The organism is Roseibacillus ishigakijimensis (genome assembly GCF_016595415.1).
Lineage (GTDB): Bacteria > Verrucomicrobiota > Verrucomicrobiia > Verrucomicrobiales > Akkermansiaceae > Roseibacillus > Roseibacillus ishigakijimensis.
The window spans coordinates 57,552-99,454 of the sequence record NZ_JAENIO010000009.1 but is presented as its reverse complement, the minus strand read 5'-3'; the positions used below and the strand labels follow the sequence as shown (position 1 = coordinate 99,454).

Here is a 41,903-nt window from a genome sequence, read left to right as displayed (position 1 = left end):
AATTTTGGGCGGCCACCGACATTGCAAGCCTTTTTTGCGTATTTTTTCCTTATTTTCAGTGCGTTACGTGCTCGATTTTTGTCGTGTAGTGTGAATTCTGGAGACATAACCATGTTCCGCCCAAGTTCGAATAAGAGCGCTTCTATAAAACGGAATCTAAAATCGCCTGAGACGGAGCTAATTATCGAGCTTTCATTTGCAAGAAGAAACGTCTCATTCTTTGCCAAGAATTCAGCAATTATTTTGACAATCATATCCATTTCATTCCTTGTAATAGTCTGACTGCTTGACGCAGCAGCTAAAGCAGCGGGAATAACAGAACCAGGCTCACTTGCCACTAAATCGGCAAACTCGGAAGGCCCAACAACAGACGAATGTTCACCCCATATCTGGCTAACTATGGTTTCGACACTTGAAGCAGCCGGGGTCGAGTTAATTTCATTATTATCATCTTTATCCTTGTCACTTCGATGCTCGAACACAGAAGAAGATACCAGATCCTTCCGATTCTTATCAAACAGAGAAAATTGCATAGCGCAAATCAACACCCCAACCGATACCACGGTGAGGATGGATACAAGGATTCGGCGAAATGGAGAGATACTCTTCATTGAAATTTAGGACGAGACATCAGACTATCAACTTCCATCATTTTCTCTTTAATCTTCTCATCAATCTTAGTTTCTCGTTGAAACCATGTGATATCATCCTCCTCCATTTCCACAAGAAAGGCAATGGCTGCCGTCCTAAAGTCGTCATCATATTCAAATTTTTCCAACAGATAAATATGCTCTCTTAGGTTTTCTTTTGTCACCAATAGCTGGAAATAGGTATTCATCACTTGCCTCCGCAGGCTTCCCGCTCCTATACTTTCCATCACGTCATCAATGAAACCGAAATCATTTCTCTCCGCTGCTATTCTAGCACATGAAAACAGCAGCTTCGCTCTCTTATCTGGGTCTCTGATCTCGAAAAAAGCCTTATCAGCGACAAATTGATAGGAACTATAATCGTCCCGGAGGGATTGCGATAAGGATTCATAGTCAGCCGGTTTCGCAGGGACATCTTTTCCTTCACGATCTCGATGACTGACCGACGACTCTCCGTGATGACTTTTCGAGGAAACCTGCGGTGACGAAGTAGACTGCGGGCCATCTTTCGTCTCCTGCCGTTCACACGACGACAAAAATCCTAGTGCGAATAATACTGGAAAAATAGTAAAAATCTTCATTGTTGCCTAAAAGAATCTCATTTCAAGGACACAAATCGCCATCAAGCGTCTTCATGGTTCCGATAGAAGAAAAACCTCTCAGTGGGGGATTGCAATCAGGCATTTCAACGATTTGGCTTTGCCACTCACAAGGCCCGATCGGGTCTGGTGTCGGAACCGGAGTAGAATGCCAGATCCCTCTTGGCTGTTGTGATTCACCTACGATGAACTGCCGGGTTTCGGACTCGGGGGAATGGCTGTCAGACACAAGTGCAAACTCACATTTATCGCCATGCCAATTCCAACGGGCCTGAACGGAGAGGATTACTACACGTTTCGGCGCGAAAACCTTCCGTTTGTCTCCACTAAACCAGAAGCTTTTTCTCGCGACAGCTACGAAAACTTGAACATCGAATTGAAATAAGCCGCCAGCAGTAGGAACAGCCGAGCTTTGAACAGGAGGGGCATCAAATTTCCACCAGTATACGAACCAGGCGAAATCATGACGGCTAGAACGCCCTGAGTCATTCCATTTTTGTGGAGCGGCTGGATAAATCTTTGAACAGGATGAGCCGAGATTCGACCTAGCAATTTTGAATTGGCCCAACGGCAGTTCTCTGAAGCATTCAATGAACCGAACACATTTTGCTTCTGCAGTCCCGCCACTTTCCCCCTTAATATCTGCCAAGACTGTTGCCCTTCCGAAAACCGTCACAGCGGCGGCAGAGAAGGCCAGACGCTTGATGAGAGCTTCGCCAGCGGAAAAAGAGCATTGGGCAGGCCTCTTGCGCGTTGCAGAAGTGCATCCGCCCCTCCGTAGACGAGTGGACCGGGCTGAGAATAGCGACGAGGCCCCCCATCCCGTTGCGGCCAGTCTCTTCTGGAAACCGGCCAACCCGCACGAACCAGACTTCCCCCTCCTGACCAGAGAGGTTCTGCTCAATCCTGCCTCGCACGGTATCACCACTCGAATCAATCATCCTTGAGAGCACTCTGTCGAGCCTCTTCTGTGCGGAGTCATTGCGCGCCTTGCGCCAAATAGAATGACCCCTTCACCTCCGCCTCGACCACCTCCCCGTTCCAATGGACAAGATTCTCGCCCAACTCACGACAAGCATAGAGAAAACTCTGCAAAAGAAAACTCTGATAGGAGCATCCTTTGGTCCCGACTTGAAACCAATTTGCGAAAGATTCAGGTCACTACCCACATCCGGCATCTTTGTCGTTTTATTCCTCAAAGTAGCGACAGATCGCCGGATTTCGGTGACCTTGAATAGATTAAATTTCGTCAACACGATCTAAACCCTGTCACATTAACGGAAGCCGCCGCCTCCGCAAATACCCCATAGGAATAGTGCACCATAGCCTTGACCTAACACCAACGATCACGTGGCATGGCGCTCTGGTGAATGAGCCCCAATGCGTATCAACCATAACAGTCATCGCCTCTTCATCATCTCAGCCTTGACTACCTTAGCGTATTCAGCATCTTCTATTTCACCCAACCACAACATGGATTCATCGGGAAACTCGTCACACAAAGATAGGGAAATCTTACCCAAAACCAAGTCTTTTCTGGGCCCACTACTTGCATTTTCAATCATTATTGACAATTCGCTAGCATGCGAAATAACCCATTCGTCGTTAACAAACCAACCATCCACTACTTCCTTCTGAACACCTTTTTCACCTCCTTGGTCGAGATATAACCCCAACGCAAAAAACTGATTCTTGTTGTTTAAGGAAGAAATTTCCATCAGACTCTGTTCAACAACACTTCTGCTTTCTTCGGTTAACTCATCATATAAATAAACATGCGAATCCAAATCATCAACCATTGCATACGGAAGCAGCCAATCACGCATCTCCATTTTACAATCCCCGCTGGGTAGATACTCAAGCTCGTCAACCCAATCAATCTCTAATTTTTTTAGATTCCAATAAATCTCCTGTGACAATTTTGCGCCAAATGCAAATCGACCGACACCAGAGCCGGAATATTCATTAAGGACCATCGAAATCTTATCGAAATTTTCAAAAATCCATTGAAACTTCCGAGGCTCTTCGAGAGACGCCTTCGAAAGACCTGTATACAACCTATATAAAAACAAATTTCTTGGACCTACATCTCTAGATTTTATCTCTTGAAGAAGATTAATCAAAACATCCGACGATCCAGACTCTACATAATTCTTAAGATCATCTAATTTTTCCTCGATTGGATCAGTTGTATACATTGGCTCTGAAACCACCAATGATTTACTCCAGAAATCGTCTCTTTTAGAAATGTTTTCTGATTTCCGATTCGCATTCTGAGACTTGGAATCGGGCCCCGTTCTTTGTAGCTCTTCCCTGCCCACATTCTCCACGAAGGACCTAAAATGCTGAAGCCCCCCTCCAAGCAGAGCAATCACCAAGACAACAATCGACACGCTACGCAGAACATTCATTTATAATAATAAATAGTTATTCCTCCCTCAGGAATCGTCAATTCAAAAACAAAACCGTTTGTGCCATTCTGAGAAAATGGCTTAATTGCTATCATCGGCTGAGGGGCAAGGGGAACTTTAACTACCTCTCTGCACTCTGTCATACCATCTACACACCCGCTTGTGGAGGGCCCTGGCGTCACAAGATTCCCATTTCTCAATAATGTCTCCAACTGAGCGACCGCCGCATCCCAAGCCGACTCTTCACTCCCGTATACTCCGCCTCCATCGGTTTGCCCAATCGTTGCATGTATAGTAAAATATTTCGAAATCTTATCATATTTATTACAAGAGACCAAACCGGTGTTAGTAGCCAAAGCCACTCCCTGCCCTAAAACCGTCACAGCGGCGGCGGTGAAAGCCGTGCGCTTTACAAAAGATCGTCGTGTGATATTCATGTAATCAAACTCAAGGTTCGTTTTGAACTTGCCATGAGGGGGGGGGGGGCATGGCAAGACTTTTCTTGTGAGTTGGATTACTATTTTTCCTTTTTTAGACGACGACATGCTCGACGCTTTCACTGATAAAGCTTCGCCAGCGGAAAAAGAGCATTGGGCAGGCCTCTTTCGCGTTGCGGAAGTGCATCCGCCCCTCCGTAGACGAGTGGACCGGGATGAGAAAAGCGACGAGGGCCACCATGTCGTTGCCTCCAGTCTCTTCTGGAAACCGGCCAATTCGCACGAACCAGACTTCCCCCTCCTGACCAGAGAGGTTCTGCTCAATCCTGCCTCGCACGGTATCACCACTCGAATCAATCATCCGTGGGAGCACTATGTCGAGCCTCTTCTGAGAGGAGCAAAACGGCTCTTGGACAATCGACCGGATGTCATCTTCCGCGTCTATCTCGCCCGGGACCTCTCCTTCCTGCTACCCGATCTCTTGGAAGCTGGGTGTGAGGTCTTGGTGATGGAAACCTCGTCCATTGCGCACAATCCGGGCGCGATGTGGCGCTTTCTAGCCATGGAGGAGGAGAACTGTCTGGTAACGATTACGGATGCGGATCGGGCCCACGACGTAATTTACGATGTCGAGCGGACTGAACTGGTGGCAAAAGCCGGGCTGGGCCATTGGCGGGTGCCCTATACTTTTGGGGCCGAGGAGACTCGCAGGGCAGCGCCCACTCATTATCGTCCCATCCTGGCGTGTCAATTTGGATCGGCGAAAAGCTACCCCATGAGCGAACTCATGAGTGCGTTTCTCTGGCATCACGAGAAAGCTACCTTCCCCACCCAAGTCACTATCGGTTCCACAGCGCAGAACATCTTTGCCACCCGTTGGCCAGACTATGGCTTCGACGAGTGGTTTCTTCTCGCGGTCATGTTCCCCCGCATGGCCTTCGAAGGAGTCCTCACCTTTGTCCCATGGAATGATCACGCTCTCAACCAATGGTTTGCCCTTGACATTGAATATTGCACCTGGGCCAACCCGAAATCGGAAATCATGTATCACAGTGATCCCGAGCTCGCGAAACTACCTCAGATTGAGAAGAGACTGCACCGCAAAGAGAAGGCTCCACAAACTCAAACTACACCTGCCTCCATCCATGCCTTGGACTGATCTTTTTGCCGACCTCACTCAGTCCGAGGACCTCCCCCATCCGCGAAGGGGGAGAGGTCTGCAAATACTCCCCGAAAGCTGGACCCTCCTGGAAGCGCGAGATCATCCGAGCCTCGTCTGCACTTACCTGCCCGCTCAATGGGAAAGTTACCATCTCGAACTCATCGCCAAGGGGTGTGAACGATTGCGGGAGGAACAGCCGGAGACGGGGTCGCGAGTCTATCTCTGCGAGGAGGAAGAAGCGGAGGTCCCGAGATTTCTCGACCTCGGCTGTGAGGTGGCTCTTGTGCCAGAGCAGGCTGGAATACCTCCAGAGCTGGCCCCTCTTCTCGCCCTAGGCGAAGACCGAACCGGGGGCACAACCTTCACTCCGCCAAACCGGTTTTGGTATGCCGCCGATGATGTGGCGCGCACCCGAATGCTCGCAGAGGCCCCGGTAGCGACTTGGCGCTTCCTCGACACATGGAGTTCTAGTCCCGAGAAATATTGCGCCTTGCAAGCCAACGGTTGGGGAACCAAGAAGCACCTTAAACTCTGGGAATGGTTGCAGAGAACTCTGGCTTTGAAACGAGCCGAAGGCAGGCCAGAGCACCTCTGGGGAAGAGATTTCTTAACTGAAGTGCTTCATCCTCTGTTAGCTGGCGATGGCTATCTGTCTGTGATGCTTCCGGGCACGCCTCCAGCCAGGCACTGGGTGGCCCTTGATATCGAGTATTGTCAGAAAAAGAATTCTGCCTCTGAGTTCATCATTCTTCCGCGCGATTCAATCACCGCAGGCGATAAGGAACAGATCCCAACGCTTCATTACAAAGGCTATGAGATGCCCATGGCCGGAGTGGTGAGCTGCCATCAAGGCTGGCCACTTTTTTCCCCGGAGTTGGAAGCCGTCCACAAAACCCTACTCACTCTTCTGGGACTCTTTCATCGTTATGCCGAGGAGGAGGGTATTCGTTACTCGCTCCAGGCAGCCAATCTAACTAGCTACTATGTGAGTGGAGGTTTTCTACCTTGGGATGATGATATCGACCTTTTGATTCATCCCGAAGACTTTCCGAAAATCCGAGCACTCTGGGTTAATGCTTGCAAACCCAAAAATATTGTTCCTCGGCATCGCGGATTCTCAAACAATTGGCTCCGCTATTTCGAAAGGGAGGGAGTGAAGCTTGAAATTTTCACCCACGACCCATCCAGCGAGCGGCAATTGATGAAATGGCGTCTCAGAGACAGCGACCACCTGTTTCCGAACGATGTCGGCGGGCTCGATCTCGTGACCTTCATTTATAAGGAAGGAGCCTGGCGTGACAGTTGGTCACCACAGGAAGAAAGACCGAACCCCGCCCTCTTAGAGAGCGCGGTGGAAGATGCTATATACCAGGGAGTCACGACCAGGGCCTTTCGCCGTGAGGCGGTCGAGGATTTGATGCGAAAAAAGTATCCCTTCGACTGGAGCAAGCATCCCAGCTTGTCGAACAGAGAGAGGAAAGAGCCATGTGAGGAAAAAAGGTCTCTCTGCTCCCACACCAGCACTCAAGCACAAGCCGCTCAGGAATCGAATTAGGATTGCGTGAGAGAGGCCAGGGACTGGAGCCCGCGCGATCAAGCCGAGACCAACAAGCTCCCCGAAGAGAATCCTTTTCGCTCGCTAAGGGTAGAAATATGTCGGCAAGATGGTGCTCGTGCTCACTGCCGATCAAGTCACGGCCCTTGCCCCCGACGCGGCTTCCTTCAAAGCTGGTCGTGGACTCGCAGCCGCCACCAAATGGACCGACCTCGGAACGGATCAAAGCGTTCTTTGGGGTCTCGCCAAAGGCTCAGGGAAAAACCCCTATCAAACTCAGGTCGTTCTCGGTGAATTCGCCACCAAATGCTCCTGCCCCTCGCGGAAGTTTCCCTGTAAACACGCCCTTGGGCTCCTCTTTCTTGCCGCCGAAAAGCCGGAAATTCTCAAGACCTCCGAGCCACCCAAGTGGGTCGCCGAATGGCTCGAAGGACGCAAGGAGCGCGCGGAAAAGTCAGCCGCACGCGCCGCGAAGAAAAGAACCGCCAAACCCAAGGACGAGGCTGCCGCTACCAAACGCGTGGAAAAGAAAGCGGCCCGCATTGACGATGGCATCGAGCTTCTCGACCAATTTCTTCTCGATCGGGTCCGCAATGGCCTCACCCAAGACCAGGTGACGCAGTATCAGACTTGGGAAGAGCTCGCACGCCGTCTCATCGATAGTCAGGCAACCGGCCTGGCTGGTCACGTGCGACGCCTCGGTGAAATCCCGTCCTCTTCTCCTGACTGGGAATCGCGACTCCTCCACGAGCTCGGTTCCCTTCATCTCCTTCTCCAGACCTACCGCAAGCGCGACACCCTCGAGCCCGCCCTGGCCTCAGAAGTCTCCCAGCTCGTCGGGTGGACTCCGGACAAGGAGGAACTTCTCAAGCAGACTGGAGTGACCGACCAATGGTTCGTCGCCAGCCGTTCGCTCACGGAAAACGAACGCCTTCTCACCAGCTCGACCTGGCTCTACGGAATAGCTAGTAAAAAATGGGCCCTCAAGCTCACCTTCTCCGCCCTTCCCGGACGCCCGGTGGAACACTGGCCCCTCGGCAATGCAGTCGAGACCGAGCTCCTCTTCTACCCCGGACTCGCCGCTGACCGCATCCTTCCCCGCCTCGAAACCGCCCCCTCCCAGCCCTGCGGAATCCCCGAGCCACCCGATACCGTTTCCAGCCTCCTTCAACGGGCCTCCTCGACCCTCGCGCTCAATCCTTGGCGCACCCGTATCCCATTCCTCATGCAAGCCCAGCCTTCCAGCGACCTCAGAACCCTCATCGATAGGAACGGTGACGCCCTCCCTTGGCACGCGCGAGAGAAGGACGGCGAGCTCCTCCTCAGCCTCTGTGGGGGTCGTCCCACCGCCCTCGCGGGGGAATGGAATGGCCACCATTGTATTGTTCACTCCGCAGCCGACGGAAACTCATGGTTCAGCCTGAGCCCCATTCCACAATAAGCGCATGAAGTCCTCACTCCTCACGCTCGCCCTCCTCGGCACCAACCGCCAAGCCCAGCTCCCGCCCGCACCGCACGAGCTACTAGACTCATCGTGGGAAAAACTTTCCACCCTCCCGGACCCTGCCGCCGCTCTTCTCCAAGCGGCAGCCCTTGAAAACCTGCTTCGACTTTCCGGGCAAAAGCCGCTCCCCGCCACGGACTCCCCCGCGCCCGCCGCGGACGAAGTCCTACCTTACCTCTCCGAGCCTGCCGTCGCTCCCGCCCTTCGCATGCTTGATGGGGACCACAGCGACCTTCTCCCCGAATATCTCCGCCTCGTCGCCAGTCACAACCAATTACTCCCTCCCCGTCTTCTCCCGGCTCTCTTCAACCACTGCCGACGCCACTCCATCCTCATCCCGCTCGCCATCGCAACCTCTGGCAATCGGGGCCAGTGGCTCGCCGCGCAGAACGAACACTGGAAAATTTTTCTCAACAGCTACTCTCCAGAGCCCCTTTCCGATGACATTTGGGAGACTGGAACCCACAATCAAAGAGCGGCTTGGCTTCGGCAAACCCTTGCTGCTGAACCGGAAAAAGCAGCTTCCGCAATCCTCGCCAGTTGGCCCTCCGATTCTCCTGACGATCGTGAGCTTTTCACGAAACTCACCACCAACCACCCTCACTGCGCCCATCTCACTTGGCTCGAAGACCTCGCTCTCCCCGACCGTCGCCAAGCCACCCGCAACTTCGCCCGGCAAGCGCTTCTCCGCATCCCCGAGTCGAACTATTCTCAGCGCTCCCTTGCTCGGCTCCAATCCGTCTTAACGCGCAAGGGAAGCACCCTCACCGCCTCCCCACCCCAAGCCTTTGACCCCACTTGGTCTGAGGATGGAATCAAGGAGAAGCCTCCCAAGTCGCAAGGCGAGAAAGACTTTTGGCTCTCTCAAATCATCGCCGCCTACCCCCTCTCCCACTGGATCGATGCCCAAGGCCTCACGACCAAAATCTTCAGCAAGCTCAAGCTCGATCCCGACTGGTCATCCACTATCCTCACCGCTTGGCTTCAAAACCTTCAAAACTTCCCTGCCGAGCCGGACCTCTCTCTCGCAGTCTACTCCTTCTTTGCGCCCGGTGGACTTTTTAAGAAAAGCCAGCTTGGCGCCACACTCGACCGGAAGGTCCTCCTCGACTCACGTCACTGGCCCGATGACCCCGCCTTGCAGGGCCGCATCCTAGAACTGCTCCCCCTTGAGCCGAGCGAAAAACTCTCTCTCCTCGCGAGTCGTTCCATCCCCATCGATCCAGTCACCCAGCCCAAACTCGCAAAGCTCATTGAGTGGTTCATCACCCAAAAAAATCCCCCTCTCCACCGTGGCCAAGCCTCCGCCCTCGCCATTTCTCCCCACCCCTCATCCATTCCCCTGCTTCTTCAGAAAATCTCCCAACTCAACGACCTCCCCTCCGTCATTGAAGAATTCGCCCTCACCCTCGAATTCCGCCAATCCTACCTCCAGCATTTCCCTAACAGACACTGACTGAACACTTTCAATCCGAAAACTCACAAACTCTTCCCATGTCCAAACTCCGCGAACACGCCGAAACCCTCTTCGCCTCCGAGCTCGAAGCCCTCACCGCGCATGATGACAAGCCCAAGCCCCCAAATTGGAAACTCTCCCCGTGGGCCGTCACCGACTATCTACTAGGAACGTCGTTGCCAGACGGCACCACCATCACACCGAAATACATTGGCGACCGTCGCCTGATGGAAGTCGCTGTCGCCACCCTTGCTACGGACCGCGCCCTCCTTCTGTTAGGCGTCCCCGGCACCGCCAAATCCTGGGTCTCCGAGCACTTGACCGCCGCCATCACAGGCGACTCCACCCTCCTCATTCAGGGCACTGCCGGCACGGGGGAGGAAGCCATTCGCTACAACTGGAACTACGCCATGCTTCTCGCCAAGGGACCTACCGAAGAGGCGCTCGTCCCCTCCCCCATGTTTCATGCCATGAAGGAAGGCAAACTCTGCCGCGTCGAGGAGCTCACCCGCATCCCCTCCGACGTGCAGGACACTCTCATCACCATCCTTTCTGAAAAGACCCTCCCCATCCCCGAGCTCTCCTCCGAGGTTCAAGCCACCCAGGGATTCAACGTCGTCGCCACCGCCAACTCCCGCGACCGCGGGGTCAACGAACTCTCCTCCGCTCTCCAGCGCCGCTTCAACGTGGTCGTCCTCCCTCTCCCCAAGTCACTCGATACCGAAGTGGAAATTGTCCAGTCCCGCGTCAGCTCCATGGCCCAAGCTCTTTCCCTCCCCGCCGAGCCGCCCGCACTCGAGGAGATTCGTCGCGTGGTCACCGTCTTCCGCGAACTTCGCTCGGGTGGGACGGAGGACGGCAAATCCAAAGTCAAGAGCCCCTCCGGCACCCTCTCCACCGCCGAAGCCATCTCCGTCGTCACCAACGGCCTCTCCCTCGCAGGTCATTTTGGCAACGGCACTGTCAACGCCCATGACCTCGCCAGCGGCATGGTCGGCGCCATCGTCAAAGACCCCTCCAACGACCCGGCCATCTTTCGCGAATACCTCGAAACCATCATCAAAGAACGCGACGGCTGGAAAGACCTCTATCGAGCATGCCGGGAGCAAATATGAAGCCGCTCAGAGGCAGCCAATTTCAAGTAGCCATCCAAGACTCAAGACTCAAGGCACATGTCCCAAGGGCCTTCTACCAAACAGGCCAAGGGCCTGTTCTCACCGTAGCCTCAACGCTATCTGATTGATTCCTAAGTAAAAAAATTAAGCCCGCAACCTCGCCCAACCCATGCCTCTCCACCCTCACGAAAAAACTCGATGCCATACCTCTTCTCTCACTCCTCAAAAACAAACCTTCAAAGCCGGATAGTCCATGAACGAAAAATCCTTCACAGAACTCTCGCAAAAGAAACCAGCTGAAATCTGCCTTCTCTTCGACCAAGCGCTGGATGAAAACTTTTCCTTCCAACTGCTTCACGATTCTATGATGGAGACCATTTACAGGTCACTCATCCAGCACTGGGATGATGATGGTCGGGCAATCACTGAAAAACTCTTCTCTACCCCTCTGCTCATAACAAGAAACTGGTCATCTTATGTCCGAACAGTTCAGGGCTCACTCTTTGAGCGACTCTTGCAAGAACTCGCAAACCTAACCAAGGACGAAGCTAACGAGTATTTCACCAGACTCGAGAGCCTCATTGGCTCCGCCAATCTCAAAAAGGAGCCCGAAAGAGTACACCAGCAAGACATACTCACAGCCCTCGTCGAACACCGCCCCGAATTTTTTGAGGAGGTCTTCTGGCTTCTCCTCTCCGACAAGAGCAAAGTCAAACGCGACCTTGCCATCAAGGGATTGTCCAAAACCTCTCCCGAGGCTCTACTGGCAAAATCAGCAGAATTCCTTTCATCCCCAAAAGCTGACATTCGCATCAGCGCCGCAAACCTACTGCAAGCGATAGGCTTGAGCGCTGCCATCCCTGCCCTCACGACCGCTCTCGAGAACGAGAAATCAGAGAAAGTCATCAGCGCTATCCACGCCGCTCTCGCCGCTTGTGGCACTGAAGTAGAAACCACTCTCCCCGAACTGACCATGGACGACATCCTCAAATCCGCGACCCAACTCGAGCTTCCCAAAACGACTTGGCTAGATCTCTCCACTCTACCGGAACTTTTCACGAGGGATGGCGACCCGCTCCCTGAAGCCGGACTCACCTTTCTCATTGCCAAACAAGCCAAGCACAAAATCATCGAAGCCTCCCCCGAAATCCAGCCGCTCCTTCCCCACCTCGATCCCGACAAATCCGGCCCTTTCGCTCTCGCTCTCTTTCAACAATGGCTCGCCTCGGAGCAAGCGGCGAAGGACCGCTGGGCACTCACCCTCTGCGGCTTGTTAGGCGACCAGCGTATTCTTCCCGAACTCCTCAATCCCATTCCTGACTGGGCCTTGAACTCCCGCCACAAGTTGGCGGAATGGGCCGCCCAGGCCATCGCCCTCGTCCCTGGTGACGAGGCCCTCACCCTCCTCGATTCCCTCGCCACTCGCTACCGAACCAAGTTCAAGAACATCGGAAAAGCCTGCCGCGCAGCCCTCGAATCCGCCGCGCAAGCTCGCGGAGTTTCTCTCGATGAGCTCGCCGACCTCATCGTCCCCGACCACGGCTTCGACAACGAGTATCAACGCCCCCTGCCCGACACTGAAATACTCGCTGTTCTTCAGCCCAACTTCAAACTCACCTTCCTCAATCCGACTACTGAGAAGGAAACCAAGTCTCCTCCTGCCACTCTTCCCGAGACCGCGAAGGAAGACCTCAAAGCGCTCCGCAAGCTCATCCGGGAAACGGTGAAAGGCCAGAGTGCGCGACTTGAGCTTTCCCTCGTCCGCCAGCGCCAATGGCCTCTCGCCCGCTGGCAGGAACTCTTCGAAGTTCACCCCATCCTCCAGTCCTACGCCTCCAGCCTCGTCTGGGCTCACCTCGACCAATCCGGCAAACTCAGCCGCACCTTCCGCCGCTATCCCAACGGTCTTTTGGCCAATGCCGCCGGCGAACTCATTGAGCTCGAAAATCAATCCGGCTCCATCACTCTCCTTCATCCCCTCTCCCTCCCGGCCGAAGAACTCCTCGCCTGGCAGCAGCACCTCGACCGCATGAAGGTCAAACCACCCTTTCCTCAACTCGAACGGCCCGTCGCGACACTCGACCGCTCTCACAAGAATCGCAAAGTGCTAAAAACTGCCGACAAAGCCAAACTCTCCTGCGGCACCTTCCGCTCTCGGGCGGAGAAGCGTGGCTGGGCTCGAGGTTCCGTCGTCGATGCGGGAGGCATTTCCGCCTACTACAAATCCTATCCGGGAGCTGGTGTGGATGTCTTCTTGCTCATGAATTTCATGTATGTCGGCCAAGACCCCATGGAGGAAGTCGAAATCGGTTGCGCCTACTTCGTCAAAGCTGAAACCGTCACCACCGGAAGTTACATCTACGACGAACCCAGTAGCACAAATGACCCCCGCGTCCTCTCCTTCGGCCAAGTCCCTTCCATCGTCTATTCCGAAACGGTCACTGACCTCCAAGCCATCGTAGGAGCAAGCTCATGACCATCTACGGCATCAGACACCACGGTCCCGGCTGCGCCCGCAGCTTGTTAGAAGCTCTTTCCAAAAGTAGCCACGACCTCATCCTGCTCGAGTCACCCACCGAGAGCGAGGTTCTCTTTGAGCACGCGGGCACCGAGGGGATGAAGCCTCCGGTCGCGATGCTCCTCTACCAGACTGACGAGCCTGAGAACTCCGCCTTCTACCCCTTCGCTCGCTATTCGCCCGAGTGGCAAACTCTCCTTTGGGCGAAAGAGAACGATATCCCAGTCCGAGCCTTTGACCTCCCCGCCGCGCACTCCTTTGCACTGCACACCGAAGAAGCCCCCTCTTCCGCTGATGACGACGATAGCGAAACGGAGGAGATTTCCGAAGAAGAATCCCTCCCTCGCGAAGACCCCTTCAATTGGTTTGCGCGCGCAGATGGCTACAGTGATGGAGAAAGATGGTGGAACGATAAGGTCGAAGAGCGCGAATCTTCTTCAAACTTCTTCGCCGCCATTCTGGAAGCAGTCACTGCCCTGAGAGAAGAACTCGACCTCCCCGAGACCCGGCGCACGCTCCTGCGCGAGGCTTGGATGCGTCGCGGCATGAGACAAGCGGCCAAAGATGGCTTCCAGGACATCGCCGTTGTTTGCGGAGCCTGGCACGCACCCGCACTAGCTACTAAAGTTCCCGTAAGACAAGACAACCAGCTCCTCAAAGGCCTCGCAAAAGTCAAAATCTCCGCCACTTGGAGCCCTTGGACCAACGAGAGGCTCACCCTCCGCAGTGGCTACGGCGCCGGCGTGCGGGCCCCCGGGTGGTATGACCACCTGTGGGCAGGCAAAAAATTCCCCACCGCTCGCTGGATCACACGAGCGGCCCGCGTGCTCCGCGAGAACGATTTGGAAGGTTCTTCCGCCTCCATCATCGAGGCCACTCGCCTCGCCGATTCTCTCGCCGGACTGAGAGGCCGCCCCCGGCCAGGGTTGGATGAAAGCTTGGAAGCGATTCGCACCGTTTTCTGTGCCGGAGAACAGCTCCCTCTCTCGCTACTAGAAGAACCCTTACTCGTTGGCAAATCACTTGGAACCCTTCCCGACGGCCTTTCGGACGTCCCTCTGCAAAAGGACATCGAAGCCACCCAGAAGCGCCTCCGCCTCAAGCCCACGGCAGCGGTCAAGGAAGTCACCTTTGATTTGAGAGAAGAACGAGGCCGCGAGAAAAGCGCGTTTCTGCACCGACTTCTCATACTCAAGATCAAGTGGGGAAAAACCCTGCGGGCCCGCAGCAAGGGCACCTTCAAGGAAGTTTGGCGACTCCACTGGAAACCAGAACTGGTGCTCTCAATCATCGACGCCTCATCTTTCGGAAACACCGTGGAGACGGCAGCCTCGAGCTGTCTTGCCCAGATTCCCGCTGACAGCACTTTGCGGGAGATCTCGCAGGCTCTCGACCTCTCCCTTCTTTCAGTCCTTCCCCAGGCCACCGAAGTCCTTCTCCGCCAACTCGACAATCGAGCCGCCACCTCACACGACACCCGGGAGCTTCTCAATTCGGTCCCCACCCTCGTGAACATCGCGCGCTACGGGGATGTGAGAGATACGGACGCCACGCACGTCCTCCGGATACTTTCTCAACTCACCACGCGGGCGCACATTGAACTCGTCAGCTCCACCACCGGTCTCGATTCCGAAGCCGCAGGCGAGATGACCGTGATTCTTCGCTCCTACCATCAAGCGGTCCAGACTCTCGGGGACGAAGAAATTCTCACTGACTTCCACCAAGCCGCATTGCGTCTCGCTCGCGCAGAAACAGCCAGCCCGCAACCTCGTGGCTTCGCAACCCGCCTGCTCCGTGATGCCCAAATCATCGAAATGGAGGAAAGCACCCGCCTCCTCCATCGTGCGCTCTCGCAAGGCCAGGCCCCCGAAGATTCCGCCACCTGGCTGGAGGGATTTCTTGCGGGCTCAGGCACGCTTCTCGTTCACGATCGACCGCTTCTCGCCCTTATTCATCAGTGGCTCGGCGGACTCTCCGATGACCACTTCCAGAACATTCTCCCTCTCCTGCGCCGAACCTTTGGAGCCTTCACGAGCCCGGAAAAATCACGCATCGCGCAAACTCTCGAACACGAGAATCTCACCAACCCTCAAACCTCGCCCGCTGACACTTGGGACATCGATCCTGACCGAGCCGCCCCTGTCATCGCGCGAGCCGAAGAACTTCTCAGCCTGACCTAACCGATGACCGATACCGAAAAACGACGCTGGCGCCTCCTTCTTGGCGAATCCGCCGACTCTCTTTCCCCGTCTCTTGGCAAAGACGACCTTCGCATGGATAGCGCCTTGAAGGCTCTCTACGATGAAGCCAGTAGTGAACGACGAGGCGGGCTAGGAGCATCCAGCCCCAATGTCTCCCGCTGGCTGGGTGACATCCGTAAATACTTTCCCAGCCCCGTGGTGCAGGTCATGCAAAAGGATGCCATCGAGCGGCTCAACCTTCACCAGCTCCTGTTAGAGCCGGAGATTCTTTCGCAAGCCGAGCCCGATATCCATCTCGTCTCCACCCTCATCTCGATGAATCACCTGATTCCTGACGAGACTCGCGAAACCGCCCGCCAAGTGGTCCGCAAGCTGGTCGCAGAGCTTCTCAAAAAACTGGAGCAGCCCACGCGCGCGGCGGTGCAAGGGGCACTAGCCCGCCACCTTCGCAACCCTCGCCCCCGGCTCAATGAAATCGATTGGCCACGAACCATTCGGGCCAACCTCAAAAACTATCAGCCGGAATACCGCACCATCATTCCGGAAAAGCTCATCGGCTACGGACGCAAAGGAAGCTCCCTGAAGGACGTTGTTCTCTGCCTCGACCAGAGTGGCTCCATGGCTGCCTCCATCATCTATTCCTCGATTTTCGGCGCGGTGATGGCCTCGCTTCCGACCGTCTCGACCCGCTTCGTGCTCTTTGACACGGCGGTGGTCGATCTCACCGACGAGCTGAATGACCCCGTGGATCTCCTCTTCGGCGCGCAGCTTGGCGGTGGCACTGATATCCACAAGGCCCTCCGCTATTGCGAAGACCAAATCACGCGTCCCACGGATACGACGATGGTCCTGATTTCCGACCTGGAGGAAGGCGGCGACCTCTCCGGCATGTTCAAGACTGCGGCTCGCTTGGTCGAATCCGGCGTCACTTTGATCACCCTTCTGGCCCTCAGCGATGAAGGTCAGCCCTGGTATAGCGAGAGCCACGCGCGCAAGATGTCCTCGCTCGGCGTTCCCGTCTTCGCCTGCACTCCTGACCAATTTCCCGACCTCATGGCCGCCGCCCTCTCAAAGAAGGACCTCCATCTCTGGGCCCGCCGGCAGGAAATCAAACTCTATTGAAGGGCACAACGCGGTCAGGCTGTCAGGAAATTCTGTAGCAGCTGCTTGCCCTCGGCGGTGAGGATGGATTCGGGGTGGAATTGCACCCCGTGGATCTCATGCTCTTTGTGGCGCAGCCCCATAATCTCGCCCTCGTCCGTCCAAGCAGTCACTTCCAGACAATCCGGGAGAGTCTCGCGCTTGACGATGAGGGAGTGGTAGCGCGTGGCCTCGAAGGGCTCGGAGAGTCCCGCAAAGACGCTGGCATTGCTATGGTGCATCAGGGAAGTCTTACCATGCATCAGACGATCGGCCCGAACAACATCACCGCCAAAGGCTTGCGCGATGGACTGATGGCCAAGACAAACGCCGAGAATGGGAATCTTGCCTCCGAAACGCTCCACCACACCGACACTAACCCCGGCCTCGTTGGGGGTGCAGGGACCGGGAGAGATGACGATTTTGTCCGGAGCAAGGGCCTCGATTTCATCCAGAGTGAGCTCGTCATTGCGAATGACCTTCATCTCGGCTCCCAACTCGCCGAAATACTGCACCAAGTTATATGTAAAGGAATCGTAGTTATCGATAACAAGCAGCATAATCAGCCTTTCTGTTCGTTTTTAAGAAGAGTCTTGGCCAGTCCAATGGCCCGCAGCATCCCGGCTGCTTTATTACGGGTTTCCTCGTATTCGGAGGTGGGCACACTATCGGCCACCACTCCCGCGCCGGCCTGCACGTAGGCCTTGCCGTCTTTCAGGAGCACCGTGCGCAGAGCGATGCAGGAATCGTGGCTGCCATCCCAACCGAAGTAGCCCACTGCTCCAGAGTAGGCTCCCCGCTTGGTTGTTTCCAGCTCGTTGATGATCTGCATGGCCCGGATCTTGGGGGCTCCGCTGACCGTGCCCGCCGGGAAGGTAGACCGAAGAACATCGTAGCTACTATGGCTTTCATCCAGCTTTCCGCTGACATTGGAGACGATGTGCATGACGTGGCTGTAGCGCTCCACGATCATGAAGTCATCGACTTGGACGCTACCATGCTCCGCGATTCGGCCTACGTCATTGCGCGCCAAGTCGACGAGCATGAGGTGTTCGGCCCGCTCCTTCTCATCGGCCAGGAGGTCGGCCGCGAGGGCATCATCCTCTTCGGCCGTTTTGCCCCTCCAGCGGGTTCCGGCAATGGGACGAATATCGATGCGGCCGGCGAGGGCCTTGACATGAGTCTCGGGCGAACTCCCCACGAGGGAAAACCCATCGAGCTCGAGGATGAAGAGGTAAGGCGAAGGATTGACGTGACGGAGGGCACGGTAGAGGTCGGTCGGACCACCGGTAAAGTCGGTTTCGAAGCGCTGGCTGGGGACGATTTGAAAGGCATCCCCGGCGGCGATGTATTCCTGGGCCCGGCGCACGTTTTCCTCGTAGCGCTCCTGGCTCACATTACTGCGCGCAGGGGGAATCTCATAGTCCACCAGGCCATTGAGCGCGGGCACTTGCAGGGGACGTTCCAGCATTTCCTCAAGGGCGGCGATGCGGCCACAGGCGTCGGCCCAGGCCTCTTCGGCGCTTTCGTGCTCATCGAGAAAGGCATTGGCCACCACGAAGAGGCGGCGCAGCTTGTGGTCGAAGATGAGCAATTCCCCCGCGATCATGTAGAGGGATTCCGGAAGTCCCAGATCATCCTCGGGAGTGGTCCGGATGGAGGGCTCGAAGGTGCGCACGGCATCGTAGCCGAGATAGCCCACCGCGCCGCCATAGAAGGGAGGCGCGTCGCCATGCTCGACCACTTGATAGCGGCTCATCACCTTTTCCAGCTCGGCGAGGGGATCGCCCACGAAGGTCTCGCGCTCGTTGTTGGCCCAGACGACCTCGCAATCGCGGCCTTGCGAGCGGAAGACCCCTCGCGGACTGGTTCCGACGAGGGACCAGCGGCCACTGGCATCGGTGCTCTCCGCGCTCTCCAGCAAAAAGCCCCACTTGCCATCGCGAATTTTCAGATAAGCCGATAACGGAGTTTCAAAATCCGCCGCCAACTGGGCATATACCGGCACGACATTGCCCTGTTTTGCCAGTTGGCAAAACTCCTCTTTCTCAGGTTTGACCGCAATCGCTCGCACGGCGGAACCCTAGCGGGCATTTGCCGCAGGCCAACACTTTGTTGCCCCATGAAAGCGGGTTTTCGGAAAAAAATAGCAAAAATACGCGAGCTTTTCTTGCCCTCGCTGGCAATGTTGGGCAAGGTCGCCGCTCGACGCTGATTCACCGGAGGGGTGGCAGAGTGGTCGAATGCACCGGTCTTGAAAACCGGCGTGCCGAAAGGTACCGTGGGTTCGAATCCCACCCCCTCTGCCAGTGACTTTTTCCCGTGACCGAGTCCCTTTTCACTGAGTCTTATCTCGCCCGTTTTTCCGGCATCGCCCGCCTCTATGGTCAAGAAGCCTTGGGACATTTTCTGAAAGCCCACGTGGCCCTCATTGGCATTGGCGGGGTCGGCTGCTGGGTCGCGGAAGCGCTCGCTCGTTCGGGAATTGGCACCCTCACCCTGGTCGATCTGGATGACCTCTGTGTGACCAATACCAATCGCCAGCTCCATGCCACCAGCGAGACCATCGGCCAATCCAAGGCATTGGTGATGGCCGAGCGTCTGCGCGCGATCAATCCCGAAATCGTGGTCCACGTGCGGCAGGAATTTTACACCGAAAAGAATGCCGCCCCGATTTTTGCGGGAGGCTTCGATTTCGTCGTCGATGCCATTGATGCCATGCGCCCCAAGTGCCACCTCCTGGCCCAGTGCCGGGAAAGACGGATTCCGGTGGTGAGCTCCGGGGGGGCCGGGGGCCGGGTGCGTCCGGACAAAATCGAAGTGGCCGATCTCTCGCGCACCCACGGTTGCGCCCTCATGGCCCAGGTGCGCAAGGACCTCCGGGCCCATTACCACTTCCCCACCGGGGAAGGGAAAAAAGCCCGCAAATTCGGCATCACGGCCGTTTTTTCCAGCGAAGCCCCCCGCTACCCCACTGCTGATGGCTGTGTGAGCGCGGAACGCCCGGCCAATCTCGCTCCGGGCCTGCGCTGCGACGCAGGCTACGGCACGGCCACCCCCATCATCGGCACCTTCGGCTTCACCATCGCCTCCGTGGTGCTCACGGCCCTGGCCGGAGCCGAGCCGTAAGGATAGTTGGCTAGAGAACGACCCATGAACGGCCCTCTCTCCGCAGGGGTCCCTATACCTCAGCCGAGTCGACGTCGTCGCGCAGATTTTCGATGATGAAGCCCTGCCTGTCGGGGGTGTTTTTTCCCATGTAAAAGGTGAGCATTTCCTTGAGGCTCTTGCCCTCCTCCATGCGCACGGGGTCCAGCCGCATATCGGGCCCGATCATAAAGCCAAATTCATCGGGTGAAATCTCTCCCAGTCCCTTGAAGCGGGTGACCTCGGCATTTTTCCCCAACTCGGCCAAAGCCGCATCCTTTTCCTCCTCGTCGTAGCAGTAGAGCGTCTTTTTCTTGTTGCGCACGCGGAAGAGCGGAGTTTCCAGGATGAAGAGGTGCCCTTCGCGAATGAGTTCGGGGAAGAACTGAAGCACGAAGGTGAGCAGCAGGAGGCGGATGTGCATGCCATCGACATCGGCATCGGTGGCGATAACAACCTTGTTGTAGCGCAGGCTGTCGAGACCGTCCTCGATATTGAGGGCCGCCTGCAGAAGGGCGAATTCCTCGTTCTCATAGACGATCTTGCGACTGAGGCCAAAGGTGTTGAGAGGCTTTCCGCGCAGGGAAAAGACGGCCTGGGTCTCGACGTCGCGGCACTTGGTGATGGAGCCGCTGGCACTATCGCCCTCGGTGATGAAGATGGTGGTCTCCTCGCGGCGCTTGTGCTTGGTGTCGTAGTGAGCCTTGCAATCGCGCAGTTTCTTGTTGTGGAGCTTGGCTTGTTTGGCCCGGTCGCGGGCCAGCTTCTTCACTCCTTTGAGCTCCTTGCGTTCCTTTTCGGCCTGCAGAATGCGCTTTTGCAAGGCCTCCGCCACCTCCCCATGCTGGTGGAGGTAGTTGTCGAGCTGTTCCTTGAGAAAGTTGCCGATAAAGGTGCGCACCGTTTCGCCCTCGGGAGCCATATGGGTGCTGCCGAGCTTGGTCTTGGTCTGACTTTCAAAGACCGGCTCCTCCACACGCACGCTGATGGCAGCCTCAATGCCGGATCGGATGTCGGCGGGATCCCATTGCTTTTTGTAGAACTCCCGCAAAGTCTTGACCAGGGCCTCGCGAAAGGCCGCCAAATGGGTGCCCCCCTGGGTGGTGTGCTGCCCGTTGACGAAGGAATAATACTCTTCCCCGCTGCCCAAGGTGTGGGCGAAGACGACATCGATGTCGGGACCTTTCAAGACGATGGGCTCATAAAGAGGTTCCTCTTCCATTTCCTCGCGGAGGAGGTCCAGCAGGCCATGCTTGGACTTGAAGCGCTGGCCATTGAAGACCAGGGACAGGCCGGGATTGAGGAAGGAGTAGTAGCGGCACATGCGGGCCACGTAGCCATCGCGCCACCGCACCCGTTTGGGGAAAATGGTATTGTCGACCTCGAAGGCGAGGCGGGTGCCGGGCTCGCTGATGTCGTCGCGGGGAGTCTTCATTTCATCGACCACTTCCCCTTTGGAGAACTCGATGGCCTTGGTCTCTCCCCCCCGCCAGGCCTGGATTTCGAAGAAAGAACTGAGAGCATTGACCGCCTTGATGCCCACGCCATTAAGCCCCACCGACTTCTTGAAAGCCTCGGAGTCATACTTGGCCCCGGTATTGATCTGGGCCGCGCAGTCATAGAGCTTGCCGAGGGGGATGCCGCGGCCGTAGTCCCGCACCTCCACCCGTCCTTCTTCATCGATCTCGATGCGGATCTCCTTGCCGTAGCCCATCACGTATTCATCGATGGAGTTGTCGATGACCTCCTTGAGCAGGATGTAGATGCCGTCGTCCGGGGAAGAACCGTCCCCCAGCTTGCCAATATACATCCCCGGGCGCAGGCGGATGTGTTCGCGCCAATCGAGGCTCTTGATGTCGTCTTCGGTGTAGCCAGCCATTCTTTAAGCGGTCTTAATCAAGGGACTGCAGGATGGTCAACGCCGCTTCGAGCCATCCTGAGGCATGAAGCCCCGCCAGGTGACAATTTCGTCACCTGATTTCTTACTCCCAACGCGCGCCGCTCCTGACTATAGAGTTCGCGTGTCCGATAATTCTGGAAAAATCCTGGTAGTGGAAGATGAGCGCGACGTGGCGGAGTTGGTGGGCTTCAATCTCGAGCGAGCCGGCTACGAGGTCATCCTCGCCCACGACGGCCTGCGGGGGCAGGAACTCGCTCTGAAAGAACGCCCTGACCTCATTGTGCTGGACCTCATGCTGCCTGGCAAAGACGGGTATTCCGTTTTCAAGGATTTGCGCCGCGACAACCGCACCTCCCACACCCCGGTGCTGATGTTGACTGCCCGGGCCCAGACCGAGGACCGCATCAAAGGTCTGGAAGTCGGCGCCGACGACTACCTCACCAAGCCCTTTTCTCCCAAAGAGCTGGTCCTGCGGGTCAATGCCATCATGCGCCGCACCGAGTCCACGCCTGGCTCGGTGGAAGTGAGCGCGGGCCCCTTCCGCCTCGACAAAAACAACATGAGCTTCTACCTCAATGAGGAACGGGTGGACCTGACCTCCACCGAGTTCAAGCTCCTCCTTTTTCTGGTCGAGCGGCCCGATAGCGCGCAGGACCGCAACCAGTTGCTCCGCACGGTATGGGGCTACTCCGACGAGGTCCACAGCCGCACCCTGGATACCCACATGAAGCGTCTCCGGAGCAAGCTGGGGCCCTACGCCAACCTCGTCGAGACCGTGCGCGGAATCGGTTATCGCCTCAACGTTTCCTAGATGGACCTCCTCTTCCACCTACTCTGCCTTTCCCTGGCGGTGACCTTCGGGATCCTCTGGCACCGGCAACGCGTGCTGGCCCGGGCCAACGAAAACAAATTGGGCAAGGCCCTCCGCCGCCAGAAGAAACGCCTCCGCGGCGAACAAGACCGCTTGCTCAATGCCCTGAGCGACGCCTTCCTCCTCATCGGTCCGGATGGCCTCATCATTTTTGCCAACGAGACCACCACCGAGCTGATGGCCGGCCGGCTCATCCAGGGCCGCAACTACAAGGAAGTCTTTCTCGATGATCGATTCACCGACCCCATCGAGGAATCCCTGCACAGCGGTCGTGGCGTTCTCCATCACGTCGTGCTCCCCCAGCAATCCTCTCCCCGGGGCCATCTGGAAAAGCGGGGAGAAACCGCCTGGATCATTGATGCCGCCCCCCTCAATCGCAATGCCAAGAAAACCATCACCCGGGTGGTGATTCGCGACGTGACCGCCGAGCACCAGACCGAACAAGTGCGCAAGGACTTCGTGGCCAATGCCTCCCACGAACTACGCACCCCCCTTTCCATCATCAATGGCTACCTCGAAAACATGGTCGAGGGCGAGATTTGCAACCCCCAGTTCATGCAGCGCTCCCTAACCGTGATGCAAAAGCACGGCGAACGCATTGCCCGCATCGTGGAAGACATGCTGGTCATTTCCCGCCTGGAATCCGGAGAAGCCGCCGCCCTCAATCTCTCCCCCTTCCTCCTCACCGACTGCGTGAGCGAAGTACTCGACCGCCTCGAGCCCATGATCGCCCAGCAACAGACCAAGATGAAGGTCAAGATTCAGGACAAAGACCTGACCCTCATGGGCGACCGCTTTTACTGGACCCAGGTCTTCTTCAATCTGGTCGAAAATGCCCTCAAACAAAATCCCCGCCGCCCCCTCAAAATGGAGGTGGGAGCGGAGCGAAAACCGGATGGCGACCTGCTCCTCTGGGTCTCGGACAATGGCGTCGGCATTCCCAGCGCGGATCTCCCCTTCATCTTCCGCCGTTTTTACCGGGTCGAAAAGCATCACAGCCAGGGAGCCATCAAAGGCACCGGTCTCGGGCTTTCCATCGTCAAGCGCGCGGTAGAGGCTCACCACGGGCATATCGAGGTCACCTCCGTGCCCGGCCAGCGCACCGCTTTTCTCATTCACCTCCCAGCCAAAGTGGTCACCGCCCCCTCACTTCCCCCTGCGGGCAGCAGCGAGCCCTTGGTAGCCGACCGCAAAGACGAGGCCAGCCAGCGCGCAGAGCACCGCTAGAATCAGCCAGAATCCCGTCCATCCCCAGCCACCAGGCTGCAGACAAGCCCGGAAAATCCAACCCGAGACGAAAATCCCTGTGATCTGCCCCATCCCCCCGGTGACAATGGTCAACAAGGCTTGGGCCTGGCTGCGCAACTCGCGCGGCACCCGCCGATCGACGAAGAGCCGACCCGACTCGAAAAAGAGCGTCCAGCAAAAGCCGTGCATGAAAATGCCCAGCGTGACCCACGCCAATTGGGCCCACCGCGACCATTGTCCCTCCCCCCAGGCTCCGGCAAAGCAGAAAAGATAGCGGGCCAAGCCCAGGGCGAGAGCGATGAGAAAAATCGACTTCACCGGCAGGCGGCGGAAAGTCCACCCAATCAACAGCATGGCCGCAATCTCGGATGTTTGCCCCACCGTCATCACCGTGGCCACCTTTTCCACCCCCAAAGAAGCCAAAAACTTCGGCGTGTAGATGTAGTAAGCAGCCAACGGAACCATGAAGAGAAAGGCCGTTAAAAAATAAACCCCGGTATCGCGATCCTTCAGAATCACCACCGCGCGCAATCCCAGACTCTCCACCAAGGACTTGCTCCGCAACCCCGAGGGAGGAGTGGGCGGCAGAGCAAGACAGAAAAGGGTCGCCACCGCCCCCACCCCGGCTGCCACAATGCCCGCCATGGGCGATTGGTCGAGCGCCGCCCAGCTGATCCCCCACCCCGCCAGCATCCAGCCAATGGTCCCCCACACCCGCACGCGACCAAATTGCCGCTCGGGCTCGGTCAGATGAGTCAAGGTGATTGACATCAACAATGGCCACGCGGGCGCCCCCAACAGTGCTTTCAAAATCAAACAGACGAGAAATCCCGTCTGCGAATCCGCCTCACCGAGAAACCAGAAGGCCGCCGCCGTCGAGAGCACATTGGCCCCCATCACCAGCGCCAGAACCCGTTCGGCATTCACCCGCTGATCCGCCACCGCCGCCAAACAGAGCGGCGACAAAATGGTCCCCAGAGCCGGAATAAAAAAGGCCCAGTCCGTCAGTCGTTCCCAGCCCTTGGCTTCCAGAATAATGGACAAAACCGGATTCCAACAACCCGGCATCGCCGCAAGCAAAAAGAAAACGAGCGCAATCCGCCCCTCAATGGACTTTTCTGACACGCGCGCAGACTAGGTCGTCGCGTCTCCATGCCAAGCCCGGACTCCATTCCGAGAAGGAAAACAGACATTGCAATTCCCGGGGAATGACGAATGCTTGCCGCTGTGAAGGGCTCCTTTCCCAGCGACTCCCAATGGCAACAGCTTCGCGACAAGACCGGTGGTGCGGCTCCCGGGCAACTCGCCGACGAAGTGCAACGGCGACTGCTCGTGGCTAAACAGTGCTTTGCCGAGCTGGATCGCCCCTTGCGTTTTCTCTTCCCCGCCCTCCTGCTGGCAGTCATGGGCTCGCTCGCGTTCACCTGGTTGACGACCGAGCACGAGACCTCCCCGCCCCCGCCCTCTGACCTTTTCTCCCTCCAGCCGGAGGCTTTTCTTTTCGCTCCGCATTAAGGGCCGCCATGACTCGCAAAGGTTTTCTCCTCCTTGTTTTCATGGGCTCGGCGCTCTGTGGCGGGCTCAGCTCCTGGCTGGTGCTACGATTCCAGCAAAAGCCACCCATGGTTCACCATCATCTCCCCGGAGAAGAGGAGCCGGACTTCCATCACTGGCTGCATCACGAACTCCGACTCTCGCCCGAACAAGAAGCAGCCATGGCCCCGCAGGAAAAAGCCTACCACCGGCAGCAGGAGGACATTCGCCAACAGTTGACCCGCGCTAATGAGGAACTGGCCCATGTCATTCTCCTGGCCGATGCCCCTGATCGCGAGGTGGAAAGCGCGCTGACCGAAGTCAACCGCTTGCAAGGCGAACTCCAGGCTCTCACTTTGGACCACTTTTTCGCGATGAAGGAGCATCTCGATGCCGACCAGGCGCGTAGTCTCCTGCAATGGGTTCACAACAGCATCTCACATGAGCATTGACCGTCACCTGCCCTTTGCCAGCGCGGCACATTGGAAGTCCCTCCGGCAGGAAACGGTCAGCGGGGACTCGCTCGCGGAGTCTCTCGAGCGGCGCGATCTGACAGCAGCCGCGCAAGGAGATTGCCACGCCTACCAGCGCTTGGTGCTGAGCTATCAGGATCGCATTTATCAACTCTGCTTCCGGCTCCTGGGCTGTCGCGACGATGCCGCCGAGGCCTGTCAGGATGTCTTTGTGCGCGCCTTCCAGGCCCTTCCCCGCTACCGCCCGGAGGCCAAATTCTCCACCTGGCTGCACCAAATCGCCCTCAATCGCTGCCGGGATTGGCGCAAGCAACGTTCCCACCGCCTCCGCTTGCTGAGCGATTCCCTGCAAGCGCAGGAAGACCCCGATTTGCCCTGCGGAAAAGAGCAGCCCGATGCCCAAGCGGGCTGGAGTGACGAGGTCGCCCGCTTGGAACAGGGCCTGGCAGCCATCGCGCCCCGGCACCGCGAAATTTTCGTCCTCGTTTGCGTGGAAAACCTGCCCCATCGCGAGTGTGCCCTCATCCTCAACTGCTCGGAGCGCGCCATCGAGGGTCGTCTCTACCGCGCTCGCAAGGCCTTGCAGCGATGGTGGGAGAGCCAGCCCCAAGACCCTTCTTTTTCCTGAAAAAAATGCGTGGGGCCGCCGCCGGAAAGTCGTTTCACCCCCCTGTATGCGCGTTCTCTCTTCCTGCACTTGCCTCCTTTCGCTGGGCTTTCCAGCCTCCCTCTCCGCCCAGACCGCCGAGCTCCCGGTGACGGAGCTGGAGGCGACAGCGGTGACCGCCGAAATGCGGGCGCCCCATGGGGACAAAGTTCTCCTCAGTCCCGACGCTCTCGACGGTCCCTCCTCGGTGAGCGAAGTCACCCACGAGGACCTCGCCCGGCAGCCCATCGTCTCCTACCCGGACCTTTTCCGCCAAGTGACCGGTGTGACGGTCAACGATTTCGGACAAGGCGGCGTCGGCTCGGGCATCGCCTTGCGTGGCTTCCCCAGCGGCGACCACGGCAAGGATGTGGCCGTTTTCGTCGATGGCATTCCCCTCAATGAGCCCGGGGGCTCGCCCTCGGGTTACACCGATCTCAACCTCCTTATGCCCGAGCTCATCGAGCGCTTCGAGGTCATTCGGGGTCCTGCCAGCGTGCGCAGCGGCAACTTTGCCCTCGGAGGGACCATCAGGATTGAGACCTTTGCCCGCCCCGATTGTGGACTCGCGCTCTCCGGTGGCAGCTACGGGGACGCCCGTGCCCAGGGCACAATGGGCTTCTCCGCCGGACGGGTCGATTTGTCGCTTTCCGCCAGCGCCGAGACTAGCAATGGCTACCGCGACAACTCCGATCTGGAAGCCTTCAACTTCCTCGGCAGCGCAGCCTTCGACCTCTTCGGAGGCAGCGGCATCCTCCGCCTGCAAGCTTACCAAAACGATTTCGGCGCGCCGGGCTATCTCAATCGCGACCTCATCGAAAGCGGGGCTTTCAGCGAAAAGGAGGCCGTCGACGATACCGATGGCGGAGACAAGGACTTCGTCAGTGTGGGCTTCAACTTCCGCCGCGATGAAGAGGGAGCAGGCCGCACTCAGGCCACCCTCTACGCTCTGCGCAATGAGACCACCCGCTGGGCCAATTTCGGCATCGAGCCGGGCACGGGCAACCAGGGTCAGCGCGATGTGGAAACCACAGTCCTGGGCGGTCGCCTGGAACGCTATTGGGACTGGTCCCCGGTGGGATTCCTCCTCGGGGCAGACCATCGTTCCGACTTCGGGAGCTTGCAGAATTTCACCACCGTCCGGCGGCAGATCACTGGCGAAACCCGCCATCTCGACTACGAGCAGCATAACCCCGCGCTCTATAGCCAACTGGACTACCAGCCCTTCGCTTGGCTCAAGCTCACTGCTGGCGGACGCTACGATCACCTCTTCTTCGAGTTCGAGGATCGTCTCGCGGGCACCAGCGCGAGAGACAGCGACGACGGCACCTTCAGCCCCAAAATTGGCTTGGCAATTACGCCAGCCCCCGGTTTGACCTTTTTCGCCAATTACTCGGAAGGCTTCCGGGCCCCTGCCGTGGCCGAGGAGTTGCCCGTCAATCCCAACCTCGGTCTCTCCGAGCAACAATCCTACGAGGTCGGTCTGACTTACAACGACGAGCGCTGGGAAATCCTCCTCAATGGCTATCACTCCGAGCTGGAGAACGAAATTCAGGCCGCCCCCAGCGGCTTCGCTTTGCAGAACCTCGGCAAATCCCGCCGCATCGGCGCCGATCTGGAGGCTCGCTATCAGGCTTACGACGACGGAGCCTACCGCCTCGCCCTCCTGGGTTCGCTGAGCTATGTCGATGCCGAGCTCCTCGGCGACGATGGCGGTAGTATTCCCCAGGTGCCCGAGTTCCGGGCGGGAGCGGGGTTCGAGCTGGAATACCGCCCCCTCGACGGAGATTCCATCATCGGCCTCCGCACCGACTATGCCTGGATTGGAGAAACCGATCTCAATGCCTCCGGCTCGCGGACCGCCGATTCCTACTCCCGCCTCTCGGCCAAGCTTTCCTATCGCAAGGAAGCCTGGAACAATTTCTCGGCCTACCTCTCGGCCATCGCCTATCCCGACGACCGACTGGCAGAATCAGCCTTCGACTTTGGCGATGTGGTGGCGGTTTCCGCGCAAGCTCCTGTCATTATCAACACCGGAGTCTCTTTGACTTTCTAATAAAATCTCCCAAATTCACCCCATCTCACCACTCTCATGAAATTCGCTCCTTTGAAAAACTGGCTCCCAGCCCTCTTCCTCGCCCACCTTCCTTTCACCGCGCAGGGTCACGACTTCGCCCTCATCCCCAAAATGAGCGGCCCGACTCTCTCTGCGGTAGAGGGACGCTATGGTCACCCCGGCGCTTGGGAAAAATCCGACCCCTACCGCCTCCTGACCCTCGATCTTCATGCCGGAGGAGAAAAATCCTCCCTCTTGGCGGATGTTATCACTCCCCCGGCCGCCATTCCCCAGCCAGTCGCCTCCATTGCCAAGCACGAAGGCACCGTCATCGTCACCGCCACCTATGACAATGGTTACTGGGTCGCCATGGAGGACAAAAGCTACTTCCAAACCACCAAAAAAATGATGGCCGGAAGAGAAGGAGTGGCCGGTTCCAGCCACAATATCAAATTCGCCAAAACCCTCGTCACCTCCGCCGAGAGCAAGGGCTTCGAGGCCGTCCTAGGCCAACAGCTGGAAATTGTTCCTCTCGCCAATCCCGCTTCCCTGGAGGCAGGCGACACCTTGCCTGTGGGCGTCTTCTTCGAGGGCAAACCCTTGCCCGAGGCCAAAGTCACGGTGGTGGAAATCACCGAGCCCATGAGCGACTCCTCGCCCTCCGCCACCACCGATGCCGAGGGCACCGCGCAGGTTCCGCTCGCCCAAGGCGGATTCCTCGTCCTGCGCACCGATCATGTGGCGGAAGGGAGCACGCCTGAGCTCGCGGACGAAGATCACTTTTCCGCTACTCTCGTGCTCGCCATCGGTTCCTGACCGCCCCGCCCGCTTATGCTCACCATCGCCTCCCTCCGCTTTCGCTATCCCCGCAGTGATTTCTCCCTCGCCATTGAGGAGTTCTCGGCGGCCGATGGCGAAGCAGTGGCTGTCGTGGGCCCCAGCGGCTGTGGCAAGACCACCTTGCTCCAACTGGCAGGCGGCATCCTGACCCCGGAGCAAGGCTCCGTTCATCTAGGCGAGACCTCGCTCAACGACCTCCCGGGGCCGGAGCGGGATCAGCTGCGGCTGCGCCAGATCGGTCTCGTCTTTCAGGAATTCGAGATGGTCCCCCACCTCAGCGTGCGCGACAATATCCTTCTCCCCTCCTATCTGGGCCACCCGCTCCCGAAAGGAAAAGAGCGAGCCCGGGAGCTGGCCGAGACCATGGGCATCGCGCCTCATTTAGGAAAAAAACCGGACAAACTCTCCCAAGGAGAACGTCAGCGGGTGGCCATCTGCCGCGCCCTCGTCATCCAGCCCGCCCTCCTCCTCGCCGACGAGCCCACCGGAAATCTCGACCCCGCCAACAAACGGGCCGCCCTCGACCTCCTCATTGCCCAGGCGCGCGAGAACCACTGCCCGCTTGTGGTCGCCACCCACGACCACGACCTCCTGCCCGCCTTCGATCGCGTCGTCGACTTTGCCCACCTCAACGCCCCTTCCGCCCGATGACCGGCATTCCCTACCTCACCTGGCGCTATCTCTGCCACCGTCCTTTCCGCACTCTGCTGCTGATCTTCACGGTTTCCCTCATGATCTACCTGCCGCTGGCCGTGCAGCTCTTTGTGAAAGAAAGCGCCCGCCTGATGCAAGCCCGCGCCCAGACCTCCCCCCTCCTCGTCGGCCCCCGAGGCAGTGCCACCGACCTCGCGCTCAGCAGCCTCTATTTCACCCCCAACTCCCTCCCGCCCCTCGACTTCCTGAGCTTTCGCAAAACGCAAGCTCTCCGCCTGGGCACCGTGGTCCCGCTGCATCTCCGCTTCCGCGCCGGTTCAGCCCCCATCGTGGGCACCTCCCTCGCCTACTTCGAACAACGCGCCCTCACGCCCGCCAGCGGCCGCCTTTTCACCCGCTTGGGCGACTGCGTGCTCGGCGCTGCGGTGGCTGAGAAACGAGGCCTCTCCGTGGGCGACTCCCTCATTTCCTCCCCGGAAAATGTCTTCGACCTGGCCGGTGTCTACCCCCTGAAGATGCGCATCACCGGCATCCTCGCTCCCGCCCGCAGTCCCGATGATGAAGCGGTCTTTGTCGACCTGAAAACCGCCTGGGTCATCGAAGGCCTCGCCCACGGTCATGAAGACCTCAGCCAACCCGCTGCCGCCGATGCCGTCCTCTCCCGCGAGGGCGACACCATCCGCGCCAATGCCTCCGTGCGGGAATACAACGAGGTCACCGACGAGAACGTCGACTCCTTCCACTTCCACGGCAACCAACTCGACTTCCCCCTCTCCTCCCTCCTCCTCTTCCCTTCTTCCCCCAAAGCCCGCGCCCTCCTGCAGGGAAAATTCGACGACCCCGACAGCGATCAGCAAATCATCGTCCCCGCCGATTCCCTCGCCCAGTTGCGCGAGACCCTCTTTGCCACCAGAAAGCTCGTCTTCACCGGCTTCCTCGCTCTCTCCGCCGCCTGCGCCCTCCTCGTTCTCCTCGTCTTCACTCTCTCCCTGCGTCTGCGCGAGGGCGAGATGAAGACCTATCGCAAGATCGGCCTGAGCCCGGGCGGCTTGCTTCTGCTCAAGGGCGCCGACCTCCTAGTCATCATCCTCACCGGCTCTCTCACCGCCTTCCTCGCCCTCCTTCTCACCCGCCAATTCGCGGCCGATCTCCTCACCTCCCTGCTCTGACTACTCCCTTTCGCATGAAAACCACCCGCATTTTCCCTCTCCTCCTCGCTCTCCTCGCCCTTCCCACGCTGCGGGCCGAGGAAAAGCGCCCCGTGCTCGCTCCCACCAATTACCCTCTCAAAGACTTCTCGACCCGCCTGGCAGGCTCCTTTGCCGACATCCTCTACCAAATCCCCGCCGACCACGATCCGGCCTTCTGGAAACCCACCGACGAGGAAGTGGCCCGCATTCAACAGGCCGACCTCATCATCATGAACGGAGCCACCTACGAAAAATGGGCCGTCACCACCTCCCTGCCCTACGAGGGACTCGTCGACACCTCCCTCGGCTTCGTGGACCGCTATCTGGAAACCCCCGGTGCCATCGTTCACTCCCACGGCAACCAGGGCACCCACTCCCACGGCGGCACCGCCTACATCACTTGGCTCGATTTCTCCCTCGCCCGCCAGCAAGCCCTCGCCATTCATGACGCCCTCCTCAACACCTTTCCCCAAAAAGAAAAAGCAGTGAAAGCGGCCTTTGCCCAACTTGAGCAGGACTTGCAGACCCTCGACCAAACCACTCGCGAAGCCCTTGCCGACTTCCAAGGCCAAGCGCTCCTCGCCAGCCACCCCCACTACCAGTACTGGTCCCGAGCCTACGGGGTAGAAGTCCACGCTCTCCTCTGGGAAGCCGGCATGACCATTGATGAGAAGGCCGTTGCCGATTTCGAGGCCCTGCGCGCCCAACACCCTGCCGCCCGCATTTTCCTCTGGGATACCGCCCCCAGCGAAGCGAACGCCGCCTTCATCCGCAAACAAGGGCTCATCAACGTCGTCTTCTCCCCCTGCGCCACCCCCCCGGCTGAAGGCGACTTCCTCAGCGTAATGAAAGACAATCTTCAGCGCCTGCAAAAAGCCCTCACGGAATAGCAACCAGTGCTCGTCGGGAGATGGACCCGGGTGCCGCCGAATCATCGCGCGACGTTTTTCAGCAAAACTGCCCGATCTGCTTGGTGACACGCCCGGGTAAGGTCCGACCAGAGAGCATAAAAAAACGACCTCTCCCGCAGGAAAGGTCGTTGGCAAAATGTGCTGACTCAGAGGCCGGAATTAACCGAGGGTGAAGGTTTCCTCGTTGTCCGGAACCTCAGTCACCTTGGGCTTGGATTCGGCAGCTGCTTTTTCAGCCGCCGCCCCCTTCTGCTCACGAAGAACAGCCTTGATGGACATCTTCACACGGCGCTTGTCGTCGATGCCAATGCACTTGGCAGTAACGGTGTCGCCCACCTTGCAGACGTCCTCGGTCTTCTTGACCCGCTCTTCGGCCAGCTCGGAGATGTGGATGAGTCCGTCCTTGCCGGGCAGCACTTCCATGAAGGCTCCAAAGTCCTTGGTGGAAACAATGCGGCCGGTGTAGGTCTCGCCCACTTCGATCTCCTTGAACATGCGGTCCACCATTTCCTTGGCGCGCTGCAGGCTCTCACCCTTGCTGGCGTAGATGTTGACGGTGCCGTCATCCTCGATGCTGAGGTCGGCGCCGGATTCGGCTTGGATGGCTTTGATGTTCTTGCCGCCAGGCCCGATGAGCTCGCCGATGCGATCGGGATCGATCTTGATGGACTCGATGCGAGGGGCGTTTTCGGCCAATTGACCGGGAGCACTGATGGACTCGGCCATTTTGTTGAGGACCAGAGTGCGGCCGCCAATGGCTTGGTCGATGGCTTCTTCCAAGATGCTCAGCGGAATGCCGGGGAGCTTGAGGTCGAGCTGATAACCGGTCACGCCCGCTTCGCTGCCGCAGAGCTTGAAGTCCATGTCGCCGTAGAAGTCCTCGCTGCCGATGATGTCGAGGAGGGTCTTGTATTGCTGGATGGTGCCGTCTTCGCTGGTTTCAGTGACCAAGCCCACGGAGATTCCCGCCACCGGACGCTTGAGGGGCACCCCGGCGTCGAGAAGGCTCATCACGCCCGCACAGACGGTGGCCATGGAGGTGGAGCCATTGGACTCCATCACCTCGGAGCTCACGCGGATGGCGTAAGGGAAGTCGCTTTCGTCGGGCAGGACGGGAACGATGGAGCGCTCGGCGAGGGCTCCGTGACCAATCTCACGACGGTTGAGGCCACCCATGCGGCCGGTCTCACCCACCGAGAAGGGCGGGAAGTTGTAATGCAGGATGAAGCGCTTCTCGCTCTCGCCACCCGCGTAGTTGTCGAGATACTGGCGCTCGTCGCCGGGCGCGAGGGTCGCGATGCCCATGGCCATGGTCTCGCCGCGGGCGAAAATGGCGGAACCGTGCACCTGAGGCAAGCTGCCCACTTCGCCGTAAAGCTCACGGAGATCCTCGGGCTTGCGGCCATCGGCGCGCACGCCTTTTTCCATGATGGAGATACGGAAAGCCTTCTTCTGGATGTATTCGAAGACCTGCTCGATCTCGAACTCGGTGACCTCGGGGTGCTCGGCCTTGATGGCAGCTTCCACCTCATCACGGAGGGCGCCCACCTTCTTGCCACGCTCCACCTTGGAGGGAGCATAGATGGCGTCCTCGATGCGGTCGCCGGCCACGCGGTAGCCGATTTCCAGAAGGTCTTCCTTGGCCACGCAGACTTCGTATTCGCGCTTGGGCTTGCCGGCCCGGGCGGCGAGATCCTCGATGGCGACCACGATCTGGGTCACCGCTTCCTGGGCAAAGCGCAGGGCCGCCTTGAACTCATTCTCGGGGAGCTCATTGGCCGCCCCCTCAATCATGATAACGTCCGTCTTGTTGCCGACGTAAACGAGGTCGAGGTCGCTCTCTTCCCGCTGTTCGTGAGTGGGGTTGATGACAAATTCGCCATTCACCCGGCCCACGCGCACCGCGCCGATGGGGCCGGCGAAGGGAATGTCGGAGAGGCAGAGGGCGGCGGAAGCACCGTTCATGCTGAGCACGTCGGCGTCATTGATACCATCGGCGGACAGCAGCAGGGCCACGATCTGGGTGTCGTAGAGGTAACCTTTGGGGAAAAGGGGACGCAGCGGACGGTCGGTCATGCGGCAGGTGAGAATTTCCTTCTCGGTGGGACGGCCTTCGCGCTTGAAGTAACCACCGGGGAATTGGCCGGCGGCGGAGGCCTTCTCCTTGTATTCAACGGAAAGGGGGAACCAGGTCTGGCCCGCTTTCACTTTGGATTGTGACACGGCGGTGACGAGAATCACGGTTTCGCCACACTGCACGGTGACCGCGCCATCGGCCAATTTGGCCAGTTTTCCGGTTTCGATCGTCATGGGATTCACGCCCACCGGAATGTCAATTTTTTGTATGTTCATCTTCTATTTTTCGTTCGTCATTCAGAAGGCCGCCAAAATCAAAGAGGCGAGCACAAGGGCTCGCCTGAGGATTTTAGTGCCAAAAGAAACGGCCCCGACGTGAATCGGAGCCGTTCTGAAAGGGGAATTTAGCGACGCAGGGAAAGCCCTTTGAGGCAGGCCTGGTAGCGCTCTTCGGATTGCTCTTTCAAATAATCGAGCAGCTTCCGGCGCTTGGCGACCATCTTGAGAAGACCGCGGCGGGAAGAGTGGTCCTTCTTATGGTCCTTGAGGTGCTCGGTCAGTTCGCGAATCTTTCCGGTGAGCACCGCGATTTGGAAATCTGCGCTGCCCGTGTCATTCTCGTGCTGCTTGTAAGGAGTGGGATCGACCTTCTCGGCCAGGATTTTTGCTTTTGCGGCTGCTTTGTTATCGCTCATTATCGTAATGTCGTGCGCTTCAATCCAGCGGAATTGCCAGACTGCCCTTTTTGCGGGGAGGCGGGAGGTAAGCGTAAATCTCCCCCCAATGCAATCCGATTCGAGAGTTTTTTTCCTCCTCCGCAATCCCCCTTTAGAAAGACCTTCTCCTCCCCACCCCACCTTCCCCTGTCATATTCAGCGAAGGTTAATCCTTGCTAAATCGTCTCCGGCTGCTAACAACCCCGCCCCGCCGTGAGTCAGCAACTGAAAATCGCCCTGCCCAAGGGCTCCCTTCAAGCCCCGACCCTCTCGCTCTTCGAGAAGGCCGGATTCAATATTTATTCTTCCGATCGGGGACTACGCCCCTCTTCGGACGACTCTGATCTCGATATCTACATGATTCGAGCCCAGGAAATCGGCCGCTACATTGACCAAGGATTCGTCGACTGCGGCATCACTGGTTATGATTGGGTCTACGAAAACAAGGTCGACCTGACCGATCTGGCCGAGCTGCCCTACTCCCGAGCCTCGACCCGCCCCACCCGCTGGGTTCTGGTCGTGCCCGAAAATTCCGAAGTCCAGACCGTGCAAGATCTGGAGGGCAAGCGCATCGCTACGGAAGGAGTCGGCATCACCGAACGCTATCTGGCTGAAAAAGGAGTCTCCGCCAAACTCGAATTTTCCTGGGGGGCGACCGAGGTCAAGGTCCCCGATCTGGTCGATGCCATTGTCGACGTCACTGAAACCGGCTCTTCCCTGCGCGCCAACAAGCTCCGTATCGTCGACGAGCTCCTCAGCTCTTTCCCTCACTTCTACGCCAATCCCTCCTCCTACCAGGAAGAGTGGAAAAAGGAAAAAATGGACCGCATCGTCCTCATGCTCAAGGGCGCTCTGGAAGCCCGGGACAAAGTGGGGCTCAAACTGAATCTTCCCAAAAGCGCACTCGCTGCCGTCTTGGAAATTCTTCCCTCCCTGCGCCGCCCAACAGTCTCCCCACTCGCCGACGGAGATTGGGTGGCCGTGGAAACCGTGATCTGCGAATCCATCGCCCGGAAAATTATCCCTGACTTGAAAGTTCTTGGAGCGGAGGGTATCATTGAATTCCCCCTCAACAAAATCGTTCCCTGAATCCCCTTTCAACCACTCTCAAGAAAGCAAGAACCCCAACCCAAACAACCAACTTATGGGCTCGTTAAAGAAACGCCGAAAAACTAAAATCAACAAGCACAAGCGGAAGAAGCGCATGCGCGCGAACCGTCACAAGAAGCGCCTCCGCTACAAGTCCTAAGGCTTCTTCCGCCTTCGAGATCTTTTTGCCCGTCCCTTCCCGGGACTCGGACCGCACTTTGCAAGACGCCCCTCCCGGGCGTCTTTTTTTCGGAAAAAATCCCTCACCTCTTGGCGGAATGCCGTCCGCAAATTTTTTTGCTAACATTTACCCCACGGGCGGCGTATCATTGGAAAGATGAAATTAACGATGAAATTAACCTTTCTGCCTCTAGCCTGGATTTTGACCTCCCCATTAGGCGCTGAAGTTGATCGTGGCGAGCCCCCCGTCAAAGCGCCTTTTGAGAAAGGAGAAGATTCCCTTGCTACCAACGACTGGTGGAATCGCAAAGAGACCGATATCATCGATTTGCGGGTGCCTCGCGATGAGGTGGTCGCTTTCGGAATCTACACCACCCATCAGGGCGTGCTCAAGCTGAGTGCCCAGCTCTATCCCCTCTACCCGGAAGAAACGCGCGAAGTGCGGCTGGAAGTCGAGCGCGAGGGCCAATGGGTTGAAATCGCCCGTCAAGAGGTCAACGATCTCGGCTGGTGCACGAGCTTCCGCATCGCCGATTGGGAGATGACGAAGGACGTGAAGTATCGTCTGCGCCATGGCGCGAAAGCGAGCTTCGAAGGTCTCATCCGCAAGGATCCAGTGGGCAAAAAGGACATCACGGTCGCCGCGCTCTCCTGCAACTCCAATCGCGACCGGGGTCTGCGTCCGGAATACACCCGCAACATCAACGCGGTGGATCCCGACCTGATTTTCTTCGCCGGCGATCAGTCTTACGACCACCGCCAGCACACCGCCGCCTGGCTCAAATTCGGTCTGGCCTTCAAAGAGCTCTTCCGCAACCGCCCCTGCGTCACCATTCCGGACGACCACGACATCGGGCAGGGCAATCTCTGGGGCGAAGGAGGGAAAAAATGCCTGCTTCCTGCGGGCTCCGATGGCGGCTACTTCTTCCACCCCGAGTATGTCCAGATGGTGGAGCGGCAGCAGTGCGGCCACTTGCCCGACCCCTACGATCCCACCCCGGTGGAGCAGGGCATCGGCGTTTACTACACCAATCTCCTCGTCGGGGGGATTGATTTCGCCATCTTGGAAGACCGCAAGTTCAAGACCGGACCCAAGGATCGCCATCCCATGAAGGGGCCCCGTCCCGACCATATCCGGGATGAAAACTACGATCCCCAAGTGGTCGATGTGCCGGGGCTCAAGCTCCTCGGCGATCGCCAGCTTTACTTCCTGGAAGATTGGTCCGACGACACCGAGGGCGTTTCCATGAAGGCCGTCCTCTCGCAGACCGGCTTCTGTGGCGGCGCCCACCTCCACGGTTCACCGCAAAACCGCCTCCATGCCGACATGGATTCCAATGGCTGGCCACAGACTCCCCGCAACGAAGCTCTTCGGCTCATCCAAAAGGCCAATGCGGTGCACATTGCTGGCGACCAGCACCTCTCCACCCTCATCAAGCATGGCATCGACGAGTATGGGGACGGCCCCTGGGCCTTTGTAGTCCCGGCCATCGTCAACACCTACTACGGCCGCTGGTGGTGGCCGGAGGACGAGAAAGCCGGAGGCAACCCTCCCGCCAATTCTCCCCTCCCCTGGGTGGGTGATTACCAGGACGGCTTTGGCAACAAGATCACCATGTATGCCTACGCCAATCCCACCAACGACCCGAGCCAACGCAATGCAGGCAAATTCGACCCCGAGGGCTGGGGCGATGGCTGGGGCCTCATCCGCTTCCACAAAGAGGACAAAGATGTCACCTTCGAGTGCTGGCCCCGTTTTGCCGATTTGACGGAAGAAAGCGCGGAACAGTTTCCCGGCTGGCCAAAGACCATCTCGCTCGACTAGGCTCGCGGCAATGGCCGAAACTCCCTTTGTTGCCGTTCTCACCGGCGACCTCATCAAGTCCTCGCAGCTCTCGCCCGACGAACTGGAAACCGTTCGCGCCCAGATCAGCGAGGCCTTTGCGGAGTTGGCAACCTGGGATTCTCCGACTTCTCCGGTCGTGGCCGGAGAAGTCGATTTTTTCCGGGGAGACAGTTGGCAAGCCGCTCTGGAGCAAGCCCGCTTTGCCCTCCGGGCCGTTCTCTTTCTCCGGGCCCACCTCATCAGCCAGGGCCTGTCCGATACCCGCACCGCCATCGGACTGGGCGCGGTTGATCATCTCGATCGCGAGCTCATCTCGCGTTCCAGCGGAGAGGCCTTCCTCTTGTCGGGTCACGCTTTGGACAAGCTATCACCCAAGGTCAATCTAACGGCGGCCATCGCGCGGGAACGTGACGGCCAACTCCATCACTGGCTGCCCGTGGTGTGCCAACTTTGCGACAGCATTCTCAATCGCTGGTCGCGACGCCAAGCCGAAATGATGACCCTCGCGCTCCATCCCGCCGATCTCACCCACGAGGAAATCAGTCGGCAATTGGGAACCAGTCGCCAGAACGTGACCGCCACCCTGGACAGCGCACAGGGCTCAGTCCTGGAACAGGTGGTGCAGGTCTTTGAAAAAACTTTTCCCAACCCCTAAAATGCAAACGAAATCATTTGCCTTTTGAATTGCAAACGAAATCATTTGCCTTTTGAATTGCAAACGAAATCGATTGCTTTTCAAAAAGCAACCGAAATCAATTGCTTTCAAGAAACAAGAACAAGGTTTTGCCTTCTCCATTCATCCTGACCTGAAGCCCCGCCCATGACTCTCTTCACTTTTCTCGCCCTTCTCGCCGGGCACCTCTTGGGAGATTTTCTCTTACAGAGCGACCAAATGGCACGGACTAAAGAAAAACCGCAAGTCCTGCTCAAGCACGTTGCCATCGTCACCGGACTCTCCCTCCTCCTTCTCGGCCGTCTGCAAATCAGCGCCCTCCTCGTTATTTTCTTCACCCATTACGCCATCGATTCCTACAAAGTGCGCCATCTGCAGAACAACCTCCGCACCTTCCTCCTCGATCAGGCCGCGCACCTCGCCGTCATCGCCTGGTTGGCTCTCTTCTTCCCTATCAAGGGGACGCTCTGGGCGAATTTTCCCCCTCCCTTTCTCCAGCTCTACTCCCAAGCACTCGTCTTCCTCTCCGTTTACCTCCTCCTCATCCCGGTGGGCGGAATGGTCATCAGCCTCACCGTCAAACCCTTTGCAAAGGAAATCGGCGAAGAGCTGAATGGTCTCACCGACGGCGGAAAAATCATCGGTTATCTCGAACGAGCCCTGGTTTTTCTCTTCATCATCGCAGGCCAGCCCGCCGGCATCGGCTTTCTGGTGGCCGCCAAGTCCATTCTCCGCTTCGGTGACATCAAGGATCCCAGCCAGCGGAAAATCACCGAATACATCATCATCGGCACCTTCCTCAGCTTCGGCTGGGCCCTTCTCATCAGTCTCCTGGCACAACGCGCTTTGCTTGCCCTCTGATACCGGGCCTGCAGTGGGCAAGGACTGGCCCTGACGCTGTATCCCTAGCGCAATTCAACAGGGAAACCCGTCTTAACCATTGCCTTTTCGACGGAACAGCTATTCTGGAAGAGAAGACTCCCCTCCGGTTTACGGGGGCGTCTCAAACCATTCCATTCGCAAACACCCATGAAAATCCCGTTCTCTTTTGTTCTCTTGCCAGCCCTTCTCCCTCAAGTCCAGGGAGCTTCCATGGCGATCGACTTCACTCGCAACAACAATTCCGTGGCAACGAGCTATGCCGATTATCAGGCCAACGATGCCAACCTCGAGACCGGAGGAGCCTTCGAGCAGCGCTCGGGCACGACTGCCGCCCCCTTTAGCGATCTCAACTCCACCACTTTCGGAGCCTTCACCGTGACAGCCTCGGGCCAGGCCACCAGCGTATCCGCCGCCGGAGCCGCCGCCTGGACGGACAATACCCCCATTCTGGAGGGCTACCTCTACGTCGACACCAACGGCCTGCCCGGTGCCACTCCCACCATCACGATTGCGGGCCTGGCTGCTCTGGGAGCTGGACAAACCGCGACCCTGACAATGTATGGCATTGGGGACAACATCGGCCAAAGCTCCACCCTCACCGTCAACTACGCGGGGAGCCCGATTTTCACCGGCACTACCGTCTACAACGGCGCTGGCGAAGCCCGCACCAGCAGCACCGGCAGTGTTCCCTTCCTGCAAACCGCTTTTGTGACCGATGGGGTCACCGACGAGGTCTCCTTTGTGGTGAGCGAAAACGGCAACCGCTATTTTGCCCTCAACGGCTTCTCCCTCAGCGTCGTGCCCGAGCCCAGCTCGACCGCTCTCCTCGCACTGGCCGGCAGTGCCTTGCTGCTGCGCCGCCGCAAAGGCTAAAGTGACCACCCTCCTCGCCCTCACCCCCTCCCAACGCGTCCTCACCGACGCGTTTTTTTATCCCGTTAAGACCAAGGCTCCCTTTGCCAGCGCCTCCTTGCTGGCGTAGACTCCAGCTTCCGTGAGCGACCACCTGACCACTGCCCGCCAAGTCATCCGACTGGAAAGCGAAGCCTTGCAAGCTTTCGAGAAGCGGCTCGACTCCTCCTTCAATGACGCCATTGACAGCTTGCTGGCGGTTCTCTCAGAGGGAAAAAAAATTGTCCTCGTTGGGATCGGAAAATCGGGAAACATCGCTCACAAAATCGCCGCCACCCTCACCTCCACCGGCTCGCCCGCCGTCGTTCTCCACTCCCAGAACGCCCTCCATGGCGACCTGGGCCTCCTTGCGGAAGGTGACGCCGTCATCGCCCTCTCTTACTCCGGCGAAACGAACGAACTGCTCAATCTCCTGCCCTACCTCAAACGCCGCTCGGGCACTCTCCTCGCCCTGACCGGCAAAAAGCAATCCACCCTGGCCGTCCACGCCGACCATCTCCTCGATACCTCCGTGCCCCGGGAAGCTTGTCCGCTGGAGCTTGCCCCCACCTCTTCCTCGACGACCATGCTGGTAGCGGGAGACGCCCTCGCAATGGCCCTGATGAGTGCCCGGGGCTTCACGGCCGAGGATTTTGCCCAGTTCCATCCCGGTGGCTCCCTCGGTCGTGCCCTCCTCACCACCGTGGGCGATATCATGCGCACCGGAGAACGACTCGCAATTGTCGCTCCCGACAACACCGTCTTCGAGGCCCTCAACGCCATGACCCGCGCCAAATCGGGCGCTGCGGTCATTCTCAACGCCGATCGCACCCTGGCTGGCATCTTTACCCACGGCGACTTTGCCCGCTCTTTTCAGACCCGACCCGACATCGGGGCCCGGCCCGTCTCCACGCTCATGACTCCCCGCCCTATCACGATCGCCGCCACCGCGCTAGCGGCCGAGGCCGTGCGCTTGGTGGCCGAGCGAAACATCGACGACCTCATCGTGCTTGCTGCCGACTCCACCGAAGTCCTCGGTCTCGTCGACTCCCAGGACTTAGCCAGCCTCAAGCTCACCTGACGGAAAAGCCTTGCTCCCGCACCCAAAAAAATACCCGCCACCGACGAATCGGAGCGGGTATGGAAAACGCTTTTCTCCTTAAGAAGCCCCCTTAGCACTCCAGCAGGAGGCGGGCGGGATTCTCGAGACTGTTTTTGACATCGATCAGGAAGGTCACCGCCTCCTTGCCATCCACAATACGGTGGTCGTAGCTGAGGGCGAGATACATCATGGGACGAATCTCGACCTTGCCGTCAACCGCCACCGGACGTT

Annotated in this window: 38 protein-coding genes and 1 tRNA gene (1 of these 39 only partly in view); 27 read left to right on the top strand and 12 right to left on the bottom strand. The window is 58.1% G+C overall.

Annotated elements, in window-relative coordinates:
* The 5 genes from JIN78_RS05570 to JIN78_RS05550 form a co-directional block, all read right to left on the bottom strand.
* A partial coding sequence (locus tag JIN78_RS05570; protein ID WP_200390957.1) for a hypothetical protein occupies positions 1 to 611 on the bottom strand: 611 nt, incomplete at its 3' end.
* Positions 608 to 1,231, bottom strand: coding sequence for a hypothetical protein (locus JIN78_RS05565; protein WP_200390956.1), 624 nt, complete (start codon positions 1,229 to 1,231; stop codon positions 608 to 610). The genes JIN78_RS05565 and JIN78_RS05570, both read right to left, overlap by 4 nt.
* 22 nt (positions 1,232 to 1,253) lie before the next feature.
* Complete coding sequence (locus tag JIN78_RS05560) at positions 1,254 to 1,898, bottom strand: hypothetical protein (protein ID WP_200390955.1); 645 nt, start codon at positions 1,896 to 1,898, stop codon at positions 1,254 to 1,256.
* Between the two features lie 751 nt (positions 1,899 to 2,649).
* Positions 2,650 to 3,660 carry a hypothetical protein gene (locus JIN78_RS05555; protein WP_200390954.1) on the bottom strand — a complete coding sequence of 337 codons (1,011 nt, stop codon included), beginning with the start codon at positions 3,658 to 3,660 and terminating at the stop codon, positions 2,650 to 2,652.
* Positions 3,657 to 4,097, bottom strand: coding sequence for a hypothetical protein (locus tag JIN78_RS05550; protein ID WP_200390953.1), 441 nt, complete (start codon positions 4,095 to 4,097; stop codon positions 3,657 to 3,659). The genes JIN78_RS05555 and JIN78_RS05550 overlap by 4 nt, the downstream gene beginning before the upstream one ends.
* Before the next feature lie 106 nt (positions 4,098 to 4,203).
* Here JIN78_RS05550 and JIN78_RS05545 point away from each other — a divergent pair, with 106 nt between their 5' ends.
* The 8 genes from JIN78_RS05545 to JIN78_RS05510 all read left to right on the top strand — a co-directional run bounded on the left by JIN78_RS05545 (position 4,204) and on the right by JIN78_RS05510 (position 16,730).
* A complete protein-coding gene (locus JIN78_RS05545; protein WP_200390952.1) occupies positions 4,204 to 5,256 on the top strand; it encodes a hypothetical protein in 1,053 nt (350 codons plus the stop codon).
* A gap of 418 nt (positions 5,257 to 5,674) precedes the next feature.
* Positions 5,675 to 6,814, top strand: coding sequence for a LicD family protein (locus tag JIN78_RS05540; RefSeq protein WP_200390951.1), 1,140 nt, complete (start codon positions 5,675 to 5,677; stop codon positions 6,812 to 6,814).
* Between the two features lie 109 nt (positions 6,815 to 6,923).
* Entirely contained in the window at positions 6,924 to 8,255 is a 1,332-nt protein-coding gene (locus JIN78_RS05535; protein ID WP_200390950.1) for an SWIM zinc finger family protein, read from the top strand.
* A gap of 4 nt (positions 8,256 to 8,259) precedes the next feature.
* Positions 8,260 to 9,774, top strand: coding sequence for a DUF5691 domain-containing protein (locus JIN78_RS05530; RefSeq protein WP_200390949.1), 1,515 nt, complete (start codon positions 8,260 to 8,262; stop codon positions 9,772 to 9,774).
* 38 nt (positions 9,775 to 9,812) lie between these two features.
* Positions 9,813 to 10,889 carry an ATP-binding protein gene (locus JIN78_RS05525; protein ID WP_200390948.1) on the top strand — a complete coding sequence of 359 codons (1,077 nt, stop codon included), beginning with the start codon at positions 9,813 to 9,815 and terminating at the stop codon, positions 10,887 to 10,889.
* A gap of 253 nt (positions 10,890 to 11,142) precedes the next feature.
* Positions 11,143 to 13,365 (top strand): DUF4132 domain-containing protein, encoded by a 2,223-nt coding sequence (locus JIN78_RS05520; RefSeq protein WP_200390947.1) that lies wholly within the window; start codon positions 11,143 to 11,145, stop codon positions 13,363 to 13,365.
* Positions 13,362 to 15,587 (top strand): DUF5682 family protein, encoded by a 2,226-nt coding sequence (locus JIN78_RS05515; RefSeq protein WP_200390946.1) that lies wholly within the window; start codon positions 13,362 to 13,364, stop codon positions 15,585 to 15,587. The genes JIN78_RS05520 and JIN78_RS05515 overlap by 4 nt, the downstream gene beginning before the upstream one ends.
* A 3-nt stretch (positions 15,588 to 15,590) precedes the next feature.
* Complete coding sequence (locus tag JIN78_RS05510) at positions 15,591 to 16,730, top strand: VWA domain-containing protein (RefSeq protein WP_200390945.1); 1,140 nt, start codon at positions 15,591 to 15,593, stop codon at positions 16,728 to 16,730.
* A 14-nt stretch (positions 16,731 to 16,744) separates the two neighbouring features.
* Here JIN78_RS05510 and pabA read toward each other — a convergent pair whose 3' ends face one another.
* Together pabA and trpE are read right to left on the bottom strand one after the other, a co-directional pair.
* Positions 16,745 to 17,308, bottom strand: a complete 564-nt coding sequence (gene pabA / locus JIN78_RS05505) for an aminodeoxychorismate/anthranilate synthase component II (RefSeq protein WP_200390944.1) — start codon at positions 17,306 to 17,308, stop codon at positions 16,745 to 16,747.
* 2 nt (positions 17,309 to 17,310) lie between these two features.
* Positions 17,311 to 18,822, bottom strand: coding sequence for an anthranilate synthase component I (gene trpE, locus JIN78_RS05500; RefSeq protein WP_200390943.1), 1,512 nt, complete (start codon positions 18,820 to 18,822; stop codon positions 17,311 to 17,313).
* Between the two features lie 147 nt (positions 18,823 to 18,969).
* Here trpE and JIN78_RS05495 point away from each other — a divergent pair.
* Positions 18,970 to 19,057 (top strand) — tRNA-Ser (locus JIN78_RS05495).
* 13 nt (positions 19,058 to 19,070) lie between these two features.
* Positions 19,071 to 19,877 carry a tRNA threonylcarbamoyladenosine dehydratase gene (locus JIN78_RS05490; protein WP_200390942.1) on the top strand — a complete coding sequence of 269 codons (807 nt, stop codon included), beginning with the start codon at positions 19,071 to 19,073 and terminating at the stop codon, positions 19,875 to 19,877.
* A 52-nt stretch (positions 19,878 to 19,929) separates the two neighbouring features.
* On the opposite strand, the gene JIN78_RS05485 is transcribed toward JIN78_RS05490, so the two are convergent.
* Positions 19,930 to 21,774 carry a DNA topoisomerase IV subunit B gene (locus JIN78_RS05485; protein WP_200390941.1) on the bottom strand — a complete coding sequence of 615 codons (1,845 nt, stop codon included), beginning with the start codon at positions 21,772 to 21,774 and terminating at the stop codon, positions 19,930 to 19,932.
* 142 nt (positions 21,775 to 21,916) lie between these two features.
* Here JIN78_RS05485 and JIN78_RS05480 point away from each other — a divergent pair, with 142 nt between their 5' ends.
* Positions 21,917 to 22,606, top strand: coding sequence for a response regulator transcription factor (locus tag JIN78_RS05480; protein ID WP_307832982.1), 690 nt, complete (start codon positions 21,917 to 21,919; stop codon positions 22,604 to 22,606).
* Positions 22,607 to 23,893 (top strand): sensor histidine kinase, encoded by a 1,287-nt coding sequence (locus tag JIN78_RS05475; RefSeq protein ID WP_200390939.1) that lies wholly within the window; start codon positions 22,607 to 22,609, stop codon positions 23,891 to 23,893. It abuts the gene before it with no gap.
* Here JIN78_RS05475 and JIN78_RS05470 read toward each other — a convergent pair.
* Positions 23,813 to 25,039, bottom strand: a complete 1,227-nt coding sequence (locus JIN78_RS05470) for an MFS transporter (protein WP_200390938.1) — start codon at positions 25,037 to 25,039, stop codon at positions 23,813 to 23,815. The genes JIN78_RS05475 and JIN78_RS05470 overlap by 81 nt on opposite strands.
* Positions 25,040 to 25,141: 102 nt before the next feature.
* On the opposite strand from JIN78_RS05470, the gene JIN78_RS05465 reads away from it, so the two are divergent.
* The 8 genes from JIN78_RS05465 to JIN78_RS05430 are packed head-to-tail and all read left to right on the top strand — an operon-like array spanning position 25,142 to position 32,196.
* Entirely contained in the window at positions 25,142 to 25,429 is a 288-nt protein-coding gene (locus JIN78_RS05465; RefSeq protein ID WP_200390937.1) for a hypothetical protein, read from the top strand.
* An 8-nt stretch (positions 25,430 to 25,437) separates the two neighbouring features.
* Complete coding sequence (locus JIN78_RS05460) at positions 25,438 to 25,899, top strand: periplasmic heavy metal sensor (protein ID WP_200390936.1); 462 nt, start codon at positions 25,438 to 25,440, stop codon at positions 25,897 to 25,899.
* Positions 25,889 to 26,548, top strand: a complete 660-nt coding sequence (locus JIN78_RS05455) for an RNA polymerase sigma factor (RefSeq protein ID WP_200390935.1) — start codon at positions 25,889 to 25,891, stop codon at positions 26,546 to 26,548. The genes JIN78_RS05460 and JIN78_RS05455 overlap by 11 nt, the downstream gene beginning before the upstream one ends.
* A gap of 46 nt (positions 26,549 to 26,594) precedes the next feature.
* Positions 26,595 to 28,622 (top strand): TonB-dependent receptor, encoded by a 2,028-nt coding sequence (locus JIN78_RS05450; protein ID WP_200390934.1) that lies wholly within the window; start codon positions 26,595 to 26,597, stop codon positions 28,620 to 28,622.
* Positions 28,623 to 28,658: 36 nt separating this feature from the next.
* Entirely contained in the window at positions 28,659 to 29,438 is a 780-nt protein-coding gene (locus tag JIN78_RS05445) for a DUF4198 domain-containing protein (protein ID WP_200390933.1), read from the top strand.
* A gap of 15 nt (positions 29,439 to 29,453) precedes the next feature.
* Positions 29,454 to 30,113, top strand: a complete 660-nt coding sequence (locus JIN78_RS05440; RefSeq protein WP_200390932.1) for an ABC transporter ATP-binding protein — start codon at positions 29,454 to 29,456, stop codon at positions 30,111 to 30,113.
* Positions 30,110 to 31,285 (top strand): ABC transporter permease, encoded by a 1,176-nt coding sequence (locus tag JIN78_RS05435; protein ID WP_200390931.1) that lies wholly within the window; start codon positions 30,110 to 30,112, stop codon positions 31,283 to 31,285. The genes JIN78_RS05440 and JIN78_RS05435 overlap by 4 nt, the downstream gene beginning before the upstream one ends.
* Before the next feature lie 14 nt (positions 31,286 to 31,299).
* On the top strand, positions 31,300 to 32,196 hold the full coding sequence (locus JIN78_RS05430; RefSeq protein WP_200390930.1) for a metal ABC transporter substrate-binding protein: 897 nt from the start codon (positions 31,300 to 31,302) through the stop codon (positions 32,194 to 32,196).
* A gap of 180 nt (positions 32,197 to 32,376) precedes the next feature.
* Here the strand turns inward: JIN78_RS05430 and JIN78_RS05425 are convergent, their stop codons facing one another.
* Together JIN78_RS05425 and rpsO are read right to left on the bottom strand one after the other, a co-directional pair.
* The gene (locus tag JIN78_RS05425) at positions 32,377 to 34,569 is read right to left on the bottom strand and encodes a polyribonucleotide nucleotidyltransferase (RefSeq protein ID WP_200390929.1); all 2,193 of its coding nucleotides are present in this window, start codon (positions 34,567 to 34,569) and stop codon (positions 32,377 to 32,379) included.
* 128 nt (positions 34,570 to 34,697) lie between these two features.
* On the bottom strand, positions 34,698 to 34,988 hold the full coding sequence (gene rpsO / locus JIN78_RS05420; RefSeq protein WP_200390928.1) for a 30S ribosomal protein S15: 291 nt from the start codon (positions 34,986 to 34,988) through the stop codon (positions 34,698 to 34,700).
* A gap of 234 nt (positions 34,989 to 35,222) precedes the next feature.
* Between rpsO and hisG the strand changes: the two genes are divergently transcribed.
* The 7 genes from hisG to JIN78_RS05390 all read left to right on the top strand — a co-directional run bounded on the left by hisG (position 35,223) and on the right by JIN78_RS05390 (position 41,651).
* On the top strand, positions 35,223 to 36,098 hold the full coding sequence (gene hisG / locus JIN78_RS05415) for an ATP phosphoribosyltransferase (protein WP_200390927.1): 876 nt from the start codon (positions 35,223 to 35,225) through the stop codon (positions 36,096 to 36,098).
* 55 nt (positions 36,099 to 36,153) lie between these two features.
* Positions 36,154 to 36,258, top strand: coding sequence for an AURKAIP1/COX24 domain-containing protein (locus tag JIN78_RS17845; RefSeq protein ID WP_133796641.1), 105 nt, complete (start codon positions 36,154 to 36,156; stop codon positions 36,256 to 36,258).
* A gap of 189 nt (positions 36,259 to 36,447) precedes the next feature.
* Complete coding sequence (locus JIN78_RS05410; RefSeq protein WP_200390926.1) at positions 36,448 to 38,103, top strand: metallophosphoesterase family protein; 1,656 nt, start codon at positions 36,448 to 36,450, stop codon at positions 38,101 to 38,103.
* A 10-nt stretch (positions 38,104 to 38,113) separates the two neighbouring features.
* The gene (locus tag JIN78_RS05405) at positions 38,114 to 38,779 is read left to right on the top strand and encodes a hypothetical protein (RefSeq protein ID WP_200390925.1); all 666 of its coding nucleotides are present in this window, start codon (positions 38,114 to 38,116) and stop codon (positions 38,777 to 38,779) included.
* 165 nt (positions 38,780 to 38,944) lie between these two features.
* Positions 38,945 to 39,658, top strand: coding sequence for a DUF3307 domain-containing protein (locus JIN78_RS05400; RefSeq protein ID WP_200390924.1), 714 nt, complete (start codon positions 38,945 to 38,947; stop codon positions 39,656 to 39,658).
* 168 nt (positions 39,659 to 39,826) lie between these two features.
* Complete coding sequence (locus JIN78_RS05395) at positions 39,827 to 40,552, top strand: PEP-CTERM sorting domain-containing protein (RefSeq protein WP_200390923.1); 726 nt, start codon at positions 39,827 to 39,829, stop codon at positions 40,550 to 40,552.
* Positions 40,553 to 40,673: 121 nt separating this feature from the next.
* Positions 40,674 to 41,651: a KpsF/GutQ family sugar-phosphate isomerase gene (locus tag JIN78_RS05390; RefSeq protein WP_200390922.1), complete on the top strand. Its 978-nt coding sequence runs from the start codon at positions 40,674 to 40,676 to the stop codon at positions 41,649 to 41,651.
* A gap of 91 nt (positions 41,652 to 41,742) precedes the next feature.
* On the opposite strand, the gene sucB is transcribed toward JIN78_RS05390, so the two are convergent.
* On the bottom strand, positions 41,743 to 41,903 hold the 3' portion of the coding sequence (sucB, locus tag JIN78_RS05385) for a dihydrolipoyllysine-residue succinyltransferase (protein WP_307832981.1). 1,312 nt of this gene lie beyond the right edge of the window; only the last 161 of its 1,473 coding nucleotides appear in the window; its start codon lies off the right edge, out of view; it ends in the stop codon at positions 41,743 to 41,745.

What these genes read in the sequence shown, in the direction of transcription:
- JIN78_RS05565 (WP_200390956.1), bottom strand. Translation starts at nt 1,231, where the DNA reads ATGAAGATTTTTACTATTTTTCCAGTATTATTCGCACTAGGATTTTTG.
- JIN78_RS05555 (WP_200390954.1), bottom strand. Translation starts at nt 3,660, where the DNA reads ATGAATGTTCTGCGTAGCGTGTCGATTGTTGTCTTGGTGATTGCTCTG.
- JIN78_RS05550 (WP_200390953.1), bottom strand. Translation starts at nt 4,097, where the DNA reads ATGAATATCACACGACGATCTTTTGTAAAGCGCACGGCTTTCACCGCC.
- JIN78_RS05545 (WP_200390952.1), top strand. Translation starts at nt 4,204, where the DNA reads ATGCTCGACGCTTTCACTGATAAAGCTTCGCCAGCGGAAAAAGAGCAT.
- JIN78_RS05540 (WP_200390951.1), top strand. Translation starts at nt 5,675, where the DNA reads ATGCTCGCAGAGGCCCCGGTAGCGACTTGGCGCTTCCTCGACACATGG.
- JIN78_RS05535 (WP_200390950.1), top strand. Translation starts at nt 6,924, where the DNA reads ATGGTGCTCGTGCTCACTGCCGATCAAGTCACGGCCCTTGCCCCCGAC.
- JIN78_RS05530 (WP_200390949.1), top strand. Translation starts at nt 8,260, where the DNA reads ATGAAGTCCTCACTCCTCACGCTCGCCCTCCTCGGCACCAACCGCCAA.
- JIN78_RS05525 (WP_200390948.1), top strand. Translation starts at nt 9,813, where the DNA reads ATGTCCAAACTCCGCGAACACGCCGAAACCCTCTTCGCCTCCGAGCTC.
- JIN78_RS05520 (WP_200390947.1), top strand. Translation starts at nt 11,143, where the DNA reads ATGAACGAAAAATCCTTCACAGAACTCTCGCAAAAGAAACCAGCTGAA.
- JIN78_RS05515 (WP_200390946.1), top strand. Translation starts at nt 13,362, where the DNA reads ATGACCATCTACGGCATCAGACACCACGGTCCCGGCTGCGCCCGCAGC.
- JIN78_RS05510 (WP_200390945.1), top strand. Translation starts at nt 15,591, where the DNA reads ATGACCGATACCGAAAAACGACGCTGGCGCCTCCTTCTTGGCGAATCC.
- pabA (WP_200390944.1), bottom strand. Translation starts at nt 17,308, where the DNA reads ATGCTGCTTGTTATCGATAACTACGATTCCTTTACATATAACTTGGTG.
- JIN78_RS05485 (WP_200390941.1), bottom strand. Translation starts at nt 21,774, where the DNA reads ATGGCTGGCTACACCGAAGACGACATCAAGAGCCTCGATTGGCGCGAA.
- JIN78_RS05475 (WP_200390939.1), top strand. Translation starts at nt 22,607, where the DNA reads ATGGACCTCCTCTTCCACCTACTCTGCCTTTCCCTGGCGGTGACCTTC.
- JIN78_RS05460 (WP_200390936.1), top strand. Translation starts at nt 25,438, where the DNA reads ATGACTCGCAAAGGTTTTCTCCTCCTTGTTTTCATGGGCTCGGCGCTC.
- JIN78_RS05455 (WP_200390935.1), top strand. Translation starts at nt 25,889, where the DNA reads ATGAGCATTGACCGTCACCTGCCCTTTGCCAGCGCGGCACATTGGAAG.
- JIN78_RS05450 (WP_200390934.1), top strand. Translation starts at nt 26,595, where the DNA reads ATGCGCGTTCTCTCTTCCTGCACTTGCCTCCTTTCGCTGGGCTTTCCA.
- JIN78_RS05445 (WP_200390933.1), top strand. Translation starts at nt 28,659, where the DNA reads ATGAAATTCGCTCCTTTGAAAAACTGGCTCCCAGCCCTCTTCCTCGCC.
- JIN78_RS05440 (WP_200390932.1), top strand. Translation starts at nt 29,454, where the DNA reads ATGCTCACCATCGCCTCCCTCCGCTTTCGCTATCCCCGCAGTGATTTC.
- JIN78_RS05435 (WP_200390931.1), top strand. Translation starts at nt 30,110, where the DNA reads ATGACCGGCATTCCCTACCTCACCTGGCGCTATCTCTGCCACCGTCCT.
- JIN78_RS05430 (WP_200390930.1), top strand. Translation starts at nt 31,300, where the DNA reads ATGAAAACCACCCGCATTTTCCCTCTCCTCCTCGCTCTCCTCGCCCTT.
- JIN78_RS05425 (WP_200390929.1), bottom strand. Translation starts at nt 34,569, where the DNA reads ATGAACATACAAAAAATTGACATTCCGGTGGGCGTGAATCCCATGACG.
- rpsO (WP_200390928.1), bottom strand. Translation starts at nt 34,988, where the DNA reads ATGAGCGATAACAAAGCAGCCGCAAAAGCAAAAATCCTGGCCGAGAAG.
- JIN78_RS17845 (WP_133796641.1), top strand. Translation starts at nt 36,154, where the DNA reads ATGGGCTCGTTAAAGAAACGCCGAAAAACTAAAATCAACAAGCACAAG.
- JIN78_RS05410 (WP_200390926.1), top strand. Translation starts at nt 36,448, where the DNA reads ATGAAATTAACCTTTCTGCCTCTAGCCTGGATTTTGACCTCCCCATTA.
- JIN78_RS05405 (WP_200390925.1), top strand. Translation starts at nt 38,114, where the DNA reads ATGGCCGAAACTCCCTTTGTTGCCGTTCTCACCGGCGACCTCATCAAG.
- JIN78_RS05400 (WP_200390924.1), top strand. Translation starts at nt 38,945, where the DNA reads ATGACTCTCTTCACTTTTCTCGCCCTTCTCGCCGGGCACCTCTTGGGA.
- JIN78_RS05395 (WP_200390923.1), top strand. Translation starts at nt 39,827, where the DNA reads ATGAAAATCCCGTTCTCTTTTGTTCTCTTGCCAGCCCTTCTCCCTCAA.